Annotated in this window: 55 protein-coding genes, 1 tRNA gene and 2 pseudogenes (2 of these 58 cut by a window edge); 29 read left to right on the plus strand and 29 right to left on the minus strand. The window is 73.7% G+C overall.

The window, feature by feature from the left end; all coding sequences use genetic code 11:
* The 4 genes from ACQPYN_RS02260 to ACQPYN_RS02275 form a co-directional block, all read left to right on the plus strand.
* Positions 1-718 carry the 3' portion of a serine hydrolase gene (locus tag ACQPYN_RS02260; RefSeq protein WP_433032858.1) on the plus strand. It extends 437 nt beyond the left edge of the window, so only the last 718 of its 1,155 coding nucleotides appear in the window; its start codon lies beyond the left edge, outside the window; its stop codon occupies positions 716-718.
* A 12-nt stretch (positions 719-730) separates the two neighbouring features.
* Positions 731-1,225, plus strand: a complete 495-nt coding sequence (locus ACQPYN_RS02265) for an ArsR/SmtB family transcription factor (protein WP_433032861.1) — start codon at positions 731-733, stop codon at positions 1,223-1,225.
* Between the two features lie 85 nt (positions 1,226-1,310).
* Positions 1,311-2,141, plus strand: a complete 831-nt coding sequence (locus ACQPYN_RS02270; RefSeq protein WP_433032864.1) for an alpha/beta fold hydrolase — start codon at positions 1,311-1,313, stop codon at positions 2,139-2,141.
* 119 nt (positions 2,142-2,260) lie between these two features.
* Positions 2,261-2,623, plus strand: a complete 363-nt coding sequence (locus ACQPYN_RS02275) for a hypothetical protein (protein WP_433032867.1) — start codon at positions 2,261-2,263, stop codon at positions 2,621-2,623.
* 5 nt (positions 2,624-2,628) lie between these two features.
* On the opposite strand, the gene ACQPYN_RS02280 is transcribed toward ACQPYN_RS02275, so the two are convergent.
* A complete protein-coding gene (locus ACQPYN_RS02280; RefSeq protein WP_433032870.1) occupies positions 2,629-3,417 on the minus strand; it encodes a carbon-nitrogen hydrolase family protein in 789 nt (262 codons plus the stop codon).
* Positions 3,418-3,437: 20 nt separating this feature from the next.
* Between ACQPYN_RS02280 and ACQPYN_RS02285 the strand changes: the two genes are divergently transcribed.
* Positions 3,438-4,190 carry an arylamine N-acetyltransferase family protein gene (locus ACQPYN_RS02285; protein WP_433032872.1) on the plus strand — a complete coding sequence of 251 codons (753 nt, stop codon included), beginning with the start codon at positions 3,438-3,440 and terminating at the stop codon, positions 4,188-4,190.
* Here ACQPYN_RS02285 and ACQPYN_RS02290 read toward each other — a convergent pair.
* Both ACQPYN_RS02290 and ACQPYN_RS02295 read right to left on the minus strand, forming a co-directional pair.
* Positions 4,187-4,606: a DUF4395 domain-containing protein gene (locus ACQPYN_RS02290; protein WP_433032875.1), complete on the minus strand. Its 420-nt coding sequence runs from the start codon at positions 4,604-4,606 to the stop codon at positions 4,187-4,189. The genes ACQPYN_RS02285 and ACQPYN_RS02290 overlap by 4 nt on opposite strands.
* On the minus strand, positions 4,603-5,031 hold the full coding sequence (locus ACQPYN_RS02295) for a thioredoxin family protein (protein WP_433032878.1): 429 nt from the start codon (positions 5,029-5,031) through the stop codon (positions 4,603-4,605). Before ACQPYN_RS02295 ends, ACQPYN_RS02290 begins: the two co-directional genes overlap by 4 nt.
* Positions 5,032-5,186: 155 nt before the next feature.
* Between ACQPYN_RS02295 and ACQPYN_RS02300 the strand changes: the two genes are divergently transcribed.
* Together ACQPYN_RS02300 and ACQPYN_RS02305 are read left to right on the plus strand one after the other, a co-directional pair.
* Positions 5,187-5,564, plus strand: a complete 378-nt coding sequence (locus ACQPYN_RS02300) for a hypothetical protein (protein ID WP_433038681.1) — start codon at positions 5,187-5,189, stop codon at positions 5,562-5,564.
* Between the two features lie 47 nt (positions 5,565-5,611).
* A tRNA-Thr gene (locus tag ACQPYN_RS02305) sits at positions 5,612-5,688 on the plus strand.
* 365 nt (positions 5,689-6,053) lie between these two features.
* Here ACQPYN_RS02305 and ACQPYN_RS02310 read toward each other — a convergent pair.
* The 5 genes from ACQPYN_RS02310 to ACQPYN_RS02330 form a co-directional block, all read right to left on the minus strand.
* Positions 6,054-6,383 (minus strand): GYD domain-containing protein, encoded by a 330-nt coding sequence (locus ACQPYN_RS02310; protein ID WP_433032881.1) that lies wholly within the window; start codon positions 6,381-6,383, stop codon positions 6,054-6,056.
* Between the two features lie 156 nt (positions 6,384-6,539).
* Entirely contained in the window at positions 6,540-7,118 is a 579-nt protein-coding gene (locus ACQPYN_RS02315) for a nuclear transport factor 2 family protein (protein WP_433032884.1), read from the minus strand.
* Positions 7,119-7,318: 200 nt separating this feature from the next.
* Positions 7,319-8,977, minus strand: coding sequence for a DUF7379 domain-containing protein (locus tag ACQPYN_RS02320; RefSeq protein WP_433032887.1), 1,659 nt, complete (start codon positions 8,975-8,977; stop codon positions 7,319-7,321).
* Between the two features lie 113 nt (positions 8,978-9,090).
* Positions 9,091-9,399: a protealysin inhibitor emfourin gene (locus tag ACQPYN_RS02325; protein ID WP_433032890.1), complete on the minus strand. Its 309-nt coding sequence runs from the start codon at positions 9,397-9,399 to the stop codon at positions 9,091-9,093.
* A complete protein-coding gene (locus tag ACQPYN_RS02330; protein WP_433032893.1) occupies positions 9,396-10,595 on the minus strand; it encodes a M4 family metallopeptidase in 1,200 nt (399 codons plus the stop codon). The genes ACQPYN_RS02325 and ACQPYN_RS02330 overlap by 4 nt, the downstream gene beginning before the upstream one ends.
* A gap of 588 nt (positions 10,596-11,183) precedes the next feature.
* On the opposite strand from ACQPYN_RS02330, the gene ACQPYN_RS02335 reads away from it, so the two are divergent.
* The 4 genes from ACQPYN_RS02335 to ACQPYN_RS02350 all read left to right on the plus strand — a co-directional run bounded on the left by ACQPYN_RS02335 (position 11,184) and on the right by ACQPYN_RS02350 (position 14,954).
* Positions 11,184-11,492 (plus strand): hypothetical protein, encoded by a 309-nt coding sequence (locus ACQPYN_RS02335; RefSeq protein ID WP_433032896.1) that lies wholly within the window; start codon positions 11,184-11,186, stop codon positions 11,490-11,492.
* Between the two features lie 457 nt (positions 11,493-11,949).
* Complete coding sequence (locus ACQPYN_RS02340; RefSeq protein ID WP_433032899.1) at positions 11,950-12,672, plus strand: class I SAM-dependent methyltransferase; 723 nt, start codon at positions 11,950-11,952, stop codon at positions 12,670-12,672.
* 72 nt (positions 12,673-12,744) lie between these two features.
* Positions 12,745-13,419: a hypothetical protein gene (locus tag ACQPYN_RS02345; RefSeq protein WP_433032902.1), complete on the plus strand. Its 675-nt coding sequence runs from the start codon at positions 12,745-12,747 to the stop codon at positions 13,417-13,419.
* A gap of 248 nt (positions 13,420-13,667) precedes the next feature.
* Positions 13,668-14,954: an MFS transporter gene (locus ACQPYN_RS02350; RefSeq protein ID WP_433032904.1), complete on the plus strand. Its 1,287-nt coding sequence runs from the start codon at positions 13,668-13,670 to the stop codon at positions 14,952-14,954.
* Here the strand turns inward: ACQPYN_RS02350 and ACQPYN_RS02355 are convergent.
* Positions 14,882-15,595, minus strand: coding sequence for a GntR family transcriptional regulator (locus ACQPYN_RS02355; protein WP_433032907.1), 714 nt, complete (start codon positions 15,593-15,595; stop codon positions 14,882-14,884). The genes ACQPYN_RS02350 and ACQPYN_RS02355 overlap by 73 nt on opposite strands.
* A 71-nt stretch (positions 15,596-15,666) precedes the next feature.
* Here ACQPYN_RS02355 and ACQPYN_RS02360 point away from each other — a divergent pair, with 71 nt between their 5' ends.
* From ACQPYN_RS02360 to ACQPYN_RS02370, 3 genes are read left to right on the plus strand one after another with little or no spacing between them, the layout of a single operon-like run.
* A complete protein-coding gene (locus ACQPYN_RS02360; RefSeq protein ID WP_433032910.1) occupies positions 15,667-16,911 on the plus strand; it encodes a CaiB/BaiF CoA transferase family protein in 1,245 nt (414 codons plus the stop codon).
* 30 nt (positions 16,912-16,941) lie between these two features.
* Entirely contained in the window at positions 16,942-17,562 is a 621-nt protein-coding gene (locus ACQPYN_RS02365; RefSeq protein ID WP_433032913.1) for an isochorismatase family protein, read from the plus strand.
* A complete protein-coding gene (locus ACQPYN_RS02370; protein WP_433032916.1) occupies positions 17,555-18,421 on the plus strand; it encodes an alpha/beta fold hydrolase in 867 nt (288 codons plus the stop codon). The genes ACQPYN_RS02365 and ACQPYN_RS02370 overlap by 8 nt, the downstream gene beginning before the upstream one ends.
* A gap of 101 nt (positions 18,422-18,522) precedes the next feature.
* Here ACQPYN_RS02370 and ACQPYN_RS02375 read toward each other — a convergent pair whose 3' ends face one another.
* Positions 18,523-19,356, minus strand: a complete 834-nt coding sequence (locus ACQPYN_RS02375) for a DUF427 domain-containing protein (RefSeq protein WP_433032919.1) — start codon at positions 19,354-19,356, stop codon at positions 18,523-18,525.
* A 115-nt stretch (positions 19,357-19,471) separates the two neighbouring features.
* On the opposite strand from ACQPYN_RS02375, the gene ACQPYN_RS02380 reads away from it, so the two are divergent.
* Positions 19,472-20,872 carry an NAD(P)/FAD-dependent oxidoreductase gene (locus ACQPYN_RS02380; protein WP_433032922.1) on the plus strand — a complete coding sequence of 467 codons (1,401 nt, stop codon included), beginning with the start codon at positions 19,472-19,474 and terminating at the stop codon, positions 20,870-20,872.
* Between the two features lie 9 nt (positions 20,873-20,881).
* On the opposite strand, the gene ACQPYN_RS02385 is transcribed toward ACQPYN_RS02380, so the two are convergent.
* On the minus strand, positions 20,882-22,813 hold the full coding sequence (locus ACQPYN_RS02385; protein ID WP_433032925.1) for an ABC transporter ATP-binding protein: 1,932 nt from the start codon (positions 22,811-22,813) through the stop codon (positions 20,882-20,884).
* Positions 22,814-22,945: 132 nt separating this feature from the next.
* Between ACQPYN_RS02385 and ACQPYN_RS02390 the strand changes: the two genes are divergently transcribed.
* On the plus strand, positions 22,946-23,539 hold the full coding sequence (locus ACQPYN_RS02390; RefSeq protein WP_433032928.1) for a dihydrofolate reductase family protein: 594 nt from the start codon (positions 22,946-22,948) through the stop codon (positions 23,537-23,539).
* A 15-nt stretch (positions 23,540-23,554) separates the two neighbouring features.
* Here the strand turns inward: ACQPYN_RS02390 and ACQPYN_RS02395 are convergent, their stop codons facing one another.
* Positions 23,555-24,286, minus strand: coding sequence for a TetR family transcriptional regulator (locus tag ACQPYN_RS02395; RefSeq protein ID WP_433032931.1), 732 nt, complete (start codon positions 24,284-24,286; stop codon positions 23,555-23,557).
* 235 nt (positions 24,287-24,521) lie between these two features.
* Between ACQPYN_RS02395 and ACQPYN_RS02400 the strand changes: the two genes are divergently transcribed.
* Entirely contained in the window at positions 24,522-27,722 is a 3,201-nt protein-coding gene (locus ACQPYN_RS02400) for an Ig-like domain-containing protein (protein WP_433032934.1), read from the plus strand.
* 431 nt (positions 27,723-28,153) lie between these two features.
* On the opposite strand, the gene ACQPYN_RS02405 is transcribed toward ACQPYN_RS02400, so the two are convergent.
* From ACQPYN_RS02405 to ACQPYN_RS02420, 4 genes are all read right to left on the minus strand, one after another.
* Complete coding sequence (locus ACQPYN_RS02405) at positions 28,154-28,327, minus strand: hypothetical protein (RefSeq protein ID WP_274188562.1); 174 nt, start codon at positions 28,325-28,327, stop codon at positions 28,154-28,156.
* A 229-nt stretch (positions 28,328-28,556) separates the two neighbouring features.
* Positions 28,557-29,510, minus strand: a complete 954-nt coding sequence (locus ACQPYN_RS02410) for an ATP-binding protein (RefSeq protein ID WP_433032938.1) — start codon at positions 29,508-29,510, stop codon at positions 28,557-28,559.
* Positions 29,507-29,851: an STAS domain-containing protein gene (locus ACQPYN_RS02415; RefSeq protein ID WP_433032941.1), complete on the minus strand. Its 345-nt coding sequence runs from the start codon at positions 29,849-29,851 to the stop codon at positions 29,507-29,509. Before ACQPYN_RS02415 ends, ACQPYN_RS02410 begins: the two co-directional genes overlap by 4 nt.
* Positions 29,848-31,965, minus strand: coding sequence for a GAF domain-containing SpoIIE family protein phosphatase (locus tag ACQPYN_RS02420; RefSeq protein ID WP_433032944.1), 2,118 nt, complete (start codon positions 31,963-31,965; stop codon positions 29,848-29,850). Before ACQPYN_RS02420 ends, ACQPYN_RS02415 begins: the two co-directional genes overlap by 4 nt.
* Positions 31,966-32,139: 174 nt before the next feature.
* Here ACQPYN_RS02420 and ACQPYN_RS02425 point away from each other — a divergent pair, with 174 nt between their 5' ends.
* Both ACQPYN_RS02425 and ACQPYN_RS02430 read left to right on the plus strand, forming a co-directional pair.
* The gene (locus tag ACQPYN_RS02425; RefSeq protein WP_433032947.1) at positions 32,140-32,559 is read left to right on the plus strand and encodes a YciI family protein; all 420 of its coding nucleotides are present in this window, start codon (positions 32,140-32,142) and stop codon (positions 32,557-32,559) included.
* A 15-nt stretch (positions 32,560-32,574) separates the two neighbouring features.
* A pseudogene (locus tag ACQPYN_RS02430) lies at positions 32,575-33,857 on the plus strand (RNA polymerase sigma factor).
* Between the two features lie 4 nt (positions 33,858-33,861).
* On the opposite strand, the gene ACQPYN_RS02435 reads toward ACQPYN_RS02430, so the two are convergent.
* The 6 genes from ACQPYN_RS02435 to ACQPYN_RS02460 form a co-directional block, all read right to left on the minus strand.
* Positions 33,862-35,145, minus strand: a complete 1,284-nt coding sequence (locus ACQPYN_RS02435) for an MFS transporter (RefSeq protein ID WP_433032950.1) — start codon at positions 35,143-35,145, stop codon at positions 33,862-33,864.
* A gap of 168 nt (positions 35,146-35,313) precedes the next feature.
* Positions 35,314-36,729: an MmgE/PrpD family protein gene (locus ACQPYN_RS02440; RefSeq protein WP_433032953.1), complete on the minus strand. Its 1,416-nt coding sequence runs from the start codon at positions 36,727-36,729 to the stop codon at positions 35,314-35,316.
* Entirely contained in the window at positions 36,726-37,553 is an 828-nt protein-coding gene (locus ACQPYN_RS02445; RefSeq protein WP_433032956.1) for a cyclase family protein, read from the minus strand. The genes ACQPYN_RS02440 and ACQPYN_RS02445 overlap by 4 nt, the downstream gene beginning before the upstream one ends.
* Positions 37,550-38,404, minus strand: coding sequence for an HpcH/HpaI aldolase/citrate lyase family protein (locus ACQPYN_RS02450; protein WP_433032959.1), 855 nt, complete (start codon positions 38,402-38,404; stop codon positions 37,550-37,552). The genes ACQPYN_RS02445 and ACQPYN_RS02450 overlap by 4 nt, the downstream gene beginning before the upstream one ends.
* Entirely contained in the window at positions 38,401-39,597 is a 1,197-nt protein-coding gene (locus ACQPYN_RS02455) for a CaiB/BaiF CoA transferase family protein (protein ID WP_433032962.1), read from the minus strand. The genes ACQPYN_RS02450 and ACQPYN_RS02455 overlap by 4 nt, the downstream gene beginning before the upstream one ends.
* Complete coding sequence (locus tag ACQPYN_RS02460) at positions 39,594-40,400, minus strand: IclR family transcriptional regulator (RefSeq protein WP_433032965.1); 807 nt, start codon at positions 40,398-40,400, stop codon at positions 39,594-39,596. The genes ACQPYN_RS02455 and ACQPYN_RS02460 overlap by 4 nt, the downstream gene beginning before the upstream one ends.
* 161 nt (positions 40,401-40,561) lie before the next feature.
* Here ACQPYN_RS02460 and ACQPYN_RS02465 point away from each other — a divergent pair, with 161 nt between their 5' ends.
* Positions 40,562-41,950 (plus strand): FAD-dependent oxidoreductase, encoded by a 1,389-nt coding sequence (locus ACQPYN_RS02465; RefSeq protein WP_433032968.1) that lies wholly within the window; start codon positions 40,562-40,564, stop codon positions 41,948-41,950.
* Positions 41,947-43,404, plus strand: a complete 1,458-nt coding sequence (locus ACQPYN_RS02470; RefSeq protein WP_433032971.1) for a dihydroorotase — start codon at positions 41,947-41,949, stop codon at positions 43,402-43,404. Before ACQPYN_RS02465 ends, ACQPYN_RS02470 begins: the two co-directional genes overlap by 4 nt.
* A 12-nt stretch (positions 43,405-43,416) precedes the next feature.
* Here ACQPYN_RS02470 and ACQPYN_RS02475 read toward each other — a convergent pair whose 3' ends face one another.
* Positions 43,417-44,532 (minus strand): FAD-dependent oxidoreductase, encoded by a 1,116-nt coding sequence (locus ACQPYN_RS02475; protein WP_433032974.1) that lies wholly within the window; start codon positions 44,530-44,532, stop codon positions 43,417-43,419.
* Between the two features lie 77 nt (positions 44,533-44,609).
* Here ACQPYN_RS02475 and ACQPYN_RS02480 point away from each other — a divergent pair, with 77 nt between their 5' ends.
* A complete protein-coding gene (locus tag ACQPYN_RS02480) occupies positions 44,610-45,272 on the plus strand; it encodes a TetR/AcrR family transcriptional regulator (protein ID WP_433032977.1) in 663 nt (220 codons plus the stop codon).
* Here ACQPYN_RS02480 and ACQPYN_RS02485 read toward each other — a convergent pair.
* Positions 45,269-45,907, minus strand: coding sequence for a LysE family translocator (locus tag ACQPYN_RS02485; RefSeq protein ID WP_433032980.1), 639 nt, complete (start codon positions 45,905-45,907; stop codon positions 45,269-45,271). The two genes, ACQPYN_RS02480 and ACQPYN_RS02485, sit on opposite strands and share 4 nt — an antisense overlap.
* Before the next feature lie 134 nt (positions 45,908-46,041).
* Here ACQPYN_RS02485 and ACQPYN_RS02490 point away from each other — a divergent pair, with 134 nt between their 5' ends.
* Positions 46,042-47,217 (plus strand): serine hydrolase domain-containing protein, encoded by a 1,176-nt coding sequence (locus ACQPYN_RS02490; RefSeq protein WP_433032984.1) that lies wholly within the window; start codon positions 46,042-46,044, stop codon positions 47,215-47,217.
* A gap of 46 nt (positions 47,218-47,263) precedes the next feature.
* Here ACQPYN_RS02490 and ACQPYN_RS02495 read toward each other — a convergent pair whose 3' ends face one another.
* On the minus strand, positions 47,264-48,811 hold the full coding sequence (locus ACQPYN_RS02495; RefSeq protein ID WP_433032987.1) for a long-chain-fatty-acid--CoA ligase: 1,548 nt from the start codon (positions 48,809-48,811) through the stop codon (positions 47,264-47,266).
* Between the two features lie 242 nt (positions 48,812-49,053).
* Between ACQPYN_RS02495 and ACQPYN_RS02500 the strand changes: the two genes are divergently transcribed.
* Both ACQPYN_RS02500 and ACQPYN_RS02505 read left to right on the plus strand, forming a co-directional pair.
* Positions 49,054-49,854 (plus strand): enoyl-CoA hydratase/isomerase family protein, encoded by an 801-nt coding sequence (locus ACQPYN_RS02500; protein ID WP_433032990.1) that lies wholly within the window; start codon positions 49,054-49,056, stop codon positions 49,852-49,854.
* 17 nt (positions 49,855-49,871) lie between these two features.
* A pseudogene (locus ACQPYN_RS02505) lies at positions 49,872-50,609 on the plus strand (TetR/AcrR family transcriptional regulator); the annotation flags it as partial.
* 557 nt (positions 50,610-51,166) lie between these two features.
* Here ACQPYN_RS02505 and ACQPYN_RS02510 read toward each other — a convergent pair.
* The gene (locus ACQPYN_RS02510) at positions 51,167-52,069 is read right to left on the minus strand and encodes an oxygenase MpaB family protein (protein ID WP_433032993.1); all 903 of its coding nucleotides are present in this window, start codon (positions 52,067-52,069) and stop codon (positions 51,167-51,169) included.
* A gap of 241 nt (positions 52,070-52,310) precedes the next feature.
* On the opposite strand from ACQPYN_RS02510, the gene ACQPYN_RS02515 reads away from it, so the two are divergent.
* The 3 genes from ACQPYN_RS02515 to ACQPYN_RS02525 are packed head-to-tail and all read left to right on the plus strand — an operon-like array spanning position 52,311 to position 54,108.
* On the plus strand, positions 52,311-52,673 hold the full coding sequence (locus tag ACQPYN_RS02515) for a DUF3099 domain-containing protein (RefSeq protein WP_433032996.1): 363 nt from the start codon (positions 52,311-52,313) through the stop codon (positions 52,671-52,673).
* Between the two features lie 5 nt (positions 52,674-52,678).
* Positions 52,679-53,929 carry an MFS transporter gene (locus ACQPYN_RS02520; RefSeq protein WP_433032999.1) on the plus strand — a complete coding sequence of 417 codons (1,251 nt, stop codon included), beginning with the start codon at positions 52,679-52,681 and terminating at the stop codon, positions 53,927-53,929.
* A complete protein-coding gene (locus ACQPYN_RS02525) occupies positions 53,926-54,108 on the plus strand; it encodes a hypothetical protein (RefSeq protein WP_433033002.1) in 183 nt (60 codons plus the stop codon). The genes ACQPYN_RS02520 and ACQPYN_RS02525 overlap by 4 nt, the downstream gene beginning before the upstream one ends.
* A 4-nt stretch (positions 54,109-54,112) precedes the next feature.
* Here ACQPYN_RS02525 and ACQPYN_RS02530 read toward each other — a convergent pair whose 3' ends face one another.
* Together ACQPYN_RS02530 and ACQPYN_RS02535 are read right to left on the minus strand one after the other, a co-directional pair.
* Complete coding sequence (locus ACQPYN_RS02530) at positions 54,113-54,613, minus strand: hypothetical protein (RefSeq protein WP_433033005.1); 501 nt, start codon at positions 54,611-54,613, stop codon at positions 54,113-54,115.
* On the minus strand, positions 54,614-54,979 hold the full coding sequence (locus ACQPYN_RS02535; RefSeq protein ID WP_433033008.1) for a nuclear transport factor 2 family protein: 366 nt from the start codon (positions 54,977-54,979) through the stop codon (positions 54,614-54,616).
* 128 nt (positions 54,980-55,107) lie between these two features.
* On the opposite strand from ACQPYN_RS02535, the gene ACQPYN_RS02540 reads away from it, so the two are divergent.
* Entirely contained in the window at positions 55,108-55,524 is a 417-nt protein-coding gene (locus ACQPYN_RS02540) for an ATP-binding protein (RefSeq protein ID WP_433033011.1), read from the plus strand.
* Positions 55,525-55,530: 6 nt separating this feature from the next.
* Here the strand turns inward: ACQPYN_RS02540 and ACQPYN_RS02545 are convergent, their stop codons facing one another.
* A protein-coding gene (locus ACQPYN_RS02545; RefSeq protein ID WP_433033013.1) for a hypothetical protein crosses the window boundary here: on the minus strand, positions 55,531-55,883 show its 3' portion. The gene runs 280 nt beyond the window's last position; the window shows 353 of its 633 coding nt (coding positions 281-633); the start codon falls outside the window, past its right edge; its stop codon occupies positions 55,531-55,533.

Below are 55,883 nucleotides of genomic sequence, written 5' to 3' on the forward strand. Positions count from 1 at the left end.
CGCCACCGGCCTCGCGGCCGATCCGCAGCGCACGGTGCCGCTGTCGACCATGGTCGCGGCGATGGTGCAGTTCAGCGACAACGCCGCCACCGACTACCTGCGCGACCGTCTCGGCGACGACGCCCTCGTCGAGGCCGCCGCCGCGGGTGGGTGGCAGGACCTCGACGTGCCCTCGGAGCTCGGCTCGCAGCTGGCGCTCGTCCGGCCGCAGGAGGCGCCGCCGGTCACCGCGCCGCGTGCTGAGCGGGCGCCGGTGGAGATCGCCCTGGCCCGGCGCTACGCGTCCGACCCCGCGTTCCGGGAGGACTCGCAGCGCCGCCTGGTCGCCCAGGCCGCGGACGTCGAGGCGTACCTGCTCGAGAGCGAGCGGTGGGCGGAGTCGACGTCGGTCGGGTCCGCCGCACAGCTCGCGGGGCTGTGGCGAGCGGTGATCAGCGGGTCGTTCGGGCCCGGCGCCGACGTCGCGCGCGCCCAGCTCGAGTTGCCCCCTCGTCCCGACGGCCAGGTCCGTGCGGCCAAGGGCGGGTCATTCCCCGGGATCGGGACGATGGCGCTCAGCGTCCGGCGCCCCGACGGCTCGCTCGGCATCGGTGTCGTGCTCGGGCGCGGTCTCGGGGCCACGACGGACCTGGCCGAGGTCGGCGTGGCCCAGCAGCGCTTCCTCGTCCGTGCGGTCGAGGACCCGGCGGAGCGCTCCCGCGTGCTCTGCGTGGCCTGAGACGATCCGGCGGTGGCCGATGCTGGAGGGGCCGACCCCGACCCCGACGCGCGCCTCGACGCCCTCGAGGCCCGCGTCGCGGCGCTCGAGGGCGGTCGTGCTCCCGAGGGCCGGCCCGAGCGGACCGGTGAGGCCGGCGAGATCGGCTACCAGGGACGCGTGTGGTTGCAGGAGGGCGCGGGCCCGGTGTCGTGGACGATCGCCTACGACGCGGCGGCGACCCTGGACCTGCTCGCCGGCCCGGTCGCCGAGGTGCTCGCCGCCCTCGGCCACCCCGTGCGCCTCGCCCTCGTGCGGCGCCTGCTGACGGGTCCCGCCGGCACGAACGAGCTCGTGGAGGCCGCCGAGCTCTCGTCGACCGGCCAGCTCTACCACCACCTGCGCACGCTGACCTCCGCCCGCGTCGTCGAACAGGACGGCCGGCGGTACCGGGTCCCGACGACGGGCGTCGTCCCCGTCCTCGTCGCCCTCCTCGCCGCGGCCGATCTCGGCGGCGCGCTCCCCTGAAGTAACGCCTTCAAGGTCTTGCACGCCTTACGCACGCTCTCCTACGGTAAGGCGTATACCGCCGTTGCAAACATGAGGAGAAGCCGTGCCGACCGAGACCGCCACCTGGGCCCTGCGCGACCGCATCGCTGTACCGACCGGGACGATCGCCGTCGACGTGCTGGGGGAGGACCGGCCGGGCACCCCGGTCGTCCTCACCCACGGGACGCCCTCGTGGTCGTACCTCTGGCGCCACGTCGCGCCGGCGCTGGCCCACGAGCGGCCGGTGTACCTGTGGGACCTGCCGACCTACGGGGACTCCACCGGCCACACCCCGTCCGTCGCCGGGCACGCGCAGACCCTCGCCGCCCTCGTCGGCCACTGGGGGCTGGACGCGCCGGTGCTCGTGGGCCACGACATCGGTGCGGCGACGGTCCTGCGCGCGCACCTCGTCCACGGCACCCCGGCGAGCGCGCTCGTCCTCGCCGACGCCGCCGTGCTCGCCCCGTGGGTCACCGCGACCGCCGCCCACATGCAGCAGCACCTCGACGTCTACGGGTCGATGCCGAACGCCGCGTTCACCGCGCTGATCGCGGCCCACCTGCGGACGACGTCGGCCACGGGTCTGGACGGCGACGCCGAGCGCGCCTACCTCGGGCGCTACGCCGGTCCGGAGGGCCAGCGGCGCTACCTCGACCAGGTCGCCGGGTTCACCGAGGACGACACCCGCGACGTCGTCGCCCGCCTCAGCGAGATCGCGATCCCGACCGACGTCGTGTGGGGCGCGCAGGACCGCTGGCTCCCGTCCACGGCCGCGACCACCCTGCGCGGCCACATCCCGGGTGCCCGCCTCCACACCGTGGACGGCGCCGGCCACTTCCTCACCGAGGACGCCCCGGAGGCGTTCCTCGACGTCCTCGCGGCGGTGCTGCCGTGAGCCACGGGGAGGTGCGGATCACCCTCGCCGGAAGGAAACCGATGAACATCACAGGCGTCTATAGAGATGTCACACCAAAGCGTCGTCGCACCGCGGCGACCGTCCTGGAGCACTGCCCGATGAGCTCTCCCACGCGCCCCCTCCCCACCGACGTCACCATCCCCGCGCCCCGAGAGAACGGCGACGAGGCCAAGGTCCTCGTGATCGCCGCCCGCCCGGACTCCAGCGGCCTCGCGGCCGCCGAGGTCCTGGCCGAGCGTGTCGGAGGCGCTGCCGCGCACTCCGGCGACGCCGAGCTCGGCACCAAGGCCCGCCGGGCCGCCCAGGTCATCGTGCTCGACCCCAGCTCGCTGCGCGCCAAGATGACGCACGACCGCGCGTTCTCCGCGCCCGCCGACGCGGCCGCCCGCCGCGACCTGCTGACCCGCCTCGCGCCGTACCAGGACCGGGTCCGCTGGATGACCCGCCCGGCCGCGGCCTAGAGCGGCTAGAGCCGGCGGTTCGCCAGCACCGGCAGAGCGGCGCGGACGTCGGGGATCTGCTCGGGGTCGACATCGACCACGAGCAGCCCCGGCTCCGCGCCGAGCTCGTCGATGATCACGCCGAACGGCGAGGCCGCGAGGCTGTGCCCGACCCCACGCGGAGCCTTACCCGCGTCGATGCCCCGGCTGGCAGGGTCGGCCTGATCGGCGGCGAGCACGAAGGTGGTCGCGTCCAGGGCCCGGGCGCGCACCAGCAGCTGCCACTGCTCGACCTTGCCCGGCCCCGCGCCCCAGCTCGCGGGCAGCAGGGTGACGGTCGCGCCCTGGTCGGCGAGGGCGCGGAACAGCTCCGGGAAGCGGATGTCGTAGCAGGTCGCGAGCCCGAGCGTCGTCCCGTCGACCGTGATCGTCAGCGGCTTGCTGCCCGGCGCGACGGTGTCGGACTCGGCGAACCCGAAGGCGTCGTAGAGGTGGATCTTGTCGTAGGCCGTGTCGACGCCGCGGCCGGTGACCAGCAGCGTGTTGGTGACGCGGCCGTCGTCGGTCGGCGTGAACATGCCGGTGACGACGAGTACGCCGTTCTTCTCGGCGATGCGCCGGACCTCGCTCGCCCACGGTCCGTCGAGCGGCTCGGCCACGGGCGTCAGGGAGACGCCGAAGCGGCACATCGTCGCCTCGGGGAACACGACGACCGTCGCGCCCTGCTGCGCGGCGAGCGCGGTGTGGTCGGCGACGAGCTCGAGGTTCGACGCCGGGTCGTCGGTGGCGAGGATCTGGGCCAGGGCGACGCGCATGACCCGTGTATACCGGTCATGTGGACGCGACGGACTACCTGGCGCGGATCGGCGCCGCGGCCGACGACCCGCTCGACACCCTGATCGAGCGCCACATGATCGCGGTCCCGTTCGAGAACCTCTCGGTGCACGTGCCCGAGCCGATCGAGCTCGACGACGACGCGCTCCTCGAGAAGATCATCGAACGGCACCGGGGCGGCTTCTGTTTCGAGCTCAACGGGGCCTTCGCCTGGCTGCTGCGCGAGCTGGGGTACGACGTGACCCTGTGCTCGGCCCGCGTGGCGCGCAACGGCGGGGACGACGGGTACGGCCCGCCGGGCGACCACATGGCGCTCGTGGTGGACCTGCGGGGCGCCCGCCTGCTCGTCGATGTCGGCTTCGGGCGCTTCGCCGCCCGGGCCGTCGACCTCGACCGTCGCGACGGGCAGCCCGACCGCACCGGGACCTACGCCGTCCGCGACGCCCCGGACGGCGAGCTCGACGCCGTGTGCGACGACAAGGTGGTCTACCGCCTCGACCCGCGCGCCCGGCTGCTCACCGACTTCCTGCCGCTGTCCTGGTGGCACTCCACCTCGCCGGAGTCGCCGTTCGCGCTCGGGCTGACCTGCTCCCGCCTCACCCCGGCCGGTCGCGTCACCCTCGCCGGCGACCGCCACATCGTCACCGGCGACGACGGCTCCCGCGAGGAGCACACGGTGTCCGAGGACGAGCAGCTCGCGATCTTCCGCGACGTCTTCGGCATCGTCCTCGACGCCGTCCCGACGGTGGGTTAGCGGGCCGCGCGGACCCGCCCGAGCAGGCCGTACATCTCGCACCCGAGGCAGAAGCCGAACGCCGCGTTGAGGAACGCCGCGGCCAGGGCGAAGGCGGTCGCCACGATGCCCAGCACCGTCGCGCCGCTGAGGTAGCCGATGGCCGCGACGGCGGCGAAGACCAGCCCGACGGCCTGCGAGAACCGCACCGGCGCCGCGTCCTCCCGCTCGCGCGGCGGGCCGAGGCGCGGCGCGAGCAGCGCCCGGTACAGCGCGCCGTAGGGCGACCAGCGCATCCCGGCGACCACGGGGATCGCGAACACGACGGCCTGCAGCGCGGCGAGCACCCCACTACCGGTGAGCAGCACGACGGCCAGCACCACGGTCGTCACGGTGGCGGCGAAGCGCACGCCGCGCGGGTCGAGCCGCTCGGTCATCGGGTCTCCTCGAGGGACAGGGCCTGCTGCAGGTCCGCGCGACGGGGGACGCCACCGACGCGCAGGAGCTCGGTGCCCGCGCGGTCGAACGCGACGGTGGTCGGGGTGCGCAGGACGTGGAGCGCCTGCGCGATCCCGGGGCTCTCGGCGACGTCGACCTCGACGTGGCGGAGATCGGGGTGCTCGGCCGCCAGTGCGGTGAGCTGCTCGCGGGTCCGGACGCACGGCGTGCACACCGGCGACGAGAGCTGGAGCAGGAGGACCCGGTCCCCGGGGTCGGGGTCGACCCCGGCGACGTCCCAGCCGTTCCCGGCGTCCTTGCCCTGCGTGACCCGCCCGTCCCGGCGTCGGAGGACGAGCCCGACCACCGTCGCGACGACGAGGACGCCGACCAGTACCGCGGCCCCGGCCGCACTCAGCCCCACGAACCCGCCAACCTCGTCCCCGTGCGCGGTTGTTCCCGGAGTCGCCCTCCTCGGTGACGAAAGCCGCGCTCACCGCGGGATCCGTCACCGAGGACCGACGGTGTAGACCGGTTCCCGTGGCGGCGGCGACGGCGGCGACCTTCGTGTGGCTCGGGATGGTGCTGGCGATCTCGTTCCTCGAGGCGCCGCTGAAGTTCCGCGCGCCCGGCGTGACGACGGTGATCGGGCTCGGGATCGGGCGGCTGGTCTTCCGCGCGCTCAACGTGGCCGAAGGTGTGCTGGCGCTGGTCGTGGTGGCGGCCGTGCTCCTGGCCGGCGTCCCGGTGGCGCCGACGGTCGTCGTCGGCGTCCTGGTCGTGCTCCTGCTGGTGCAGCTCGGCGTCGTGCGTCCGCGCCTCAACCGGCGCTCGGACCGCGTGCTGGCCGGCGAGGACGCGCCGCGCTCCCGGCTCCACCTCGCCTACATCGGGCTCGAGGTGGTGAAGGTCGTGGCGCTCGTGGTGCTGGGCGTGCTCCTGCTGGGTGGGGCGTAGACCCGCCTCGCCCTCGGGCCGGGGCCCTGGCCTAGACTCTTTCGCACGCCGCCTTAGCTCAGCTGGCCAGAGCAACGCACTCGTAATGCGTAGGTCTCGGGTTCGAATCCCGAAGGCGGCTCCAGGAAACTCCAGGTCAGAGTCCCGGGGTTCTCTTGCGTTCGGCGTAGGACAGTCCGGCGTCCCCGATTCATCCCCGAGTCCTCGCGAGTGAGTCGAGGACCGGTGTGTCGTCCGCGTGTCGTTGCCCGCCGCTGCCGCCAACCCGGGGCCGGTCGGCGCTAGTCCGCCACGTCACCGCGTCGCTCGCGGCGGGCGCCTCTCTGGGGGCTCGACGTCGCGGCCGGGGTTCGAGGTAGCTCCCCCGGCTCGCACTCCCGAGGAGGCAAAGCACAACCGCCACCTTGGCGTTCTACAGCGCTGACATCGAATCTCAGGGTCGCCAGGCACAGGAGCGGCACCGGCTCCGGGCTGGCCGGCTCCGCCTGGTTAACGCGCCGGCCGGTACCGGGACGCCACGCCCTGCGCGCGCTCCAGCGACTGCTTCCACTCCTGGGTACTCAACAGGCGCGTCGTGCGACCCGACCGGGCCGCCCCTCCCGCGCCGATCGTGAGCGCAACGCTGGCAGCCGCCGTGTCGTCGGGCGCGTCGAAGACGATCACCACGTCGTGCTCCCCGAGGGGGTGGCCGGCGGCCACGACGGTGACTCCGGCAGCGTCGTAGAGGGCCCGGGTGGCCTCCAGGCGGTCCTGGGGCTCGCGAATCTGGGCCGCCAGCGACTCAGCCGTATAGGCGGCCTCGTATATGTCCAACGGCATGATCGACCTCCTCGGGTGGTCCCACTTCAGCGGGTACGAGCCAGCTCACTTCGTCGTGTCGCTGAGGGCGGATGCTGAACACCCGCGAAGGACGGACGCGCTCCTCGGCGCGCTGACTCCGGACTTTCAGTCCCGCGGTGTGAACGCACCTACTCGTCAGTGGCCGAGCGCAACGTGGAGAGCGTGGGCGTCGGAGATATCCTCGAAGGAGGCCTCCAACCCATCCCGCATGCGGATCACGTGCGCGAACCTGGACCGGAACGACGTGCCGCTCTCGCGGGCGGTCCCGGCGAACCAGCCGAGCACGACGATCACATCCCCGGCCTCGAGGAATTCGTCAGGGGTCACCGTGAACTCGCTCCAGTCCTTGGGAACGGGGGCGAACACGTTGTCCACGATTGCCTGGGGTCCGACGTAGCGGCCCTGGTAAGGCCCGGCCCTCTCGACCCACTCGACGTCGGGCTGCATTGCCGCAAGGACCATTGGTATTTCGCCGTTGTTGAAGGCGTCGTACGAGCCCTGGACGGTGTCAACGTTCGTGCTGTGTGTGGTCGTCACAGGGCTAGCATCCACCGCGTCGCACGACGCGAACATGACGGCAACTACGTATTGCTCTGCTCCCACGACGACAGTGAGTACAGCATCGAGCACGATGCGTCGGGCGATGTCCGGGTGTCCTCCGGCGCAGTTCGACGCGCGCCGACCCAAGGGGCCGCCGAGAACTGTAACCACCATTGACTTGCCATCAGACCGGCTCGCCCCAGCGGCGACGGAATCTGTGTGGAGCCGGGCTCACTTCTTGATCCGTGGATGTGCGTTCGATCCACTGGCCTACTTGCAGGTCCGATCACCCGGTTCTCTGTAGACGCCAAGACAGCCTCGGATTCGAGGTGCCCGCGGTATGCCGGCGCCTCCGACGAGCGCCTCTGGCCGGTTCAGGTGAGCCAGCGCTGCAGGCAGGCGCGGGTCTCGGGCTGCTGGAAGTAGCTGAGGTGCCACACCTCGCCGGGATCGAACACAAGGCGGCGGTCGGCGGGGACGGGAAAGCCGGTGATGCTGGTCGGCCGGTGGCTGACGGGGCGGGCTGTTGCGGGGTCGCCGACGCCGGCGGTGGGCACGGCGATGTCGTTGGGTTGCTGGTGGAAGATCGGGTCGATGAGGTCGTCGACCGCGTCCCGGACGGGGCTGCGGCCTCGAGGCTCGGGTTCGTAGTTCGCCTCGATGGCGTAGTACAGCGGGGCGTTGCCGGCGAAGTGGTCGAGGCCGGCGTAGAGGCCGCTGTCGGGGTCCATGGCCCGCAGACCCGGGAGGTTGTCGGCTGTCCCCGCCGCCAGGGCCTTGACCAGTTCGAGGACGCCCTCGAACACGGGGGTGGTGGCGTTCCACGGCCCCGGCGGCATGACGTCGAGCAGGGTGGTGAAGCTGTCGATGAACGTGCTCCAGTTCTCTTCCTCGACGATGTTGGTGCCACTGTTCGGCGTGCCCACGAACACGATCTTGCGCACGGTGACCGTGGCGTGCGATCGATTCCCGCCGAGGAGCCATCGGGCCGGGCTCATCAGGACGTCGAGCAGGTTGCCGCTGGCCGGTAGGGGGAGCTGGCCGTCGAGGATGCGGGCGACGAGTCCGCCGCGGCTGTGGCAGACGATGTCGAGCTCGAGGTGCACGTCGTCGGGAATCAGCCCGAGGAGTTCTTTGGCGTTCTGTTCGGGCGGGACCGAGGCGGTCGGGTGGTCGAAGGCGATGATGCGCCGGTCGTAGGCCCTTTCGAGGTGCGCCCACAACTCGGCGTTGTCGCGCCGGCTGGTGTCGAACAGTCCGCCGAACGCGCTGGCGCTGGTGCTGAAGATTCCGTGCAGGAACAGCAGCGTCCGGCCCTCGGCGAGGGTTCGCCAGTTGGCGTCGGTCAACGCGACCCCTTGCTGGAGTCCGTGCTTGGGTCGGAACCAGGTCGCCAGGCTGGGGCGGGCGATCTGTTCCCATTGCGCGTAGGCGCCCGCCGCCAGCTGGCCGCCCAGCGAGCCGACCGGGAACTCGAGCAGGGTCAGGACAGTGGCCGCCTCCGCCGCTGATTCGGACCTGGTCGCCGGGTCGGCCGACGTCGCGCTCCTGTCGGGTTCTGCATCCGCGGTGCGCGTCGCCGCCAGCGGCGGCGGCGCGAAGCGTTCAGGCGGAATGAGGAAGGACAGGTCGGGCGGGCGTGCCGCTTCTGTGATCGGCGCTGGCGCAGGGGTGGTCTCCGGGAGGTGCCAACGCAGCATCCCCGCGGCGTCACGCGACAACAGCACCGCCTGGCGGTCTGGAGCGCTCGCAGTCACCTCGACCCTGCTGTCCACCTTCGGTGCGGAGGTGGGCGCGATCGCGAAGCTGGTCTGCGGAGTCAGGCTCGCGTTGGCGAGGGCCCACTCCAGGTAGCAAGCGCCACCGTCGCCCCCCGCCGAGCCGGCAGTGTCCTCCACCTCGACAGCTTCGAGAGCGCTCAGACTGTCGACGGTCGATCGGACTTCCACGGTGCCGGTCATGCCCGGAGCCCGCAGCCGGACCCTCTCGCCGATCGTGACCGGCTCATCGCCACCGTTCAACGGCACCGTCATCTCGCGCTCCCCCCACCCGACCCCTCAGGCAGCGTCGCGAGCAGCTCGACGGCCCGGAAGGCCAGACTGGATAGTTTCAGGCCTTGTTTGCCGTATCGCGCGACGCCGCCGCGTCATGAGGAGCGGTGTCGGTGGACGCGATCGAGAAGGTCGGCGACCGTCGGGTCCAGGGTCGAGTCGTAGGCCTTGATGACGGTCTGGGTTCCGTGGTCGTCGACGACGATCCGGTAGTTCTGCTCGTCGGGGCGGGCGGTGTGTTCGGGGTCGCCGTGCTCGCCCGCTCGTTCCACCGCCGTCCGGGCTGCGCCCTCCACGTCGGCGGCATCCGGGGACGACAAGGTCGCGGTGTCGACGACCGTGTCCGGCTGGTGCCGGAGCACGGGGGCGGCGAACCCGCCCCTCGTGGTGACGGTGATCCTCACACTCGGGCCTTCCGCAGGCCGTTCACCTCCTTGGTGAGCGCCTTGATCTGGCTGGCGAGGTCGTCGACACGACTCGGCAGCGATTCCGGGGCGACACCGTTCCCATTGGAGGTTGCGCTGATGCGAAGGCTCATGGGCGACACGCCGCTGATCTTGATCTCGACGCCCTGCCACGCGCCGAAGACCGCTTGCTGCTCAGGGCTGCCTGTCCCGTAGAGCTGGCCCGCCTTCGCGAAGGTCGTGTCGGCGAACGCCTGGAAGTCGGTGTCCGGCGACGAGGCCTTGAGGGCCTCGTACCAGATGACGCCCGGCGCCTCCCAGGAGTTCCCGCCGATGCCGGTCGCGACGAGGTAGAAGGCCTTGTTCGGGATTCCCGAGTTGATGTGGACACCGCCGTTGTCGTCCTCGTCGGTGTCAGGGAGCTGGACGAAGTTGCTCATCCGGTCGGGCTGGGGGTCCTTCCCACCGAGCAGCGGGGTGTCGTAGGCGGTGCCGGGAGCCTTCATCGAGCGCAGAGCGTCGGCGTCGACGCCGGGCGTGAAGATGTCAGCACCGATGAGCCAGTCGGCCTCGGCGGCCGTCTGCCCGAGCTTCCACTGCTTGACCACGGAGCCGAACACGTCCGAGACCGACTCGTTGAGCGCGCCCGGCTGGACGTGGTACTCCAATCCGGCGGTGTGTTCGGTGACACCGTGGGTGAGCTCGTGGGCGATGACGTCCAGCGCTCCGGTGAAGTCGCTGAACACCCGCCCGTCGCCGTCACCGAACACCATCTCGCGACTGTCCCAAAAAGCGTTGTTGAACGCCTGGCCGTAATGCACGTACCCGTTGAGGCGCATGCCCTTGCCATCGATGGAGTTGCGCTGCAGGACCTGCCAGTAGAAGTCCCGCGTGGTTCCCAGGCCCTCGAACGCCGCGTTGACCGAGGAGTCTGTGACCGCCGGGTCGTCCTCCCCGCGCTGCACCGTCGCCTGCGCCAACTGCTTGCTGTGGTGACAGTCGGAGATGGTGCGGCGCCCGCCCGCCGGGGCCGCGACCGCGACGATGGGACGGACGGCCCGCTCACCGCGCAGGCGCGAGGTGCTGGCCAACGTGGCGAGTGCCGTTCGGCGGATCTCACGATCGTCGTTCTCGAGCAGCGCGCGCAGGATGTGCGGTGGAAGGATGCAGTTCACAGACCGGCCGCTACGAGTCATTCCCGGCTCCAAGTATGGCGTCCTCGGACGCGGCGCGCCTCGAGCTGCAATACATGGTGGCCCGGGGATTTAGGGCGCTCCTACCGCTGTTCGGTTGACCCTGTTACGTGAGTGCGCACTCGACGTCATCGACCAACTACCCCCCGAACTCGGGCACGATCGACACTGGTCGGACCTCGGTGCGAGAACCCCGCGCGTTTGCTGAGGCTACCGGCCTCGGAGCTGGAACCTCATGGAACAGCAAGTATCTGCGCTTCTGTCGGATTTGCCAGGGCTCGCGCCTGTCCCACCGCCGCACGCGCAGCCGTGGAAGAGGGCCGTGGAGCCGGCCCCTCTTCCAAAGCTTGGTTGACCCCGGCCTGGCCCGCGCCCGCAAGAGACCTACGCGGGCACCGCCGCTGCCCTCATTGGCGAGGTGCGGTCACGTTGAGTTGAAGAATTCATGACGATCGGCGGTCGGCGTTGGTCCCTCGGAGTGAATATCTGCGGGGATCATGGGGGCCGCTGTCACACTGCGTCCCTCCAGCGAGAGGCGGGCCGTCGCACAGCGAACGATGCGCTCGGTGCCCTCGAGAAGAGGAGTTCGCCATGAGTGTCATGCTCACTGTCAAGTTTCCCACGGTCCCAGCCGCGAACCAGGAGAAGATCGTCGACGACTATCGCGACACGATGATGGCAATCATCGAGGACGCCAAGCGCCACGGGGCCCTCCATCACTTTTTCGCGGAGGATACGGACGGGAACCTGCTGGTCGTGGACGAATGGCCGGACGAGGAGTCGTGGCAGCAGTTCTTCGCCGGTCAGGAGGACATCATGAAGGTGATGGCCGCGGCTGGCGCGACGACCGAACCCACGGTGACCACCTATCGGATCCTTGACACGCCCGATCGCTTCTAAACTGATCTCATAACTCGCGGAGAGCGGTACAGGCAGCCCTATGCCGTGGCCTCGCGAAGCGTCGTCAGGAGCGCTGTGTGCGTCGTGCGGGCCGCCTCAGCCCGGTATCGAGTCGTCCGGGACCGCCGCGCGATACACCAAGTAGCCCACGAACCAGAGCGGGCATGTGCTCACCACCCTCTGCAGGGTGCCGGTCGCCGCCATGCGTGCCGCACGACGGCCCGAATGCAGCGGAACTCCCGTCGCTTCGTGCGCCACGCTGAGCACGGTGGGACTGCCGACGTGCACCGTTGGACGCCGTGAGGATGCCGCTCAGGGTGAGGCACTGACTCGTCATGCGTAGGTCTCGGGTTCGAATCCCGAAGGCGGCTCCACCCTGACCAGGAGGTTCCTCCTCGTCCGCGCTGCGGGGCCAGCCAGGTGCAGTGATCGAACCGGACAGGGCCATGATCCCCGGGTGAGCAGCAACGCGGACCCCGAGATCGGCTCCCCGTCCGTGGGGTCCGAGGACGCGCCGGCGGACCTGTCCGTGGTCACGACCGGGCAGGCAGGCTCCCGGGTCGGTCGGTGGCGGTGGCGGACGCCGGCGGCGCTCTACCGGTTGATCAGCGCCCCCGCGCTGCGGGCGGTCCTGGGCTGGGACCTGGCCCACCGGGACGTCCGGTGGGTCCCGACGGAATCCGGCACCTGCCTCGAGGTCGGCAGCGGCGGCGGCTTCTACACCGGGGCGCTCGCGCGGCACCTTCCCCCGTCCGGGACGCTGCTCTCGCTGGAGCGCCATCACGGCAGCCTGGTGACCCTGCGGAGCCGGCTGGCCGACCGACCGGGCGCCACCCTGCGTCAGGTGTGCGGCGACGGCACACGCCTGCCGCTCGCGGCGGGCAGCGTGGACGTCGTGTTCCTGGGCTACTGCCTGGAGGAGATGCCCGATCCGTACCGTGCGGTCGCCGAGGCCCACCGCGTGCTGCGGCCCGGGGGCCGGCTGGTCGTGTTCCTGTGGCGCCCGGCGATCACGAAGCGACGGCGCGACCCCGTCCTCGCCCGCATGCACGAGCTCTTCGCCATCGAGCGGGAGCGGTTCGGACCGCAGAACATCCGGTTGTGCCTCCGCCGGCCCGACCCCGCTCCCGCCCACACCTCGTCGGTCGGCTCGACCGCCGGGACAGTGGGACGGGGCTGATCAGGTCACCGGCGCAGCTCGGCGTGAACGGGCCTCGCCGATGAGCGGGCCGCAGCGGTGACCCTGGGGCTGGTGGGATCGCTCGGGGTCGGGGCCGGTCTGGGGCTGCTGGGCGTGGACCCGGCGGGCGCCCTGATCGCGGCCGTCGCCCTCGCGGCGGGGGCGCGGGACCGACAGATCGTGATCTTCGGGGTGGTCGTCCTCGTCGGCACCACCGTCTTCGGCGTCGTCCTCACGGTGGCCGTCGGGGAACGGCTGGCACGGCTCGACTGGGCCTCGGTGCTGCCGAGCGGGGCCCTGCGTGCCGGGCTCGAAGCGGGCGCGGCGCTCCTGCTGGCGGCCTGGGCCGTGACCCGCGTCGTGCGCGGGAGCACCTCCTCCGAGCCCCGGGTCATGGGGGCGGGGGCGACCGGAGCCGTCGTGGCCGGCGTGCTGTTCATCGGCACCGCCGCCACCGACCCGTCGTTCGCGGCCCTGATCGTGCTGGCGGGGCGGGAGGCGTCACCGACCGGTGTCGTCGCCGCGAACACGGTGTGGACCGTGGTCAGCCAGGCGCCGCTGTTCGTGGTGGTCGTGGCGGTCCTCCTGGGACGACACCGCGCGGCGGTCGACACGCTGCAGCGCCTCCGGGAGCGGTGGGCGCCGCGCGTGCGGGTCCTCGTCACCGTCGCGCTCGCTCTCGGCGCGCTGGTGCTGCTGGTCGACGTGCTGAGCTGGGCGACGGGCTCCTTCCTGATCGGTCGCTGACGCGCGGGCCAGTTCTGTATGCAAGAAGCGCCACTTCGGCGCCGTATCGCCCCTGAGGGGCCGTCACGCGCGCAGTCTGGGTATACAACAACCTTGCGTTCATGGCGTGACTCACTGCACGCTGTCTGTCACGGAGCCCGTGCGCCACGGGACGGGAGAGGCAGGTCATGCGGCCCACCGGAGAGCTCGCTCCCTCGACCGATCGCCCGAGGACCGGGCTCTCCCCGGGCCGCACCGCCCTGGCGTGCATGATCGGGACGCTTGTCGAGATCTACGACTTCATCCTCTACACGTTCGTCGCCGCCCTCGTCTTCGGGCCGCTGTTCTTCCCGGGAGCGCAGCCGTGGCTCGGCACGCTCGCGGCGCTCTCGAGTCACGCCGTGGCGTTCCTCGTGCGACCCCTGGGCGCCTGGGTCTTCGGTCGCCTCGGCGATCGTTGGGGGCGTCGCGGCGCCCTCGTGATGTCGTTGTCGCTGATGGGCGTGGCCTCGGCCGGGGTCGGCCTGCTGCCCACCTACGCGGCCATCGGGGTCGCCGCGCCGGTGCTGCTGGTGACCCTGCGCCTGGTCCAGGGCCTCGCGGTGGGCGGCGAATGGGGCGGCGCGGTGGCGGTGGCCGTCGAGCACGCCCCGCCGTCGCGGCGGGTGCTCTACGGGTCGCTCCCGCAGGTCGGCTCGGTGCTCGGTCTCGCGCTGGCGGCGGCGTCGCTGCTGATCGTCTCGTCCTCGGTGAGCGAGGAGACGTTCCTCAGCTGGGGCTGGCGAGTGCCGTTCCTCGCCGGATTCGTGCTCGTGGGGCTCGGGATGATCGTCCGGCTGCGCCTCGAGGAGACCCCGGACTTCAAGCACACCCGCGACGAGGTCCCGCCGACGTTCGCCGCGACGATGCGCGAGGCCGGCCGGCCGATCCTCGCGATGACGCTCTCCTGGCTCGCGATCATCGTCGTGGTCTACGCCCTCATGACCGGGCTGCTCGCCTACGCGAAGACCTACGTCGACGGCATCGACGCCGTCGACGTCCAGGTGGGCCTCGTCCTGTGCGGCCTGCTGCTCGTGCCCTACACGATCGGCGCCGCGCTGCTGTGCCGGCGGGTGCCGCGCGAGCGCCTCGTGCTCGTCGCCGGTGTGTTCGCCGTCCTCTGGGCGTTCCCGGCGTTCGCCCTGGTCAACACCGGTGAGCCGGCGCTGCTGTGGCTCGCGATGGCGATCGGGGTGGTGCCCTACGGGCTGGGCAACGGTGCCCTCCCGTCGCTGATGAGCGACGTCTTCCCGGTGCGGCTGCGCTACACCGGCATCGCGGTGTCCTTCGCCCTGGCCAACGTCATCGGCGGGGCCCTGCTCCCGCTGCCGGCGCTCGCTCTGGTGCAGACCTTCGGCGGCTCGTCGGTGCCGCTCGCGCTGGCCCTGGTGCTCGGCGGACTCGCCACGGTGGTCGGCGTGGTCATGGTCCGGCGGCTGCCGCGCTACCCCGCGGGCTCGCCCGGCCCGGAGCTCGACACCTCGTCCGAGGGCTCCACCTCGGCGGCCTCGCGGTGACCGTTGCCGGCGGAGGGCAGACGCATCGCCTCGCGGGCCGCGAGGATGTGCGCCCGCATGAGGTGGCCCGCCCACGCGGCGTTGCCCGCTCGCAGGGCGTCCACCAGCTCGTGGTGGTGGGCCGCGCTGCGCACGAAGTCCTCCGGACGGAAGGCGCTGTAGCGGGCCGCGACCGCGGGGACGTCGAGGAGGCCGTGCACCATCGCCTCGAGGCGGGGCCGGTGGGTGGCGGCGGTCAGCGCGAGGTGGAAGAACCGGGCGTTCTCGGAGAAGGCGACGAGATCGACCGACGGCGCCGCGACCACGGCGTCGCCCTCCGCGCACAGCCGGTCCAGCGTCTCGAGGTCGTCGGGTCCCGCCGTCCCCGCGGCGAGCTCGGCGGCGTGCGACTCCAGGACCACCCGCAGGTCGAGGATCTCCTGCTGCATCTCGGGCCGCCATCGGGCGACCCGGGCGGCGCGCCGCGGCGACACCTCGACCAGCGATTCCCCCGCCAGACGCCCGAGGGCCTCCCGGACCGGGGTGCGGCTCACGCCGAGACGCTCGGCCGACTCCACCTCGGGCAGCGGCGTTCCCGGGGCCAGGACCCCTTCGAGGATCTCCCGGCGCAGCTGGCGGTAGGCCGTGTCTGCGCGGTTCACCGCTGCTCCACGGCCCGACAGCCTATCGACAGCCCGGCACGGTGTGCCGACGGCGAGACAGGAGACCCGCGATGACCGCGTACGCCGCCGAGCCCATCGGTACTGCGGGCCCTCTCGGCGCACTCGGCGCCGGCGCCCTCCAGGGTGTCCGGGTCCTCGAGCTGGGCCAGCTGCTCGCCGGGCCGTACTGCGCGCAGCTGCTCGCCGACCACGGGGCGGACGTCGTCAAGCTGGAGGACCCGCAGCACGGGGACGTCATGCGGCAGTGGGGCCAGAAGTTCGAGGGGCGCTCGCTGTGGTGGCCGATCGTCGCCCGCAACAAGCGGTGCGTCACCGCCGATCTGCGGACCCCCGAGGGCCGGTCGATCGCCCGGTCGCTGGCCGCGGACGTCGACATCGTGATCGAGAACTTCCGTCCGGGGACGATGGAGCGCTGGGGCCTCGACCACGAGACGCTCGCGGCCGAGCACCCCGAGCTGATCATGGTGCGGATCAGCGGGTACGGGCAGACCGGCCCCTACGCCCACCGCGCGGGGTACGCCTCGGTCGGCGAGGCGATGGGCGGGCTGCGGCACCTGGTGGGCGAGCCCGACCGTCCCCCCGGCCGCTGCGGCATCTCCCTGGGCGACTCGCTGACGGCGATGTTCGGCGCCCTCGGCGCGCTCTCGGCGCTCGAGCACCGGCGACGGACCGGGCGGGGCCAGGTGGTGGACGCGTCGATCTACGAGTCGGTCCTGGCCGTCACCGAGTCGCTGATCCCGGAGTGGGTCCTCGCCGGGCACGAGCGCACCCGCACCGGCGCGACCCTGCCCGGCGTCGCGCCCAGCAACGTCTACCCCACCGCGGACGGTGGGAGTGTCCTGGTGGCCGCGAACATGGACACCGTCTTCCGCCGCCTGACGGTCGCGATGGGACGCCCGGAGCTCGCCGACGACGAGCGCTTCGTGACCCACGGCGCCCGCGGCGCGCACGCCGCGGAGCTCGACGCGCTCGTCGCCGAGTGGACCTCGGCCCGTCCCGCCGACGTCCTGCTCGCCCACCTCGAGGAGCACGGCGTGCCGGCGGGCCCGATCTACCGGGCCCGGGAGATGCTGGACGACCCGCACTTCCGGGCGCGGGAGTCGATCGTGTCGATGGCCGACCCCCGCTTCGGAGAGCTCCCCATGCAGGGCGTGTTCCCCCGGCTGTCCGCCTCGCCCGGCGAGGTGCGCTGGCTCGGTCCCGAGCTCGGCGAGCACACCGACGAGGTGCTCACCGAGCGTCTCGGCTACACGCCGGAGGCCGTCGCGCAGCTGCGCTCGGCCGCCGTGATCTGACCGGCCCACCTCCGACGGGAGAGGACACCCATGACCGACGAGTTCACCGCCGCCGGCTACTCCAGCCACGACATCGGGTTCGGCCGCCGCGCCGCGATGCTGGTCGTCGACTTCCAGCGCGCCCTGACCGAGGGCGAGTACGCCCTCGGGCGCAGCCCCCACGTCCGCGAGGCCGTCGAGCGCAGCGGCCCGCTGCTCGACCGCGCCCGGGCGCTCGGCGTCCCTGTGCTGCACACCGCCGTCGCCTTCGACGGACCCGCCGACCTGGGGCGGTGGAAGATGCCCGAGCTCGGGAAGATCACGCCGGGCTCGCCCGCCGCGGAGATCGACCCCAAGGTCTGGCACTCGTCGGACGAGCTGGTGATCAAGAAGGCGCCGTCGGCGTTCTTCGGGACGCCGGTGGCCTCGATGCTGCGGTTCTGGGACGTCGACACCGTCGTCGTGCTGGGGTGCATGACCTCGGGCTGCATCCGCGCGACGATCGTGGACGCCTTCTCCCACGGCCTGCGCACGATCGTCGTCGGCGAGTGCTGCGGCGACCAGCAGGAGCAGGCCCACCGGGCCAACCTCGCCGACGTGGGACGTCGCTACGCCGACGTCGTCGACGTCGACGCGGCCGTCCGCGGGCTGGAGGGGATCGCGGGTGCCTGAGGTCAGCATCGACGGCCGGCGCCTGTTCTTCGAGGTCCACGGCGCCGGCGAGGACCGTCCCCGGATGATCGCCATGGGCGGCTGGGGGACGTTCTGCCACGGCCGGCTCGGCGATCTCCCGCGCGCGGTCGTCGCCGACTTCGAGGTCGTCGTCTTCGACTACCGGGGCCTCGGCGAGAGCGACGACCGGCCCGAGGCCGAGGCCTCGACGCGCTCCTACGCCGACGACGTGGCCGCGCTGCTCGACCACCTCGGTGGTGGCCCCGTCCACGTGCTCGGGATGGTCGGGATGGGTGCGTGCGTCGGGCAGGAACTGGCGATCCGGCGCCCCGATCTCGTGCGCTCGTTGTTCCAGACCGGGTCGTGGGCCTACGCCGACCCCGCTCTCACCGACCAGCTGACGATGATGCGCCGGGTGCACCAGGAGCTGGGCTTCGAGGCCTTCCAGATGCTCTGCGCCTCGCTGAGCTTCACCCCGGCGTTCTACGACCGGCATCGCGACCGTCTGCTCGGCCCCGACGGCGCGTGGGGCGACCTCGTCGGGCGCGCCGACGCCCACGCCCGGCTCGTCGCGGCCTGCCTCGACCACGACACCCGCGACCGCCTGGACCAGGTGCGCGTCCCGTGCTTCGTCCTGCACGCGGGCCGCGACCCGATCACGACGGTCGACCACACCGGCCTCCTCGCCGACCTGCTGCCGGGGTGTCGCACCGAGACGTGGGCGGACACGTCGCACGTCATCGCCGGCAAGGAGCAGAAGCTCCGCCTCGATGCCCTGCTGCGGTCGTTCTACGACGATCTCGTCGCCGTCCCGGCTCCGGAGGTCGCCGCCGCGGCGCACCGGGCGTCGGAGGTCTGAGGTCGCGGGGTTCGGAGGACGTGCGCACACGTCGAACACGCGGACCGGCGTCGAAGGTCGACACACCGCGGTGCGGCACGAGCAACGGCAGCGCAGTGCCGTCAGCTCCAGGGGGTCAGCGGGCGGTCGCCCCGCTCTCCGTCGACCACGATGTCGACGCGCTCGTCGAAGAAGCAGACCATGTCGGTGACCGGGACGGCGTCGGGCCACGGGTCGGGATAGGTCCAGGCGACGTCGGTCGGGGTGCCGTCCGCGTCGGCCGTGGCCCAGTACGACGCAACGCCCTTGTAGGCGCAGGTCGTGCGGGTGCCGCTCGGTCGGAGCAGGTCGAACCGCACGTCCTCCGGCGGCAGGTAGAACCGGACCGGCAGACCCGTCTCGAAGAGCAGGCTCGGCCGTGAGCTCTCCGCGAGGACCGTCCCGTCGCGCTCGACGCGGACGTGACGGTCGCTGCGCAGGACGTCGATGCGGGCCAGCGGGTCGTGTGGGTGGCCGATGACGCGCTCCGCCTCCTCGAACCACACGTCGAACGCGTCCCAGTCGAGGACGACGTGGTCGGCGAGATCGGGGTCCGCGAGCCGGAACGCCGCGCCGACCCGTTCCTGGTGCGCGACCCGCAGGGTCAGCACGTCGCCCTGCGCGGTGTGGTGGCCGAAGCCGGCTTCCGGCGTGAGCACCTCGGTCGCCGCGGCTCCCATCCGGACCGGCCCGCCATGGGTGTCACCATCGCCGGGGCGACCGGGAACGAGCTCGGCGGCGACGTCGGTGATCGGCACGGCGTACTGCGGGACGACGCGCTGCGGCTCCCAGAGCAGCACCGCCCGTCGGGAGTCGACGACGGTCGTCCCGTCGATCACGGCTCGGACGTGCTTCGCCGTGGGGAAGTAGCGCAGCTCGGAGAGCCCGGACTCGAAGCGAGCGAGGCGTGTCGCCATGGGCGGATCCTGCTCGCGTCGCGCCGGCCCCTCAACACCCCCGGGCCGTCGGCGTGGGCGATTCTCGGGGCCCGACCCCGACGCGCGGCGGGACGGAGAGGCCCAGCCTCAGGTCATGGACGACGGCCAGGTGGTGGTGTGCGGAGCGGGAGTGGTCGGGCTCGCGCTGGCGACGATGCTGGCGGGAGAAGGCCGGCCGGTCACGGTGCTGGAGACCGACCCCGCGCCCACCCCGAGCGGTGCCGACGCGGCGTGGTCGGGGTGGTCCCGGCACGGGGTGGCACAGTTCCGCCAGCCGCACAGCGTCTTCCCCCGGTTCCGTCACCTCTGCGACGAGGACCTCCCGGGCGTCACCGAGGCGCTCCTCGCCGCCGGGTGCCGCTCGTTCGATCCCCTCGACACCGCCCCGCCGTCGATCGGTGACCACGACTCCCGGCCCGACGACGAACGGTTCCGGTGGGTCACCGGTCGCCGTCCCGTCCTCGAAGCGGTGCTGGCGGCGCGGGCCGAGCAGCAGCCGGGGGTGACGCTCCGGCGTGGCGTCCGGGTCATCGGTCTCATCGAGGGCGCCCGCGCGGAGCAGGGCGTGCCCCGCGTCGCGGGCGTGTTCACCGACGACGGCGAGCAGGTCCGGGCCGACCTGGTGGTCGACGCGATGGGACGCCGGACGCCCTCGGACGCCTGGCTCGCGGACCTGGGTGCGGCCCCGCCGCAGCGGACGGCCGAGGACAGCGGCTTCGCGTACTACAGCCGCTACTTCTCCGGGCCGCTTCCCGCCTGGCGGACCGCGCCGCTCGTGCCGTACGGGACGGTCACGCTCCTGACGATCCCGTCCGACAACGACACGTGGTCGGTCACCGTGTACGGCGGCTCGCGCGACGCCCCGCTGAAGAGCCTGCGCGACCCCGTGTGCTTCGACCGCGTGCTGCACGGCTTCCCGCGGCACGGTCACTGGGTCGACGCCGAGGCCCAGCCCGGCGTGGCGGTCATGGCCGGCGTGCTCGACCGCGTCCGCACCCTCGTCGTGGACGGCTCGCCGGTGGTCACGGGCTTCACCGCCGTCGGTGACGCCTGGGCCTGCACCAACCCCTCCGCAGGGCGGGGCATCAGCATCGGGCTGATGCACGCCCGGGTGCTCCGCGACACCCTCCGCGAGCACCCCGACGACCCGGCGGCCTTCGCGACGGCGTTCCAGCGGCACACCGACGAGAGCGTCGCGCCCTACGTGCACGACCAGCTGCACGCCGACCGGATCCGGGTCGCCGAGATGGACGCCCTGCGCCACGGCGAACCGGCGCCGACCGCCGATCCCGACGTGACCGCCTTCGCCGCGGCGGCGATGGAGGACCCCGAGGTCTTCCGGGCGCTCCTCGAGGTCGTCCTCTGCCTCGCCCTCCCGAACGAGGTCCTCGCCCGGCCCCGCATCGCCGACGCCGTCGCGCGGCGGCGCGGAGAGGCGCCCGCACCGTCCTCCGGCCCCGACCGACGGGGTCTGCTGGCGCTGATCGCCGCGTGACGAGCGGGCTCAGGCCGCGGAGGAGTCGTCCGTGCTGCGGGTGGTGAGGACCTTGCCGTCGGTGAAGAGCACGCCGTCGGCGCACCGGGCCTCGACCGCGCCGGCGCCGAACTGCTCGGCGTAGAGCTGCGCGTACAGCCCGCCGCGCGCCAGCAGCTCGTCGTGCGTGCCCTGCTCGACCAGGCGGCCGCGATCGATCGCGAAGATCACGTCGGCGGCCAGGATCGTCGAGAGCCGGTGCGCGATCGCGATCGTCGTCCGCCCGGACATCACCGTCTCCAGGGCCTGCTGCACCAGGCGCTCGCTGGTGGTGTCGAGCGCGGAGGTGGCCTCGTCGAGCACCAGGATGCGCGGGTCGGCGAGGATCACCCGCGCGATCGCGATGCGCTGCTTCTCCCCGCCGGAGAGGCGGTAGCCGCGTTCCCCGACGACGGTGTCGTAGCCCTCGGCGAGCCCCTCGAGGTGCTCGGCGATGTTCGCGGCCCGGGCGGCGGCGCGGATCTGCTCGTCGGTGGCGTCCGGGGCGGCGTAGCGCAGGTTCTCGGCGACGGTCGCGTGGAACAGGTAGCTCTCCTGGGTCACCATCCCGACGAGGCCGGGCAGCGAGGCGAGGGTGAGGTCGCGGACGTCGGTGCCGTCGAGGCGCACCGAGCCCTCGTCGACGTCGTAGAGCCGCGGGACCAGCGAGGACAGCGTGGTCTTGCCCGCCCCGCTCGGCCCGACGATCGCCGCGAGCTGGCCGGGCTCGATGTGCAGCGAGAGGTCCTCGAGCGCCCACGGGCCCGGCTCGGAAGGGCGGCCGGGCTCGGCGTCGACGGGGTAGCGGAACCAGACGTCGCGGAACTCGACCTCCCCGCGCGCGTCGGCCTTGGCCAGCGGACGCGCGTCGGGGCGGTCGCGCAGCTCGGGGACGAGGTCGAGGTACTCGAAGATGCGCCCGAAGAGCGCCAGCGACGTCTGCACGTCGAGCGACACCCGCAGCAGGTTGACGATCGGGAACAGCAGCCGCGTCTGCAGGGTGGTGAACGCGACGAGCGTGCCGGCCGAGATGCCGGCGTCGCCGCGGGCGGCGAGCAGGCCCGCCACCAGGTAGACCACGGCCGGGATCAGCGCGAAGAAGCCGGTGACGACGGCGAAGAAGGACTGGCCGCTCATCGTCTGGCGGATCTGCAGGGTGGTCTGGCGGTCGTTCTCCGAGCTGTACCGCGCGACCTCGTGCTCCTGGCGGCCGTACACCTTGGCCAGCAGGACGCCGGACACCGACAGCGTCTCCTGGGTGATCGCGCTCATGTCCGACAGCGACGACTGGGTGCGCGCCGCGATCTTCCGCCGCACCCGCCCGACCCGGATCTGCAGCACGAGGAACACCGGCAGCAGCACGAACGCCACCAGCGACAGCTGCCACGACAGCGCGACCATCGCGATGACCGAGGCGACGACGGTCACGACGTTGCCGAGGATCGACGACGCGGTGTCGGTGACGACGGACTGGACGCCGCCCACGTCGTTGTCCAGCCGCGACTGGATGGACCCGGTGCGGGTGGAGGTGAAGAACCCGAGGTGCATCCGTTGCAGGTGGGCGAAGAGCCGGTCGCGCAGCGACTGCATGACGCGGTTGCCGAGCACGGTGGTCAGGTAGGTCTGGCCGATCCCGATCACCGCGGAGACGGCCGCGATGGCGATCATCGCGCCGACCAGGGCGGTCAGCAGCCCGATCCGGGGCCCTCCCGGGACGAAGAGGGCGTCGTCGAAGACGCGCTGGGTGAGGAACGGCGTGACCACGCCCAGCGCGGAGGTGACGAGGATCGCGAGCGCGATCAGCACCAGGCGCCCGCGGTAGGGGGCGAAGAGCGCGACCGCCCGGCGTCCGGTGGTGTCCTTGACCGACGTCCCGGTCGGTGTCGAGGGCTCGGCGGTGGCCTCGTCCCGGCGCTGCGCCATCTGCCCTCTTCTCCCGTCGGCGGACTTCACTCTGCACCTCGCACGGCTGTGGTGTCGAAACGAGGGTGGGTGCGTTCGTCGCCAGGGTGAGGGACCGGCACCGGGCCGGTCGCCAGCCCGAGGGAGGACCCCATGACCGCGACCTACACCTTCGACGTCTTCTCCAGCCTCGACGGCTACGGCTCCTACGGAGGTGACGGCGACTGGGGCGGCTACTGGGGCAAGCAGGGCCCCGAGCTGCTCGAGCACCGCCTGGCCTCGTTCGGGGACGAGCACCGCATGGTCTTCGGCGCGACGACGTTCCGGCAGTTCGTGGCGATGCTCTCCGAGAGCACCGAGGAGTCCGAGGTGCGCGACCCGTGGGTCGACCGGATGCGCTCCATGCCGATGACGGTGGTGTCGTCGACGCTGTCCGGCCCGCTCGACTGGCCGGACGCGACCGTCGTGGGCGGCGACGCCGTCGACACCGTCCGGCGGCTCAAGGAGGAGTCCGACGTGCCGTTGCGCTCGCACGGCAGCCTCTCGCTGAACTGGGCGCTCATGGCCGCCGGCCTGGTCGACCGCCTCCTGATCACGATCTTTCCCGTGATCACCGGGAGGACCGGCACCGACCCCGTCCTCGGCGGTGCGGACGACTTCGACCTCGAGCTGCTCGAGCGCCGGACCCTCGACGGCGACATCCAGGAGCTCGTCTACCGGCCCACGCTGCACCGGCCCGGGCGCTGACGCCGACCGGCTCGCTCAGGCGCCGCGGATCCGGGCGAAGGCCTCGGGATCGGGAGCGGGGCGGTGCTCCCAGCCCGAGTCGCGGAGCTCGGCGAGCCACGACTCGGAGGCGATGACCGGCAGGATCCCGAGCCAGGTGTCGGTCATGCGCTCGAAGTAGGAGGGCGAGCCGACGATGGTCTCGGCGAACGCGTGGTGGCCCGAGGCGGCCGCGACCACGAGCCGGCTCACCCGGTCCGGTTCGGTCGCGGGGCGCAGCAGGCCCTGCTCGAGCGCGGACCGCAGACGGGCGGCCGTGCTCTGCGCCCAGTCGCCGTACCAGGCGCGTTGCCTGTCGGCGAACTCCGCGGCCCCGCCCATCGCCCGGCTCCCGCCCCGCACGACGACGTCGTGGGTCCACCGGCTGACGTAGGCGTCGGTCTCGACGAGGAGCGTGCGCAACGGGTCGAGCCCGCGCTCCGCGATCATGCCGCGCACCACGTCCCAGGACTCGACGACCTCGTCCATGAGGACGGTGGCGAGCTGCTGCTTGGAGCGGAAGTGGAAGTACAGGGCGCCCTTGGTGCGCCCGGAGGCGGCGAGGATGTCCGAGAGCGAGGCCGCGTCGTAGCCGCGCTCGTCGAACACCCGTGCGGCCTCGACCAGCAGGGCATGGCGCGTCGTCCGGCCCCGCTTCTGGGGTGACGAGCCCGAGTCGGACCACCCGACGACCGGGACGTCCCACCAGGTCGTGACACCCGCGTTCATCGTGCTCACCCTCCCGCGGCCCCAGCCGAAACCGCCGGAGGACCTGACGGTAGCGCTCCGCCGCGGCCGTTCCTTGGGACATCGGTGGGGGGCAGGTGTCTCTCGGTGAGCGGTACCGCTCGCTCGGGAGCATCTTCTCCACCTGTTCGGCCTAGCGATTCTCGGGAACGTTGCTACGGCCCGTGGCGATGAGGTGAGAGACACACCGCGTGTCGCTGTGTCGGGGGGAAGCACTGTGAAGAAGCCTGTCAAGGCCAGCACCACCGTCCGGGCCGAGGCCGCGAAGGCTCGCAAGGCGGCGCGGGCCGCCAAGGCCCGGCGGGCCGGCCGCGCCGTGATCGCCTCCCGCACGGCGCAGTCCACGCTGGCCGCGGCGATCGGCGCCGGCATCCTGCTGCAGGGCGGGCCCGCCTCGCCCCCCTCGGTCGAGATGGTCGTCCGCACCGTGGCGATCGCGGGTCCGGCGGACACCGTCGACGACGAGCCGGAGAGCGCGGCCGCCGTCGCCCCGGCCGAGACCGGTGACCCCGAGACCGGGGACTCCGAGTCCGGTGACCCCGAGGCCGGTGACCCCGAGGCCGGGGCCACCTCGGGCGGGACCGAGTCCGACGAAGCAGGCGGGAGCGAGAGCGACGCGGGCGCCGGCGGGACCGAGGAGGGCACCGGCGACACCGGGTCCGACGCGAGCGGCTCGGACGACGACCAGGCGTCCACGGGCAGCAGCTCCGACGAGACGACGACGCCGAGCGCGGAGCCGACTCCGACGCCGGAGCCCGCTTTGCAGTCGGGGGAGGTCGTCCCTGGCCCGGACCCCGAGCCGTCGCCGTCGCCCACCACGACCGCGACGACGGCGGGCCCGACGGCAGCCACGACGCCGGCCGGTGCCTCGACGACCGGCGCCATTCCCACGAGGACCCCCGTCGCGGCCAGCGGTGCGACCGCCCGTCCTGCCGCCACCCCGATCGCGCGGGTCACCCACTCCTCCCACCAGAACCTGCTCACGCGGATCGCGCTCGCCCTCGCCGGCCTCGCGCCCCACGACGCGCACGTCCCGGGGGGACCCGCCACACCGACCAGTGCGCTGCTGATCGCGCAGTGGGCGTTCTTCCGTCGCGGCGAGAACCCGCTGTTCAACCAGAGCCCCGTCACGAGCCCCACGCAGTCCGCCCAGACCACGACGGGGCAGATCACCGGCGACCTGAACGCGAGCGACCCGGACCGCGACCGCCTGACCTACGCCGTCACCCAGGGGCCGACCCACGGCCGGGTGGTCCTCGCCGAGGACGGCACCTACACCTACATCCCGGACGCGGCGACGGCGCAGGCCGGCGGCACCGACACCTTCACCATCACGGTGCGCGACAACAACCCTGCCGCGCCCGGGCTGGGCGGCTTCACGGCGCTCGCCCGGCACGTCCTCGCCCGGTCCCACCCGGCGCTCGCCCAGCGGCTCTTCGGCGCGCACGCCATCGAGGTCACGGTGGACGTCACCGTCATCGGGACCACCACCGCGCCGCCGATCCCGGCCGACGTCACCGTGGGGACACCGGACCCCTCCACCGGGGTCGTCCGGGGGACGCTCCCGGCCACCGACGCGAACGGGGCACCGCTGACCTACACCGTCACGACGGCCCCGGAGCACGGGCGGGTGACCATCCGTCCCGACGGGAGCTACGTCTACGTCCCCAGCGCGGCGGGGCAGCGGTACGCGCGCGAGCACCCGGGCGCCTTCGACACCTTCACGGTGCAGGCGTCCTCGGGGGCGACGGCGAGGTTCGCGGCGCGCGTCGCTCCCGGCGACGAGCTGACCGTGCCGGTCCCCCTGGCCCAGAGCGCACCCAGCGTGCCCCCGACCGCCACGAGCAGCACCGGGGTGGGCACCTACCCCGGCTCCGCCGTGGTGAGCCCCGGCGGCCGGTACGCCGCCGTCCTGAGCTACCAGGACCGCACGGTGACGATCGTCGACACGACGAACGGGACCCGCTCCGTCGTCGCGCTGGGTGCCGACCTCAGCGAGGTGACGTTCAGCCCGGACGGCGGACGGGCGTACGTGCTGGACCAGGGCGGCCTGATCACCGTCGCCGACACCGCGACGGGCGCCGTCGTCGGGTCGGTGGACCTCGGGGACTCGGGCCAGCAGCTCCGGTTCGCGCCGGACGGACGCCATCTCTACGTCACGGCACGCTCCGGTGAGCCCGGCCAGCCGGAGACCGTGACGCTGACGGTCGTCGACACCGCCAGCCTCTCCACGGTCCCGCTCGCCGTCGGGGGCTACTACAACGGCGTGGCCTTCAGCCCGGACGGCCGTCGCGGGTACGTCGCCGACCTCCTCACGGGGTCCGTCCTCGTCATCGACCCCGCGACCAGCACCGTGGTCGACACGGTCGAGGCCGGCTACGGGGCCGCCCGTGTCGTCTTCAACCCCGCCGGCACCAGGGCCTTCGTCCCGAACGAGATCGACGGGACGATCACACTGATCCACACCGACGACGACACCGTCGGGCTCCTGGACGTCGGCGCCGGCGCCGCGTCCTCGCTGAACGACAACTCGCCGTACAGCCCGGACGGTCGTCAGCTCTACCTCCTGGACTACAGCGGGACGGTGCGGATCCTCGACACCGCGACCGACACCCTCGGGGACCCGATCCCGGTCGACACCCCGAACGGCGTCGAGTTCAGCCCGGACGGGAGCCGCGCCTACGTCGTGAGCGGAAACGACCAGGTGGAGACGCTCACGGTGATCCGCACGGCGGACCAGAGCGTCGTCCGTATTCCCACCGGGCCGGTCGACCGGGAGGTGGTGTTCAGCCCGGACGGCAGCCGCGCCTACCTCGTGCGCTACGACGGGACGGTGACCGCGATCGACGTGGCGAACGACGTCGTCAGCACCACCTACACCGTCAGCGACCAGGCGTTCGACCTGGTCCTCACCCCCGACGGCACCCGCGCCTACGTCGTGCACGTCAACAGCGAGTACGGCACGGCAGGGATCGTGACGGGCCTCGACCTGGCGACGGGCGCGACCACGACCATCGCCGTCGGCGACCGCCCCTACACCCCGATCGTCAGCGCCGACGGCCGCCGCGTCTACGTCACCAACTACTTCAGCGGCACCGTGTCGGTGATCGACACTGCGGACGACACCGTGGTCGCGACCATCCGCGGCTACGCGGAGGCGCGCCTGACCCCGGACGGGCGCTTCGTCTACGCCCGCAGCACCGTCGACGAGCTCGCCGGCATCACGTTCATCAGCACCACGGACGACCTGGTGACCTTCATCCCGGTCTCTGCGGCGGAGGACGGCCTCGCCGACGCGCAGCTCAGCCCCGACGGGCGGAGCCTCTACGTCATCTCGAACGAGGACGACAGCGTGCTGATCGTGATCTCCCTCGAGGGGGACCAGCCGACGCTCGGCGACGACGTGCAGGCCGTCTGACGGACCCGAGGTGCCCGGGAACATCCCCGGGCCCTCGCACCGTCCCAGCGGCATGGAACGCGTGATGACGCCCCGGCCCGGCCCGTGGGCACCCGTGCTCCGCCGGGTGCCGCAGGCGCCGGCGGGGCTGGGCGATCTCGGAGAGCTCGGTGAACCCTGGGCCGCGAGCGCCTGGCACCACGCCGTGGCGATCGCGTCGGGATGGAGGGGCGAGCCGACGGCGACGTCGGGCTGGGGCTACCCGCCGCCCACGGCGTACCGGCCCATGCCTCTGCCTCTGCCCCTGCCCGCGCCGGTCCCGGCACCGCGCCGGGAACCAAGCAGGCCGACGGTGCCGCGCTGGCTCCCGACCCGGCCGATCGCCGCCGCGCCCGCCTGAGGTCGAGCAGATCCGTACCTCGACGCCGCCCCCGACGGCGGCGTCGGGGCGGTCAGCGTCGGGGCGGGGGATCGACCACGAGGAGCCCGACGGCGCGTCCGAGACCGAGCATGCCGAGCAGCTCGGTGCAGTCCTCGACGCCGGTGGCGTGGGACGCGACGACGCGGGCGGCGGTGCGCTGGTCGTTCTGGTGCGCGGCCTGCGCCACCTCGTGGGCGTCGGTCACACGGTTCGTCGTGGGCGTGGACTTCGGTCCGGCTCTCACTGGGCACCGCCCTGGGCGATGGGCGAGTCCGTACCGGCGCTGCGGCGTGGTGACGTGACGGTCATGGGGCTCCCTCGGTGTCGGGCACCGGCGTGGTCGCGCCGAGGAGCTCGCTGCCCTTCATCCGTCCCGAGAGGCGACATCCGGAGCTCTGGCTCCGGGCCGGGTCAGGGAGGAGCTTACCCCGGGGTCACGCGGCGCTGATCTCCAGGCGGACGTGGGTGCCGTCGACGCCGGTCCAGAAGTGCAGCACGTCGCTGAGCTGGCGGGCGAGCCAGACGCCGCGTCCGCGGACCGAGCGGACGTCGGGGCGGCGGAGCCCGGGCGTCGTGGTCGTCATGTGCCCGGCGTCGTGGACCTGGGCGACGACCCGCCCGGGCCGGGTCCACCAGGACAGCGTGCCGCGGCCGGGACCGTGCTCGATGCTGTTGCTCACCAGCTCGCCGATGGCGAGGACGAGCCCGTCGACCTGCTCGTCACTCAGCCCGGCCTCCTCGCCGTGCCGGCGCGTCGCTGTCCGGACGCCACGCAGCGCGGTCACGCCCTCGAACGTCGCGAGGTGGTTCGGCGGCCCGAGGGGTGGCGCGGGCGGGGCGGGGACGGACGCGAGGACCTGGTCCGGGGTGCGGTAGCGCGGGTTCGGGCTCGCGTGGGAGCCGTCGAAGAGCTCGGGGTGGTTCCAGTACAGGTAGCGCTCGGTGTCCTCCGAGGCGCCGGCGGCGTCGCACAGGCAGACCAGCGTCACCGGCAGGCCGCTCAGGGCGAGATTGCAGCTCGCGTCGACGACGCTCCAGAAGTCGGGTGCCGACGAGCGCGGCCCCGGCCCGCCCACGGTGCTGCTGTCGCTGAGGACGAGTGCGGCGCGGCCGTCCGCCGTGAGCTCCCGGAGCCGGTCGGCCCGGCGCGAGGCCGTCGTCTGCCCGCTGTAGGTGTAGGGCTGCGCCGGCTCGCCGAACACGACGTCGTCCGCCGCGCTCCCGAGCCGACGTTCGAGGGCGCCGCGGGCGGGGTCGTCGACCGCGGCCCACACGAGGTCACCCCGCGCGAGCGCCACGGTGAGCATCGGCGTCAGCGTGGCCACGAGGCCGTCGACGTCGTGGAAGAAGACCGCGAGGTGGCGGAAGGGGTCGGATGCCGTGCTCATGATGGCGGTTCCTCCCGGTCGAGGACCTCGAGACGGTCGGTGATCCCGAGCATGTCGAACATGCGCCGGGTCTGACCGTGTCCGAGACGCACCGCGAGGCGGCGGTTCTCGTCGTCGGCGACACCCTGGGCCAGCAGCACCAGGCGCACCCCGCAGGAGTCGACGTACTCGAGCGCGGCCAGGTCCAGCACGAGCACCGCCGGGGCCTCCGCCTCCGCCGCGGACACCTCGTCCTGGGCGGTCGGCAGGGTGTCGTTGTCGAGCTCCCCGGACAGGGCGAGCTCCAGGCGTCCGTCCCGGGACGTGCGGGCCACCCGCAGCACGGCGGCGTCCTCGGTCACGGCGCCGCCCGGATCACGAGCAGGGCGACGTCGTCGCGGAGCTTCCCGTCTCCGAACCCGGAGACCGCGTCGAGGACGCCGTCGGCGACGGTGTCGGCGGACGTGTCGGCGAAGGACGCGACGAGCGACGCCAGCCGGTCGGACCCGAAGAACCCGTCGGGTCCGCGGGCCTCGGTGACGCCGTCGGTGTAGAGCAGCAGGGCGTCGCCGGGGGCGAGCCGGACGTCGGCCTCGACGAGCTCGGGATCGGGGTAGACGCCGACGAGCGTGCCGGGGACGTCGAGCCACTCGACGTCGTCACGCCTGCGCACGAGGCCCGGTGGGTGCCCGCCGTTGACGAGGGTGATCGTCACCCCGTCCGGGTCGACGGTCAGGGCCCCGTGGACCATCGTGGCGAACCGGGCGCGGGAGCCGTCCTGGTTCCGCAGCATCGCGGCGTTGACCCGGCGCACCACGTCCGCGGGTCCGAACCCGTGACGGACCTCGGCCTGCACGGTGTGCCGGATGAGCGAGGTGAGCGCGGCGGCCTGGGGGCCCTTGCCGCAGACGTCGGCGACGGTGAGCGCCCAGCGCCCGCGCTCGGGGTCCTCGTGGACGTCGTAGAGGTCGCCGCCGACGTAGACGTCGGTGAGCTCCGGGTCCGGCGGCCGGTAGCGGCCGGCGCACTCGACGCCCGGCACGTGGGGGAGCTCGCTGGGCAGCAGCGCCGTCTGGAGCGTGCGGGCGACCATGCGCTGCTGCTCGTAGAGGGCGGCGTTGTCGAGGGCGACCGCGGCGGTGGCGGCGAGCTGGCCGACGAAGGTCAGGTCCGCCGCGGTGAAGTGCTCCCCGGACTCCGCGTGCACGAGCGTCAGGGCACCGAGACTGCGCCCGCGCACCAGCAGCGGGACGACGATCGCGGAGCGCAGGCCGATCGCCCGGATCAGCTCGAGGTGCGTCGCGTCCCGCGCGGACGCGACGAGCAGCTCGTCGGGCACGTCCTCCATGACCACCGGCACCCCGCTGCGGGCGACGTCGATGGCCCCGCCGGGGGCGTCCGGGTCCGGCGGGTAGCGACGCTCGAGCTCCTCGATGAACGCGATCTTCGCGGGGTCGAGGTGGGCGACCGTGACCCGCTCGACGCGCGACCCGCGCACGAGGTGCACCGCGGACCAGTCGGCGATGCCCTTGACGACGAGGTCGCCGAGCTGGCGCAGGCGCTCCTCCACCGACAGCGGCGCCTCCATGAGCCGGCTCGCCTGCGCCAGGAAGGCCATGCGGTCCCGCTCGCGTTCGGCGGCGGCGCGCGCCTCGTGCTCGGCGGTGTAGAGCCGCGCGCGGTCGAGCGCCTGGGCGCAGAGCGCGGCCGCGGCCATGAGGAACTCCCGCTCGGACGGGTCGAAGGCCCGGGGCTGGTAGAAGCTGAAGACCACGGCGCCGAGGTCGCGGTCCTCGACGAGCAGCGGCAGGCAGGCCGTGGCCTGGTGGCCCTCGGAGACCCCGATCGAGGCCATCTCGGGGTAGCGCGCACGCCACTGCCCGGCGTCCTCCAGCCACACCGGCGTGCGGCCCAGGACGGCGTCCGACATCGGCCGCCCGCACTGCAGCGGCACCCGCGCGAAGAGTCGGTGGGTGTCGCTCGCCCAGCCGTGGTGGTGCAGGGCCTCCATGACGTCGGAGCCCTCGGGGCGGCGGTAGGCGATGCAGGAGTCGGCCCCGATCAGCGCCGCGGCCGTCGTGGTGGTCAGGCGTCCGATCTCCGTGGGCGTCGCGGCGCGGGAGAGCTGCTCGGTCAGCTGCTGGAACCCGGCGGTGCGGGCGCGGGAGCGGTCGTCGTCGTCGGGGACCACGCGCAGCAGGAGCCCGGAGATGCGACCGGGACCGCCGCCCAGGGGCGTGCAGCGGATGACGCGACCCTCCTCGTGGGCGACCCGGCTCGCCTCGCCGGAGAGGTACGCGGTGTCGAGGGCGTCGACGAACTCCGGGAGCGCCTCGCGCAGCGACGTGTCGAGGCGGATCGGGCCCAGGACCTCGCGGCCGAGCGGGCTCAACGCCCCGAGGGCGTGGTCGTCGCCGGACGTCACCGCGAGCACGCCGGGAACTACGTGGAGTAGCTCATCGGCGCCGATGTTCACCCGCAGGACCTTATAGCGGACGATGACCAGCGCACAGGGCCCCGATCGGTGACGAAGAGTGATCGTCACGGGAGTCCGAGAATTCCTCCCGTTTCCGTGTCGATCGGCGCCGACGGCGTTCGACCCAGGGGTGAGAGGGTCCGACGGAGGCCCTGCCGACCAGGGGAGAGACCGATGAAGTACATGCTGATCATGCGGGCCACCGACGAGGCCTACGCGGCGATGGCCGATGTCGACATGACCGAGATGATCGACCTCATGGGCCGGTTCAACGACGAGCTCATCCGGGCCGGCGTGCTGCTCGCCGCCGAAGGGCTCGAGGACGCCTCGGAGGGTGTGATCGTCGACCACTCCTCCGAGCCGCCGGTGGTCACCGACGGCCCCTACGGGGAGACGAAGGAGCTGTTCGGCGGCTTCTACCTCCTCAACGTGTCGTCCAAGGAGGAGGCCGTCGAGTGGGCGAAGCGCCTCCCGGGTGCCGGCAAGGGCTTCAAGACCGAGGTCCGCCGAGTCCCGACGATCGACGAGTTCCCGCAGGACAACGAGTGGATCCAGAAGGAGCGGGCGTGGCGCGAGGCCACGGGCCAGCTCTGAGCCCCGGACCCCGCCATGGACGACGCCACGACCCGTGAGGCCGTCGCCGCCGTCTGGCGGATCGACTCCGCGCGGATCGTCGGCGCGCTCGCGCGCTACACCGGCGACTTCGCGCTGGCCGAGGACCTGGCGCAGGAGGCCCTGGCTGCAGCCCTCGTGACCTGGCCCCGCGACGGGGTGCCCGACAGTCCGGCGGCGTGGCTGCTCACGGCGGGGCGTCGCCGGGCGATCGACGCGTTCCGTCGCCGCTCGGCCCTCGACGACCGGTACGCCGCCCTCGCCCGCGACCTGGGCGAGGGCGGTGCGGTCGCGGGCGCCGCGCCCGCGGATCCGGGGGAGGTCGACGACGTGCTGTGGGACCCCGACCAGATCGACGACGACGTCCTCGCGCTGATCTTCATCTCGTGCCACCCGGTGCTCTCGCGGGAGGCGCGGGTGGCGCTGACGCTGCGGGTGGTCGGCGGCCTCACGAGCGACGAGATCGCCCGCGCGTTCCTCGTCCCGACCGCCACGGTGCAGGCCAGGATCACGCGGGCGAAGAAGACGCTCGCAGCGGCCCGCGTGCCCTTCGGGGTGCCGCCGGCGGCCGAGCGCGTCGAGCGCCTCGGCACGGTGCTCAGCGTCATCTACCTGATCTTCACCGAGGGGTCCTCGGCCACCTCCGGGGACCAGCTGGTGCGCCTCGACCTCGCGGGCGAGGCGCGGCGCCTCGCCCGTGTGCTGGCGCGGCTCGCGCCCGACGAGCCGGAGGTCCACGCGCTGGTGGCGCTGCTCGAGCTGACCGCGGCGCGCTTCCCCGCCCGGACCGACCCGGACGGCGAGCCGGTGCTGCTCGAGCACCAGGACCGGCGTCGGTGGGACCGGGCCGCGATCCGGCGGGGCGGGCGGCGCTCGCGCAGGCGGAGGCGGCCGGGCGGGGTCTCGGCTACTACGGCCTGCAGGCCGCGATCGCCGAGTGCCACGCGGTGGCGGCGTCGGTCGACGCGACCGACTGGCCGCGCGTCGTGCTCCTCTACGAGGCGCTCGGTCGGCTCGCCCCGTCCCCGGTGATCGAGCTCAACCGAGCGGTCGCGGTGTCCATGGCCGAGGGCCCGGCGACGGCGCTGCCGATCGTCGACGAGCTCGTGAGCGCCCCGGCCCTCGCCGGCTCGCACCTGCTCCCGAGTGTCCGCGGGGAGCTGCTCACCCGCCTGGGACGCCACGACGACGCGCGCCGGGAGCTGGCGCGCGCCGTCGAGTTGTGCGGCAACGAGCGCGAGCGGGCGCTGCTGCGCCGCAAGCTCGCGGACCTGGCCTGACCCGTCAGACCTCCTCGACCGACCGCGTCGGGGTCTCGCGGCGCGCCGGCTCGCGGGTGGCGAACAGCATCAGCAGCGCGCCGATCGCGGCGAGCGCACTCATCACGATGAAGCCGCTGGTGAACGTCCCGGTGGACGACACGATGAACCCCATGACGGCGGGCGCGACGATGCCGGCGAGCGCGAACGCGGCGTCGGCGAACCCGGCGGCGCTGCCGGGCTGACCGGGCTCCGCGTCGATCGAGGCGACCCACCAGATGCCGCCGGTGACGAAGCCGAAGCCGACGCCGAGCGAGATGAAGACCAGCGCGACCGTCAGCGTCGGGTCGACGAACACCGGGATCAGCGAGGCGCCGGAGAGCAGCAGGGCGCAGCCCATGATCGTGAAGCGGCTGCGGATGCTCTGCGTGCGGCGGTAGACCCGGTCGACGAGGAAGCCGCCGACCAGCGCGCCGACGACACCGGCGGCCCAGGGCGCGATCGAGAACGCGCCGACGGCCTTGATGGACAGGCCGTACGAGGTGGAGAGGAACTGGGGCAGCCAGTACATGAAGCCCCAGAACATGAAGCCCCAGGAGAAGTAGCCGATGGCCACGATCCAGAGGTTGCGGTTGGTGAGCAGCGAGCGCCAGTCGACGCTGCCGGAGCGGTTCTCCGACTCCTCGATGTCCTGGCCCGCGGCGATGAACGCCCGCTCGGCCTCGTTGACCCGCGGCGACTCGGACGGGGTGTTGCGCAGCAGGCCGATGGCGACGGCGGCCCAGACGATCCCGAGCACGGCCATGACCCAGAACATGCCGCGCCAGCCGACCGCGCCGATGAGGTTGGTGAGGACGGGGCCGGCGATGAGCAGGCTGCCCGAGACCGCGACGCCGCCGATGAGGGCGAGCGCGAAGCCGCGCTCGGCGCGGGGCAGCCAGCGGCTCACCGTGCGGGTGGCCGCCGGGAAGGCCGGTGCCTCGCCGGCACCGAGGATGATCCGGATCAGCAGGAGGCCGACGAAGCCACCCGCGAGCGGGACGAGCGCCGTGGCGATCGAGAAGATCGTGATGGCGACGAGCAGGACCTTCCGTGGCCCGTACTTGTCGACGAGCGGGCCGGACAGGAACGCGAAGACCATGTAGCCGATCGCGAAGGCGCTCGAGATGATGCCGTACTGCGCGGTGGAGATCCCGAATTCCTGCTGCAGCGGCTGCACCGCGTAGGAGACCGCCGACCGGTCGATGTAGTTGATGACGATGAGGGCGACGATCAGAACGATCGTCGCCCACCGGAATCGTGTCTGCATCAGCGCACCTGTCGGTCGGGAATCGGCACCGGAGAACTGTTCCGTCGAGAGGAACGATCTCGTGCTTGCTCGTTCATCGAGGTTCCCAAGGCCGATGTTGCTGGTCAAGAGGCCAGCGCATGGTCGAGAGGACCGTTTCGCCGACTGTTCCTCTGGCGGGAACAAGGATCAGAGGAGTGCGCCCGTCCGGTCCATGAGATCGGTGACGCGACGGCCGCCGCGCAGTTCCCGCACGGCGTCGACGACGGCGGGGACGTCCTCCTCGGGCACCGAGCGCACGGCGTTGGTCCGGAACTTCTCGGCAACCTCGTCGTCGCCCAGCGGCCGGTCCGGCCCGCCCCGGTTGGCGACGATCCGCTCGGTCACCGACTCGCCGGAGTCGAGGCGCGCGGTGAGCACGGCGGGGAACTGGTGCGGGAAGATCGCGGTCGATTCCTCGTCGGCCACGCAGCGCACGCGGCCGGCGAGTGCGAGCCGGGCCGGGTCGGCCGCGGCGGTGTCGGTGAAGTCGTCGTGCGAGAGGCCGAGCCCGCCGCCGCCGAGCAGCGCGGCGGCCACGGTGTAGGGCCCGCTGAAGGCCGCGTGGTACCCGGACCGCGGCGCGGCCTTCTCCTCGGCCGGCTCGGCGATCGTGCGCAGGACGGGGGCGGGCGCGCCGAGCGTCAGCTCGACGACCCGCTCGGCGGTGATGCCGTCGGACCGCATCCGCAGCGCCGCGTCGATGCCGGCGTGGGTGAAGTGGTTGCAGGGGTAGGGCTTGGTGAACACGCGCAGGGTCTCCCAGTGCTCGCCGAGGTCGTCGGTGACCCGCTCGACGTGCGTGCGCTCGCCGCAGAAGGCCCGCAGGAACCCGAACCGGCCCTCGAGCACGGTCGGCGGGCCGGTGAGGCCGTGCCGTGCGAGGTCGGCGGCGGCGACGCCCGCGTGGGCGGCCCAGCCGCAGTGCACCCGCTTCACGGTGCCGCCGGTGCGGTTGGCCTCGATGATGCCGGCGCCGGTGCTCGCGGCGATGCCGATCGCCGAGGTCAGCCCGTCGGCGTCGAGCCCGCGCAGCATCCCGACGGCCACCGCCGCCCCGACGGCGCCGCAGATCGCGGTGGCGTGCTGGCCGTGCTCGAAGAAGACCGAGTTGCCCAGCTCCTCGTCGTAGCCCGCCATCCCGAGCCGGCAGGTCAGCTCGACCCCCACGGCGGCGGCGTCGAGGTACGCGGTGCCGGACGCTCCGACGGCCTCGGCGGCGGCGAGCGCCGCGGGCAGGACCGCCGCCGAGGGGTGCAGCACCGACGGCAGGTGGGTGTCGTCGAAGTCGAGGCTGTGGGCCAGCGTGCCGTTGACCAGCGCCGCCGACGGCGCGGGCAGGCGGCGGCCGTCGGCCAGCGAGGTCGCCGCCGGCGTCCCGCCCCACTCGGCGACGACGGCCGCGACGACCCGCGCCGGCTCGGCGTCGCGGGCGGCGAGGCAGTTGCCGAGCAGGTCGGCGGTGCGGGCGACGAGGTCGTCGCGCAGCGCGTCGGGGGCGCCGTGCGCGGCGGTGCGGGCGGCGAAGGAGGCGAACTCCTGGGCGGGGGTGAGATCCGTGCTCATGCCGCGACCACCGCCACCGGACGCACCGGCGACCCGGTGCCGCCGACGATGCGCAGCGGGGCCAGCACGAAGAGGAACTCGGTGAGCCCCTGCGCCGCGGCCTCCTCGAGCGCGAGGTGCTCGACGATGTGGATGCCGTGCTCGACGAGCAGGATCCGGTGCACGGGCAGCACGCGGTGCCCGTCGCCCGCCGGGATCTGCTCGAACGCGGTGGTGTCGGCGCCGGCGGCCACCACCCGGCGCTCGGCGAGCCATCGGGCGCCGTCCTCGGTCACGCCGGGGACGCCGGTGTCGTGCCCGAGATAGGAGGCGGCGTCGTCGAACCGGCGCGCCCACCCGGTGCGCACCAGCGCGACGTCGCCCGGACCGGGCTCCGCACCGGCGCGGTCGGCGGCCGCGGCCAGGTCGTCGGCGGTGACGCCCTCACCGGGGCCGAGCGCGTCGACCCCGCGCACGCCGGGGACGTCGAGCAGCACGCCGCGGGTGATCATCGCCGGGATGTGCTCGGCACCGTGCTCGGTGTGCCGCCCGCCCTTCTGCGCGGCCTCGGCGTCGATGCCGCCGTGCAGGCAACCGTCCTGGCTGACGTGGGAGAGCGCGTCGACGTGGGTGCCGACGTGCCCGCCGGTCACGACGATCTCGTTGGACGCGGAGCCGCCGTCGGGGCGGACCATGTCGCCGTGGCGCCGGATGAGCGTCATCCGGAACCCGGGGTGGTTCGGCGAGCACGGCATGCCGGTGAACAGCGGCTGCCCCAGCTCGACGGTGCGGGTGCCCGCGGTGACGGCGTCGATCAGGGCACGGGTGCCCGTGGCGGTCGTCATCGGTCCTCCTCAGTGAGGGTGTCGGGGAGGGTGTCGGCCTGCTGGAGCACGCGGTGGGCCCCGGCGACGACGGCGGGGTCGACGAAGCGGCCCCGCGCGTCGACCCACGCGCTCTCCCCGCGGCCGGTGGCGTCGGTGAGCGAGCCGAGCAGCGCCCGGGCGTCGGTGACCTCGTCGGCGCTCGGCGTGAACGCCCGGTGCACGGGCTCGACCTGCTTGGGGTGGATCACCGAGCGGCCGAAGAAGCCCTGGTCGCGGGCCTCGCGGCTGTCGTGCTCGAGCCCGTCCGGGTCGGCGAGGTCGGTCCAGACGCTGGTGATCGGCGCGGCGATCCCGGCGGCCCGGCACGCGACGACGACGCGCTGGCGCGCCCACGCCAGCGCGTCCGGGCGCCGGACACCGAGGTCCGCGGCGAGGTCGGCCTCGCCCAGGGAGACGGCGAGCACCGACGGGTGCGCCGTGGCCAGCGCGTAGGCCTGCTCGACGCCGAGGGCGGTCTCGAGGAGCAGGTGCAGCGGCAGGCCCAGGCGATGCGCGAGCCCCGCGATCGTCTCCGGGTCGCCGGCCTTGGGCACGCGTACGCCGTCGAGGTCGGTGCCGGCCAGGGCGGCGAGGTCGTCAGCCGACCACGGGGTGCCGACGGCATTGACGCGCACCCACAGGGGCTTGGTGCGCGGCACGGTCGCGGCGCGCACCGCGGCGGCGCGCGCGGACTCCTTCGCCTCGGCGGGCACGGCGTCCTCGAGGTCGAGCACCACGGCGTCGGCGGGACCGGAGAGGGCCTTGTCCAGCAGCTCGGGGCGGTGCGCGGGGACGTAGAGCCAGCTCCGCGCGCGTCCCGGCCCCGTCACAGCGCCCCCGCCGCCCGCAGCTCGGCGAGCCGGTCGGCGTCGATCCCGTGGCGGGCGAGCACCTCCGCGGTGTGCTCGCCGAGGCGCGGGCCGGCGGTCCGGACGCGGCCCGGGGTCTCGGAGAGCCGGAACGGCACGTTCTGGAACCGGATCGGTCCGAGCTCGTCGTCGTCGACGGTGACGACGCTGCCGAGCGCGGCGTACTGCGGGTCGGCGAGGACGTCGGCGGCGGTGTAGATCGGGGCGACGGCGGCCTCGGCCTTCTCGAACGCGGCGACGACCTCGTCGCGGTCGCGCTCGGCGATCCAGGCGCCGACGGCGTCGTCGAGCTCGTCGGCGTGCTGCGCGCGCTGGGCGCCGGTGGCGAACCAGGGCTCGTCGATCAGCTCGGGCCGTCCCACCAGCCGCATCACCCGTTCCGCGATCGACTGCGCGCTGGTGGACACCGCGACCCAGCGGCCGTCGGCGCACTCGTAGGTGTTGCGCGGGGCGTTGTTGGACGAGCGGTTGCCGTGCCGGGGCTGCAGCTCGCCGAGCTGGTCGTAGGCGATGAGCTGGGGCCCGAGCACCGTGAGCAGCGGCTCGATGATCGCCATGTCGAGCACCTGGCCGCGGCCGGTCTGCTCGCGGGCCCGCAGCGCGGTCATGATCCCGAACGCCGTGGTCAGCGCGGCGACGCCGTCGGCCAGGCCGAAGGGCGGGAGCGTCGGCGGGCCGTCGGGCTCGCCGGTGATGGCGGCGAAGCCGCTCATGGCCTCCGCGAGCGTCCCGAAGCCCGGGCGCGAGGAGTACGGCCCGAACTGGCCGAAGCCGGTGACCCGCGCGAGCACGAGCCCGGGGTTCGCCTCGTGCAGCACCTCCGGGCCGATGCCCCAGCGCTCGAGCGTCCCGGGCCGGAAGTTCTCGATCACCACGTCGGCGTCGGCGGCCAGGGTGCGGAAGACCTCCTGCCCCTCCGGGGACGAGAGGTTCAGCGTGATCGCCTGCTTGTTGCGGCCGAGCATCTTCCACCAGAGGCCGACGCCGTCACGCTGCGCGCCGTGGGTGCGCGACGGGTCGCCGCGCGGGTGCTCGATCTTGATCACGTCGGCGCCGTGGTCGCCCAGCATCGTGGCGGCGAGCGGCCCGGCGAACAGGGTGGCGACGTCGAGGACCTTGAGTCCCTGGAGAGCGCCTGTCGAAGGGGCAGTCATCCGGCGTCCGTCCTTCCTGCGCTGACCGGGGTGCGGCCCGGGTCGCCGCCGAGGCGCCGGGAGATCTGGCCGGCGACGGCCACGACCCGCGGGCCGAGCTCGGTGGCGACGGCGTCGGTCATCCGGTAGCGCGGGCCGCACACCGAGATGGCCCCGAGGACGTCGCCGCCGACATCGAAGACGGGCGCGGCCACCGAGCCGGCGTCGGCCTGGCGCTCGCCGGCCGAGACGGCCCAGCCGCGGGCGGCGATGCCGTCGAGCTCGGAGCGCAGGGCCACCGGGTCGACCGGGGTGTGCGGCGTGAGCGACTCGAGCCCCGCGGCGAGCACCTCGTCGCGGTGCTCGGCGTCGAGGTGGGCGAGCATGCACTTGCCGGAGCTGCCCGCGTGCAGCGGGAACCGGCGGCCCAGCTCGACGGTCATCTTGATCTCGTGCAGGCCCACGACCTGGTCGAGGTAGACGCGGCCGTGCGGCACCGGCGTGCTCAGGGTGGCCGTCTCGCGGGTCTCGTCCCGCAGCCGGCGCAGCAGCGGCAGCGCTGCCGAGCGCAGGTCCGACTCGCGCAGCGCGCGGGCCCCGAGCGCGGCGACGGACGGGCCCAGCCGGTACTCGCGGCTCACCGGGTCGAGGACGACCATGTCGCGGCCGGCCAGCGACTGCAGGATGCGGTGCACCACCGCCTTGCTCAGCCCGAGCTCCCGCGCGATCCGCGTGACCCCGAGCGTCGACGGCCCCTCGACGAACAGCAGCAGCACGTCCGCCACGCGCGAGGTCGACTCCGTCCCGCCACCGGGCTCGGCCATGTCGCCATCCTCCGTACCGTTGGACGGAACGTAGCGTCGCCGCCGTCCGCGCCGGATGTCAAGCCGGACGTGCTGCTCTTGCCGTCCCCGCGCTGAACTGCTGTCATGCGACACGAGGGCTTCGCGAGGCTGTTTCTCTGGACGGAACGGGGTGAGCGCCGGTGGTCGACACCGACCTCGTGGTCGTCGGCGCGGGCGGCGGGCTCGCCGGCGCGCTGCGTGCGGCGGAGCACGGCCTCGACGTCGTCGTGGTCGAGGCCGACGAGCACTTCCGGCGGGGCAACAACACCGCGATGTCGACGGCGATGGTCCCGGGCGCCGGCACCCGCTTCCAACGTGCCGCGGGGATCGACGACTCGCCCGCGCGCTTCCTCGCCGACGTCGAGGCGAAGACCGCCGGCGAGGCCGACCCGACGGTGGCCCGCGCGCTGACCGCCGTGAGCGCCGAGCTGGTCGAGTGGCTCGCCGACGGGGTCGGCCTGCCGATCGAGCTCCCCGTCGACATGGACTACCCCGGCCACTCGGCCCGCCGGGTGCACTCGGTGCCCGGCCGGCACGGGTCGTCGCTGCTGCGCGGGCTGCTCGACGCCGTCACCGCGTCCGACCGGATCGATCTCCTGTGCCCCGCCCGCGCGGTCGGGCTGGAGGTCGGCGACGCCGGCGTGCGCGTCACCGTCGAGGACCCGCACGGCGGGCGCGAGGACGTCAGCGCGCGGGCGGTGCTGCTGGCCACCAACGGCTACGGCGCCGACCCCGGGCTCGTCGCGCAGCACGTCGGGGAGATCGCCGACGCGACCTACCACGGCAGCGAGTTCGCCCGCGGCGACGGACTGCGCCTCGGCCGGTCGGTCGGCGGCGCCGACGGCTTCCTCGACGCCTACCAGGGACACGCGGCGCTCTCGGCGGCCGCGCGCACGCTGGTGACGTGGACGACGGTGATGCACGGCGGCGTCGTCGTGGACGCCGACGGCCGGCGCTTCGCCGACGAGACCGTCGGCTACTCGGAGTTCGCCGCCCTGCTGGCCGCCCGCCCCGGCGCCCGCGGCTGGGTGGTGCTCGACCAGCGCATCGACGCCCTGTCCCAGGCCTTCGGCGACTACCGCGACGTGGCGGGGTCCGGCGCGCTGCGCTGGGCCGACGACGCCGAGGAGCTGGCCGCGCGCCTCGGCGTCGCGCCCGGGGTGCTGGCCGCCGAGCTCGCCGACGCCGCCGCGGTGGCGCGCGGCGAGCAGGCGGCCGACCGCGTCGGGCGCACCGCGGTCGAGGCGCCGCTGACGCCGCCGCTCGCCGCGGTCGAGATCGTGCCCGCGTTGTTCCACACCCAGGGCGGCCTGCACGTCGACGAGCACGCGCGGCTGCTCGACGCCGCCGGCCGCCCCGTCGCGGGTGTCTACGCCTCCGGCGGGGCCGCGGTCGGGATGTCCGGCCACGGCGCCGCCGGCTACCTCGCCGGCAACGGGCTGCTGCCCGCCCTCGGCCTCGCCGTCCTCGCCGCCGACCACCTCGCCGGGGTCCGCCCCGCGCCCGCCCTCCAGGAGGTCCACCCGTGAGCCACGACCTGATCATCCGCGACGTCCGCGTCGTCCGCCCCGGCGTCGAGGACGTGACGCACGCCGACATCGCCGTCGACGGCGGCCGCATCACCGCGGTGGCGCCGGACCTCGGCACCGACGCCGCGCGGGTCGAGGAGGGCCGCGGCCGGCTGGCCTTCCCCGGGGTGGTCGACGCCCACCAGCACTGGGGCATCTACAACCCGCTGTCCGAGGACACCGAGACCGAGAGCCGCGCCTGCGCGCAGGGCGGCGTGACCACCTCACTGACCTACATGCGCTCCGGGCAGTACTACCTGAACAAGGGCGGCGCCTACGCCGACCTGTTCCCCGAGGTCCTCGCCGCGTCGGAGGGCCGCTCCTACGTCGACTACGCGTTCCACCTGGCGCCGATGCAGGCCTCGCACATCGACGAGATCCCCTCGCTGGTCGACGACCACGGGGTGACGTCGTTCAAGATCTTCATGTTCTACGGCAGCCACGGCCTGCACGGGCGCTCGAACGACCAGAACGACTTCCTCATGATCCCCGAGGGCGAGCGCTACGACATCGCGCACTTCGAGTTCGTCATGCGCGGCATCCAGCGCGTGCGCGAGCAGCGTCCCGACATCGCCGACCGCATCTCGCTCTCGCTGCACTGCGAGACCGCGGAGATCATGACCGCGTACACGCGCATGGTGGAGCAGGAGGGGCGCCTCACCGGGCTCGAGGCCTACAGCGCGTCCCGGCCGCCGCACTCCGAGGGCCTCGCCGTCACGATCGCGTCGTACCTCGCGCACGAGACCGGCCTGCCGACGATCAACCTGCTGCACCTGTCGTCGGCCAAGGCGCTCGAGGCGGCCCTGCTGATGGCGGGCACGTTCCCGCACGTCGACTTCCGCCGGGAGGTGACGATCGGCCACCTGCTCGCCGACGTCGCCACCGCCGACGGGATCGGCGGCAAGGTCAACCCGCCGCTGCGCCCGCGCGAGGACGTCGAGGCCCTCTGGCGCCACGTGCTCGCCGGCGACGTCTCGTGGGTCGTCTCGGACCACGCGTGCTGCAAGGAGGCGACGAAGTTCGGCGACGACCCCGCGGACGTCTTCGCGGCCAAGTCGGGCTTCGGCGGCACCGAGTACCTGCTGGCCGGGCTGGTCGGCGAGGGCCTCAAGCGCGGGCTACCCCTGTCGGCCGTGGCCGCGCTGACGTCGTGGAACCCCGCGCGGCGCTTCGGGCTGGGCAGCAAGGGCGATCTCGCGCCGGGCTTCGACGCCGACGTCGTGCTCGTCGACCCCGACACGTCGTGGACCGTCGACCCGGCGGGCTCGGAGTCGACGCAGGAGTACTCGCCGTTCCGGGGCCTGGAGATCGGCGCGACCGTCGACGCCACGTTCCTGCGCGGCGAGCGCATCTGGGCCGACGGGCGGGTGGAGGGCGCGCCGACCGGCCGCTACCAGCACCGGCCGACGGCCTGAACGCCCGACGACTCAGCCCGTGAACGCGGCGACCAGGCCGTGGGGTGCGTCGTCGCCGAACATCATCTCGTGGAGCTCGGCGCCGTCGGTGGCGGCCGCGGCGGCGCGGGGGAAGAGCGCCTGCTCGTACTCGGCGAGCGCGGCCTCGACGTCTCCCGCGTGCGCGGCGAGGATCCGGGCGAGCTCGGCGCCGTCCTGCATGGCGAGGTTGGCGCCCTCGCCGTTCGGGGGCGCGAGGTGGGCGGCGTCGCCGACCAGGGTCACGCCGGGCACGCGGTCCCACCGGTGCCCGACCGGCAGGGTGTGGAGCGGTCGCAGGACCGGGTCCGTGTCGCCGTCGGTGATCAGAGCGGTGAGCTCGGGTGCCCAGCCCTCGAACTCCCGGGCGATCCGTGCGGTGGCGGCCGGGGCGTCGCCGAAGTCGACGTCGGCGAACCACTCCGGCGACCGGGCCAGCGCCACGTAGGTGTGCAGCGTGCCGCCGCTCTCCCGGTGCGCCGAGATGCCCCGCCCGGCGGCGAGGGCCATCAGCGACCCGCCGCCGACCGCCGCCGCGGCCGCGGGATGCCGGGTGTCGCCGTCCTCGAGGTAGGTCTCGACGAACGAGACCCCGGAGTAGACGGGCGTGGCGTCGGAGAGCAGCGGCCGGACCCGTGACCACGCGCCGTCGACGCCGACGAGCAGGCTCGTCGCGACGGTGGAGCCGTCGGCGAAGGTCACCTCGTGGCGTCCCCCGCCGAGCGCACGGACGCCCGCGACCTTGTGCCCCCACCGGACGGTGCCCTCGGGCAGCGAGTCGATCAGGAGCCGGCGCAGCTCGCCGCGCTGCACCTCGGGGCGCCCGCCGCCGGCGTCCGGCTGGTCGAACAGCACGGTGCCGTCCTGGTCGAGGATGCGCATCGCCTCGCGGCCCTCGAGGACGAGCCGGCGGAACGGCTCGCTCAGCCCGGCCGCCGCGAGGGCCGGCTGGCCGTTCTCCTCGTGGATGTCGAGCATCCCGCCCTGGTGGCGCGAGGTCGCCGAGGGTTCCGCCTCGTAGACCGTGACCGGGAATCCGTGGACGTGCAGGACGCGGGCGAGGACGAGCCCGCCGAGTCCGGCACCGATGATCGTGACGTGGGTCGCCATGACGTCTCCTCGCGGCTCTGGAATATCGTTCCAGGGCAAGTATTGGAACGTCGTTCCAGAGATGTCAAGATGTGGGGGTGGCGACACGGGCACGCAGGGCGGAAGCGCTCTCCCGCGAGCGGATCGTCGAGGCCTCCGTCGCGATCCTCGACGCGGCAGGCGAGGCCGGGCTGACGTTCAAGGCGCTGACCGAACGCCTCGCCACCGGGCCCGGGGCGATCTACTGGCACGTGGCGAACAAGGACGAGCTGCTCGCCGCGGCCACCGACGCCGTGGTCGCCGCGGCGCTCGCGGTCGAGCCCGCCGGGTCCTCCGCGCAGGACCAGGTCCGTGCCGTCGCGCTCGGCCTCTTCGACGCGATCGACGAGCACCCCTGGGTGGCGGCGCAGCTCTCCGCCAGCTCGTGGCAGGCGACGGCGCCGAGGATCCTCGAGAGCGTCGGCCGGCGGGTGCGCGCGCTGGGCGTGCCACAGCGCCGCTGGTTCACGGTGACGTCGGTGCTGGTGCAGTACATCCTCGGCGCCGCGGCGCAGAACGCCGCCAACGGCCGGACCCCCGCGCCCGACACGGACCGCGAGGAGTTCCTGGACGCCGTGGCGACGACCTGGGAGGAGCTCGACCCCGACGACTACGCGTTCACCCGGACCATCGCCGACCAGATGCGCGAGCACGACGACCGCGAGCAGTTCCTCGCCGGGATCGACCTCGTGCTCACCGGGATCACCGCCGGGGAGGGCTAGCCCGTCGCGCGGGACGTCGTCGCGAGACCGACGCCGAGGCCGACCATCGACACGCCGCCGGCGGTACCGAGGACGGCGAGACGCCGCGGCGAGCGCGCGAACCAGGCGCGGGCCGTGCCGGCGGAGAGCGCCCAGACGCTGTCGAGCACCAGGCCGATCCCCACGACGACCAGGCCGAGCAGGAGGATCTGGGTGCCGATCGCCCCCGCCGGGTCCGCGAACTGCGGCAGGAACGCGACGAAGAAGAGCGCGCTCTTGGGGTTCAGCACGCCGACGACCACACCGTCGACGAGGCACCGCCACCACGTGGGCAGGGCCGCGGGTTCCGGGCCGGTCAGCGCCCCGGTGGTCCGGTGGCGGTGCCGGATGGCCAGCAGGCCGAGCGCGATCAGGTAGGCGGCCCCGGCGAGCTTGACGACGGTGAACGCCACCGCGGAGCGCTCGAGCACCGCGCCGAGACCGACGGCGACCGCGACCACCTGCACGGCGACCCCGGCGGAGTTGCCCACCACCGAGCAGACGGCGCGACGCCGGCCGGCCACGAGGGCCCGCCCGATCGCGAACACGACGCTGGGCCCGGGGATCGCGATGAAGACCACCGCGGCGACGAGGAAGGCGAGCAGACGATCCGACACGAGCGTGAGCGTCGAGCACGCGGTCCCCGGCGTCGAGGGGTTTCGACGCCCGGTCCGCGACGCCTCGGGTAGCTGTGTCCCGCACCACACTGTGCTAGACCGGATCGTCCGGTCACCTGCTCCACGGAGGTCCCATGTCCACGACGATCGACGGCTCCGGCATCGACGCGGTGCTGCAGAAAGCGGTCGACGACGGGGCGGTGCCCCACGTCGCGGCGATCGCCGCCGACGCCGACGGCGTGTTCTACGAGGGCGCGGCCGGGGTGCACCTCGGCGAGGGCGGGCCGGTGCCGGTGTCGACCACGACGCAGTTCCGGATCATGTCGATGACCAAGATGGTCGCCACGACCGTGGCGCTGCAGCAGGTCGAGCGCGGCGAGCTGGACCTGGCGGCCCCGGTCGCGGAGTACGTCAAGGAGTTCGACGACCTGCAGGTCCTCGACGGCTTCGACGGCGACACCCCCCGGCTCCGCGCGCCCCGCTCCCGGGCCACGGTCCGGCACCTGCTGACGCACACCTCGGGGCTGTCGTACTGGTTCTGGAACGCCGACATCGTCAAGTACGAGCAGGTCACCGGCCTCCCCAACGTGGTGCCCGGCGACATGGCCGCCTTCCGGGCGCCCCTGGTCGCCGACCCCGGCACGCGATTCGAGTACGGGATCAACACCGACTGGCTCGGCCGCGTCGTCGAGGCCGTCGCCGGGACGACCCTCGACGTCGTCATCAAGGAGGGCGTCACCGGCCCGCTCGGGATGGACGACACGATGTTCGCCCTCGACGACGCCCGTCAGGCGAACAAGACCCCGGTGCACGTCAAGGGCGAGGACGGCACCTGGGCCTCGGCCGGCAACCTCCTGCCCGACGACCCGCAGTGGTGGGCGGGCGGGCACGGCATGCACTCCACCCCGCGCGACTACATCCGCTTCGAGCGGGCGCTGTTGCGCGGTGGGGAGCTCGACGGCGTCCGCATCCTGCGCCCGGAGACGGTGGACGCGGCGTTCAGCGACCAGCTCGACGGCGTGCCGATGCCCACCGAGATCGCCACGGCGGACCCGGCCATCACCGACACCCTCAAGCTCGGCGAGGGCTGGACCTGGGGCTACGGGCTGCTGCTCAACACCCGCGACATCCCCGGCGCCCGGCGCGCCTGGACCGGCGCCTGGGCGGGCCTGCTGAACACCCACTTCTTCATCGACCGCACGAGCGGGGTGTGCGCGTCGATCTACACCAACTCGCTGCCCTTCATCACCGAGCACGAGGCCTGGAAGCTCTACCAGGACTTCGAGGGCGCCCTGTACGCCGCGCTCTGAGGCCGGTCCGGCCCGCGGGGTCTCCGGGGCTCGAGGGGGAGGTGCGTCAGGAGACCCCGCGGTCGGCCGCCTGCCAGTGCTCGGCGCGCAGCTCGCGCTTGAGGATCTTCCCGGCGCCGGAGATCGGCAGGGCGTCGCGGAGCTCGACGGTGCGGGGTGCCTTGTAGCCCGCGATCAGGCCCTTGACGTGCTCCCGGAGCGCGTCGGCGGAGGGCGCGGCACCCGCGGCCGGCACGACCACGGCGTGGACGCGCTCGCCCCACTCGTCGTCGGGCACGCCGATCACCGCGCAGGAGGCCACGTCGGGGTGCTTGGCCAGCGCGTTCTCGACCTCGACCGAGTACACGTTCTCGCCGCCGGAGACGATCATGTCCTTGATGCGGTCGACGACGTAGACGTAGCCCTCGTCGTCCATCCGCCCGCCGTCGCCGGTGTGCATCCAGCCGCCGCGCAGCGCCGTCGCGGTCTCCTCGGGACGGTTCCAGTAGCCGAGCATGACGTGCGGGCCGCGGCAGACGATCTCGCCGACCGTGCCGCGCGGGACCTCGCGGTCCTCCTCGTCGACGATCCGCACCTCGCTGTGCGGGGCGGCCCGCCCGGCCGAGCGCCGCAGCCGGTCGACGGCGTGGTCGGCGGGGGAGAGCAGCGTCGCCACCGGCGAGAGCTCGGTCATCCCGTAGGCCTGCGTGAACTCGGCGGCGGGCAGGCGTTTCGCGGCGCGCTCGAGGACGGCCTCGGAGATCGGCGACGCGCCGTAGATGAGGTTCCGCAGGTGGGTCAGGTCGGCCTCGGCGGCCTCCGGGGCGTCGACCAGCATCTGGATCATCGTGGGGACGAGGAGGACGTCGGTGACCTCGTGGCGGGCCATCGCCTCGGCGACCCCGGCCGGCGTGAACATCGGGACGATCACGTGGGTGCCGCCCACGACGTTGCGCGCCACCCACGCGGCGCCGTCGGCGAGGTGGAACATCGGCGCGGCGTGCAGGAGGCGCCCGCCCGGGGTCATGAACGAGCCGGAGGCCGCGGTGCCCAGCGCCGAGGCGAGCAGGTTCGCGTGGCTGAGCACGACGCCCTTGGGCGTGCCCGTGGTGCCGCCGGTGTAGTAGACGCCGTAGGGCTCGGCGCCGCCGCGGCGTGCGTCCGGCACCGGCTCGTGCCCGGCGACGAGCGCCTCGAAGGACACCATCCCCTCGGGGACGTCGCCGTCGCCGCAGTGGACGACGGTGCGGACGACCGGCGCGGCCGCCAGGACCGCGGGCACGGCGGGGACGAACGTGTCGTCGACGAGCAGGATCGTCGCGCCCGCGTCCTCCAGCGAGAACGCGATCTCGGCAGGGCTCCAGCGGATGTTCACCGGCGTGACGACGCCGCCCGCCCACGGCACCGCGAGCAGGTACTCGTGATAGCGGTCGGAGTTCAGCGAGAGCATCGCGACGCGGTCGCCCGGGCCCACCCCGAGCGCGTGCAGCGCGCCGGCGAGGCGGGCGACGCGGTCGAGGCACTCCGCCCAGGTGCGGACACGCTCGCCCGCGATGGTCGCGGGCAGGTCGGGGGTCTGCTGGGCGGCGCGGTGCAGCGCCTGGGTGATCTCCATGGCCGGGTCCTCCCGCGTCGGTTGCCCGCGATATGTGAATCGTGATTAGCTCGACCGACAGTGAAGCACGTCACCTCGGACCGGGGAAGCGTCCGATTCGTCCAGGGAGGCCCGCGGTGTCTTCGCTCGAAGGCGGCGGAATCGGCCCACCACGATCCGATCGACAGGACCCGGGGCTTCCGGCCCCCGTCACGCAGGCGGAATGGCTGTTCACATCCCGTGACGGGGCGGCGGACGGCGTCGTGCGCGTCGCGCTCGACGGCGGCGTCGCGACGGTGGTCCTCGACCGGCCGCCCCGCAACGCGCTGACCTCGGGGTTCGCGGACGCCCTCCTCGAGGCGCTCGCCGCCTGCCACGCCGACGCGCGGGTGCGGGCGGTGGTCCTCACCGGCGCCGGTGACTCGTTCAGCGTCGGCGCGGACCTCACCGGTGGGCCGGAGGCGCTCCGGGACCTCCTCGACGCCGACGGCGCCGACCGGCCCGGCTACCGCGAGCCGGCGGGCCGCGTGACGGCGGCGATGGTCCGGCTCGGGGTCCCCGTGATCGCGGCGCTGGGCGGCGACGCGGTGGGCGGGGGCGCGACCGTCGCGCTCGGGGCCGACGTGCGCGTCGCGACGCCCGAGACCCGCATCGGGTTCCCGTTCACGCGGCTCGGCGTCTGCCCGGAGGGTGCCTCGACCCACCACCTGCCGCGCGTCGTGGGCGCCGGCCGGGCGGCGGACTGGCTGCTCTCCGGGCGCCTCGTCGGGGCCCGCGAGGCCGAGTCCGCGGGCTTCCTCGCCGCGACCGTGACCCGCGACGACCTGCTCCCGTGGGCGCAGGAGTGGGCGGGGACGATCGCCGCCCGCACGTCGCCGACGGCGGTCGCGGCCACCAAGACGCTGCTGCGTGCCGCGCCCGCCGACGCCGGGGCCGCGTCCGAGGCGGAGAGCCGGACGATCGTCGAGCTGATCCGGGGTCCGGACTGCGTGGAGGGCGTCACCGCGTTCCTCGAGCGCCGCCGCCCGCGCTTCGCCCCGCGGGCGCCCGGGGACGAGCGGTGACGTCCCCGTCCGTGCCGGTGCGCCGGCGGCCCCGGGACCGTCGCCGGCAGATCCTCGCCGCGGCGGCGGCCCGGTTCTGGTCGCTGGGCTACCACCAGGTCGGGATGGCGGACGTCGCGACGGCGGTGGGGATCGCGCCGAGCGCGCTGTACCGCCACGTCCGCGGCAAGGAGGAGCTGCTGCTCGCCGTCCTCGACGAGCACCTGGCCCGTATCGAGCGCCTGGTCGGGGAGTCTCCCGACGGTGACCACGGCGGCGATCTCCTCGACGGCCTCGCCGCCCTGACCCTGGAACGCCGCGAGTTCGGCCTGCTCTGGGAGCGGGAGTCCGGGCACCTGCCCGACGAGGCGCGCCGCGCGATCCGTCACCGCCTGCGGGCCGTGGCGGGCGTCGTCGCCGCACGCTGCGCCGAGCCCGACCCGGCGGCGGCCGACCTGCGGGCGTGGGCCGCGCTGGCGGTCGTGGACAGCCCGTCGCACCACCGCTACGAGCTCGACGATGCGCGCTTCCGCCCCCTGCTGGCGGGCGCGGCCCGGGCCGTCCTCACGGCGCCCCTGCCACCGTCGGCCGGCCCGTCGGCCGACCCGGCGCGACCGGGCGTGCTCGCGCCGGCCTCCCGCCGCGAGGCCTTGCTGGCCGCGGCGACGCGGCTGTTCGGTGAGCGCGGCTACCCGGCGGTCGGCCTGGGGGACATCGGCGCCGCGGCCGGCATCGCCGGGCCGAGCGTCTACCGGCACTTCACGACGAAGCCCGATCTCCTGCTCCGCACCCTGCACCGCGGGAACGAGGCGCTGTGGCTGGGCCTGCACCACGCGCTGGGGCGGGCGGCGGACGCCCCGGACGCCGTGGCGCGGCTGGCCGCCGACTACACGGCCTTCGTCGCCGACAACCCCGAGATCGTCAGCGTCCTCGTCTCGCAGGTCATCCACCTGCCCGCCCCGAGCCGCGACGAGCTGCGTCGCTCGCAGCGCGACTACGTCGCCGAGTGGGTCGCGCTGCTGACCGCCGCGCGGCCCGGGCTCCCGGCGCCCGAGGCCCGGGTGCTCGTCCACGCCGCGCTCGCACTGATCAACGGCCTGACCCGCGTCCCCACCTCGCCGTCGAGCCCGGCGTCCGCGCGCGGATCGCCGCCCTCGCCGAGGCGGTGCTGGCGGCGGAGGGATGACGAGCCCTCAGGCGAAGTCCAGCACCGGCTCGCGGTGGGCCGGCGGGTACGGCGCCGGGCCCTCCTTCCGGGCGCGGGCGGCGAGCAGCGCGGCGTACTGCTCGCGCGGTGTCGGCCCGTGGGCGGCGTAGGCCTCGGCCGGGCTCGTCACGATCGGGGCGACCGCGGGGTCCCGCGCAGCACCGGCTCCAGCACCGGCACCGTCCGCGGCGACGCGACCTTCAGCAGCGCGAGCTGCAGGGTGGTGCTGGCCGCGAGCAGGCGGATGACCGGGCGGGTCACCGCGACCGCCAGCGCGTCGACGACGGCAGGCTGCGGCGTCCCGCCGAGGCGGCGCATCCAGCGGGGCAGCGTGGCGATCACGGCGCGCCGGGTCGCCGCGGTGAACAGCCGCCGCAGCGGCGCCGGCAGCTCGGGCGGCAGCACGATCGCGTCGGCGTCGAGCAGGAAGTCCATCATGCCCTGGGCGACCTCGGAGGCGATCAGCCGCGGCCGGTAGGCCTCGAAGTAGGCGCGGATGCCCTCGCGGGTGCGCGGCACGTCGGCGGGGTCGATGGTCTGGAACTCCGCCGCCCGGGCGCACTCCTCCCAGTACTGCTCCTCCTCGTGCGCGGGGAGCTTCCCGGGCCCGAACACCTCGTAGGTGTAGAGGATCGAGTGCCACGCGGTGAGGTGGATCCACAGCTGCGAGTCGGGGTCGTTGGCGTCGAACGGGCGCCCGGTGACCGGGTCGGTGCCGATCGCCCGCGCGTGAATCTTCATGAGGGTGTCCGCGGCCGCGAGGACGGAGGCGGTGTCGCCGAACTTCACCGTCGCGAAGTACTGCATCGTGCGGTCGTAGCGCAGGCGGGGGCGGGCCTGGACCTGCCCGGACTGCGCGACCGACGCGAGCAGGAACGGGTCGAGCTCCTCGACCACCACGGCGCGCAGGAAGCCGAGCGCCAGGGACGTCGGGTAGGACCACACCTTCCACGTGACCGACTCCGGTCCGAAGAACCCGTAGTCGGCATGCTGCGCCGTCCCACGTCCCGACCGCCGCACGACACCCATGTCGACTCCCTCCGGTGGTGATCTGCAACGGAAGGTAACAGTTACCTGAAGTAGGCCATACCTCGTGTCCGACCAACTTCGGCGGAATCACCACCACGGGTGACCGGACCCACCGTCGGCCGGGCCGCACGGGCGGATGCGTGCGGCCCGTGGCGGTGTTGATCCTGATGCCGGCCCGAGATCGCACCGAGATCGACAGCCGGACGTCACCGGACATCGGGGTCCGGAGAGGGAGTGCGTCGTGCGACGTCACCACAGCCCAGTCAGCGCCAGCCCTGTTCTCATCACCGGCGCGGCCGTCTCGCCCGCGGCGGAGTTCGCCGCCCGCAGACGTCGCTACTCGCTCATCATGTCCCTGCGCATCCCCTGCCTCGTCCTGGCCGGCGTGCTGGCCCTCGGCTTCGGCTGGAGCATCGCCGCCGCCGTGATCGTCGTCCTGTCGGTGCCGCTGCCCTGGGTGGCGGTGCTCATCGCCAACGACGGGCCGCCGCGCAAGGCCGAGAAGGTCGCCCGCTACCGCCCGGACCGCGTCGTCGAGGCCCGCGAGACGAGGGCGCTCGGGACGGGCGTCGTCATCGACGTCCCGACGGACCGGGCGGCCTGAGCCCGGTGACCGGCGCGGGGTCCTGGGCCCAGCTGGTGGCCCGGGAGCACCGCGGGGCGATGGCGGTGCTCTCGGGCGGCACCCTGATGTTCGCGGTGGACACCTACATCACCGCGAGCCTGATGCCGTCCGCGGTCGCCGAGATCGGCGGCGAGGCCTTCTACGCCTGGCCCACCACCGTGTTCCTCCTCGCCGCCGTCGTGACGTCGGCGCTGGTCAGCAGGGTCCTCGCGACCGTCCCGGCCGCACGCGCCTACCTCGTCGCGCTCGGGGTGTTCGCCGCGGGCGCGCTGGTCGGGGCGCTCGCCGGATCGATGGTCGTGTTCCTCGTGGGCCGGCTCCTGCAGGGCGTCGGCGGCGGGCTGCTCGCCGGCATGGGCTACGCCCTCATCCGCGTCTCGCTGCCGCGCACGCTCTGGACGCGGGGCAGCGCGGTGATCGCCACGATGTGGGGCGTCGCCCTGGTGGTCGGCCCCGGGCTCGGCGGCGTCCTCGCCGGCGCGGGGCGGTGGCGGTGGGCGTTCGGCGTGCTCGTCGTCGCCGCCCTGGCGATCGCCGCGATCGTGCCCTCGGCCCTGCGTCGCACCCGCGCCCGGATCGCGCCGGGCCCGTTCCCGCTCGGCTCGGTGCTCTACGTCGGCGCCGCCGCGGCGGTGCTCAGCGTCGCGGGCCTGGCCGCGGACGTGCGCGTGGCGGGCGCCGGGCTCGCCGCCGCCGTGGTGCTCATCGTGCTGTTCCTGCGCCACGAGCGGCGCACCACCGCCGCCGTCCTGCCGCGCGCCACGTTCCGCCCGGGCTCGGCGCTGCCCTGGATCTACGGGATGAGTGCCGTGCTCGTCGGGGTCGCCGCACTCGAGGCGTTCGTACCGCTCGTCGGGCAGCGCGTCGCCGGCCTCGCGCCGGTGGCCGCCGGGTTCCTCGGCGTCGCCCTCGGTGCCGGGTGGGTGGCCGGCGAGATCGTCAGCGCGTCCGGACGGCGACCCCGGGGCCGGGTGCTCCTCGGCCCGGCGCTCCTCGCGGCCGGCACCGTCGTCGTCGCGGTCACCCTGCTCGTGCTCGACGGCCCGCTCGCCGTCGGGACCTGGGGGCCGGTGCTCTGGGCCGCCGGGCTCGCCGCGGGCGGGATCGGCATCGGGACGGCCTGGCCGCACCTCGCCGCCGCCGCGATCGGGGGTGCCGACGACGACCCCGATCTCGACACCGCCGCCGGGGCGGCCCCGACGAGAGCGAGGCCGACAAGGCCTCCGCCGCGGTGACGACCGTGCAGATGCTCGCCACCTCCGTCGGCACCGCGCTGGGCGGCGCGAGCCTCGCCCTCGGGGGCACCGACCCGCTCGCCTCGGCCCGCTGGCTCTTCGCGACGTTCGCCGTCGTCGCGGTCGTCGGTGCCCTTGCCGCCCGCCCCGCCGCGCGGGGTGTCCCGGACCGCGCCTAGCGCCCTACCGCAGGATCTCGACGAGCAGCACCCACGCGTTGACCAGGCCCGCGGCCAGGGCGAGCGCCACCGCGACGGGCAGCCAGTAGAGCCCGCCGAGCGACCCGGTGAACAGGCCGATCGCGGCGACCGCGGGCGCGAGGGCGACGATCGCCGACGGCACGACGTTCGTCCCGAGCCATGAGACCCGCGGCTGCTCGGGGGCGCGCGTGCCCGGCTTCGCCAGGACGCCGAACGCGGGGACGACCACGGCGGAGATCGCGAGCAGCTCGATCCCGAGGGCGACGTCGGACTGCCCGGGGACCAGCAGGACGAGCGAGACGAACACCGGCAGCGCGAGCAGGATCAGCGCCTGGGCGGCGCGGCGGGCGATGCCGTGGCCGGCCAGGATCGTCTGGATGTTGATCGACACGGCGACGAACAGCAGGCCGGCGAGCGCGGCCGCGGCCCCGGCCATGCCCGCGGCGAAGTCGGACCACGGCTCGGCGTCGTAGGCGGGGTCCACCTAGGTCAGCTTCTCGCGCATCGCCGTCGCCACCGCCTGCAGCGCGGACAGCGGGCGGATCATCACCGTCAGCCGGTCGATCGCCCCGCTGTCGTCGTGGTGGAGCAGGTCGATGCCCTCGAGCTCGCGGTCGCCGACGTGCGCGCGGAAGACCAGCACGTGCTCGTCGGCGCCCTCGCCGATCTCGGCGACGTAGTGGAAGTCCTCGAAGACCTCGACGACCGCCCGCAGGATCGGCGCCACGGCGTCGCGTCCCCGGTAGGGCGAGTGGACGACGGGGCTGTGGAACTCGACGTCGTCGGTGAGCAGCGCGATGGCGGCCTCGACGTCGTGGGACTCGATCGCCGAGCGGAACGTCGTGCTCATGCGGGCCTTCCGGGAGTGGTCGGGGCTCGGCGGCGACCGGTCGGGTCGCCGGATTGGAGTCTGCGTGCAGCGGGAACAGCCTACGGTCGGGCGAGATCGGGATGCGGGTCGCGGAGGTGGGAGCGCGCGTGGTCGAGGTCGACGCCGGGTCCGACACGTTGCACCTCGAGGTGCCCGCCACGGCCGCGCACGTCGGTCGGTTGCGCCGCGCCCTGCGCCGTTGGCTGACCGCGGCGCTCGCCGAGGGCGACGACGACGCCGTCGACAACCTGACCCTCGCCGTCAGTGAGGCGCTCGAGAACGCCGCCGAGCACGCCTACGCCGACCGCGACGAGGCGGGCACGATGACGCTCGCGGCCTGCCGCGAGTCGGACGCCCCGTACGCGGTGATCATCACGATCTCGGACACCGGCACCTGGCGCGCCCCGGCGGTGGGCACCGGCTACCGCGGGCGCGGCCTCGCCCTCATCGAGGAGCTGGCCGAGACCTACACCGTGACGCCCGGTCCCTCGGGGACGACGGTGACGCTGCGGCACGCGGGCTGATCGCCGCTACACGACGTCCGGGAGACGCAGGTCGACCTGGAAGCCGCGGGCCCCGTGATCGATCACGCCGCGGCAGCGCACCGGGCCCGCGAGGTCGACGAGGTGGCGGTAGCGGGCGCTCATCGTCGCGGTGAGCTCGCCGACCCGGGCGCCGTCGAGGCGGACCTCCACCGCGTAGTCGCCGCGGTACTTGCCCCGCGAGACCGTCGACGAGCACAGCTCGACGGTCACCGACGTCGGCGGCCGGCCCGGGGCGTGGTGGCCGGCCAGGACGTCCTGGTGGTCTTCCTCGCGGGTCACCACGACCTCGCGCTCGGGGGCCAGGATCTCGTCGGTGTCGGTGGGCTCGCCGGTTGACG

Source organism: Actinomycetospora sp. CA-053990, from assembly GCF_050948445.1.
GTDB lineage: Bacteria > Actinomycetota > Actinomycetes > Mycobacteriales > Pseudonocardiaceae > Actinomycetospora > Actinomycetospora callitridis.

Coding starts and splice junctions, on each gene's coding strand:
- ACQPYN_RS02275 (WP_433032867.1), top strand. CDS start 2,261: ATGAGCTCTCCCACGCGCCCCCTCCCCACCGACGTCACCATCCCCGCG.
- ACQPYN_RS02280 (WP_433032870.1), bottom strand. CDS start 3,417: ATGCGCGTCGCCCTGGCCCAGATCCTCGCCACCGACGACCCGGCGTCG.
- ACQPYN_RS02290 (WP_433032875.1), bottom strand. CDS start 4,606: ATGACCGAGCGGCTCGACCCGCGCGGCGTGCGCTTCGCCGCCACCGTG.
- ACQPYN_RS02300 (WP_433038681.1), top strand. CDS start 5,187: ATGGTGCTGGCGATCTCGTTCCTCGAGGCGCCGCTGAAGTTCCGCGCG.
- ACQPYN_RS02310 (WP_433032881.1), bottom strand. CDS start 6,383: ATGCCGTTGGACATATACGAGGCCGCCTATACGGCTGAGTCGCTGGCG.
- ACQPYN_RS02315 (WP_433032884.1), bottom strand. CDS start 7,118: ATGGTGGTTACAGTTCTCGGCGGCCCCTTGGGTCGGCGCGCGTCGAAC.
- ACQPYN_RS02320 (WP_433032887.1), bottom strand. CDS start 8,977: ATGACGGTGCCGTTGAACGGTGGCGATGAGCCGGTCACGATCGGCGAG.
- ACQPYN_RS02330 (WP_433032893.1), bottom strand. CDS start 10,595: ATGACTCGTAGCGGCCGGTCTGTGAACTGCATCCTTCCACCGCACATC.
- ACQPYN_RS02335 (WP_433032896.1), top strand. CDS start 11,184: ATGAGTGTCATGCTCACTGTCAAGTTTCCCACGGTCCCAGCCGCGAAC.
- ACQPYN_RS02350 (WP_433032904.1), top strand. CDS start 13,668: ATGATCGGGACGCTTGTCGAGATCTACGACTTCATCCTCTACACGTTC.
- ACQPYN_RS02360 (WP_433032910.1), top strand. CDS start 15,667: ATGACCGCGTACGCCGCCGAGCCCATCGGTACTGCGGGCCCTCTCGGC.
- ACQPYN_RS02365 (WP_433032913.1), top strand. CDS start 16,942: ATGACCGACGAGTTCACCGCCGCCGGCTACTCCAGCCACGACATCGGG.
- ACQPYN_RS02375 (WP_433032919.1), bottom strand. CDS start 19,356: ATGGCGACACGCCTCGCTCGCTTCGAGTCCGGGCTCTCCGAGCTGCGC.
- ACQPYN_RS02380 (WP_433032922.1), top strand. CDS start 19,472: ATGGACGACGGCCAGGTGGTGGTGTGCGGAGCGGGAGTGGTCGGGCTC.
- ACQPYN_RS02385 (WP_433032925.1), bottom strand. CDS start 22,813: ATGGCGCAGCGCCGGGACGAGGCCACCGCCGAGCCCTCGACACCGACC.
- ACQPYN_RS02390 (WP_433032928.1), top strand. CDS start 22,946: ATGACCGCGACCTACACCTTCGACGTCTTCTCCAGCCTCGACGGCTAC.
- ACQPYN_RS02395 (WP_433032931.1), bottom strand. CDS start 24,286: ATGAACGCGGGTGTCACGACCTGGTGGGACGTCCCGGTCGTCGGGTGG.
- ACQPYN_RS02410 (WP_433032938.1), bottom strand. CDS start 29,510: ATGAGCACGGCATCCGACCCCTTCCGCCACCTCGCGGTCTTCTTCCAC.
- ACQPYN_RS02425 (WP_433032947.1), top strand. CDS start 32,140: ATGAAGTACATGCTGATCATGCGGGCCACCGACGAGGCCTACGCGGCG.
- ACQPYN_RS02435 (WP_433032950.1), bottom strand. CDS start 35,145: ATGCAGACACGATTCCGGTGGGCGACGATCGTTCTGATCGTCGCCCTC.
- ACQPYN_RS02440 (WP_433032953.1), bottom strand. CDS start 36,729: ATGAGCACGGATCTCACCCCCGCCCAGGAGTTCGCCTCCTTCGCCGCC.
- ACQPYN_RS02445 (WP_433032956.1), bottom strand. CDS start 37,553: ATGACGACCGCCACGGGCACCCGTGCCCTGATCGACGCCGTCACCGCG.
- ACQPYN_RS02455 (WP_433032962.1), bottom strand. CDS start 39,597: ATGACTGCCCCTTCGACAGGCGCTCTCCAGGGACTCAAGGTCCTCGAC.
- ACQPYN_RS02460 (WP_433032965.1), bottom strand. CDS start 40,400: ATGGCCGAGCCCGGTGGCGGGACGGAGTCGACCTCGCGCGTGGCGGAC.
- ACQPYN_RS02475 (WP_433032974.1), bottom strand. CDS start 44,532: ATGGCGACCCACGTCACGATCATCGGTGCCGGACTCGGCGGGCTCGTC.
- ACQPYN_RS02490 (WP_433032984.1), top strand. CDS start 46,042: ATGTCCACGACGATCGACGGCTCCGGCATCGACGCGGTGCTGCAGAAA.
- ACQPYN_RS02495 (WP_433032987.1), bottom strand. CDS start 48,811: ATGGAGATCACCCAGGCGCTGCACCGCGCCGCCCAGCAGACCCCCGAC.
- ACQPYN_RS02510 (WP_433032993.1), bottom strand. CDS start 52,069: ATGGGTGTCGTGCGGCGGTCGGGACGTGGGACGGCGCAGCATGCCGAC.
- ACQPYN_RS02535 (WP_433033008.1), bottom strand. CDS start 54,979: ATGAGCACGACGTTCCGCTCGGCGATCGAGTCCCACGACGTCGAGGCC.